This window comes from Burkholderia sp. 22313 (assembly GCF_052045245.1).
Taxonomy (GTDB): domain Bacteria; phylum Pseudomonadota; class Gammaproteobacteria; order Burkholderiales; family Burkholderiaceae; genus Burkholderia.
Window position 1 is genome coordinate 57,672 of record NZ_JBQEON010000023.1, and the last position, 56,788, is coordinate 114,459.

Sequence of the window (56,788 nt, forward strand, 5' to 3'; positions counted from 1 at the left end):
TTCATGCCAACCGTTCCCGCCACCACGCGCACGGCCGCCACGCCGCCCGCGCCCCCGATCCATCCGCCGTGGGTGCGCGTGAGCCATTGGCTCAACGCGCTCGCGGCCATCCTGATGGTGCTGTCCGGCTGGCGCATCTACGATGCGTCGCCGATCTATCCGCCGTTCGCGTTTGCGCACGGCATCACGCTCGGCGGCTGGCTCGGCGGCGCGCTGCAATGGCACTTCGCGGCGATGTGGCTGCTCGTCGGCAACGGGCTGTTCTACCTGACGATGGCGATCGCGACCGGACGACTCGCGCGCAAGATGCTGCCCGTCACGCCGGCGTCCGTGTGGCGCGACGTGCGCGGCGCGTTGCGCGGCCGGCTCGCGCACGACGATTTGAACGTCTACAACGCGGTGCAGCGTGCCGCGTACCTGGTCGCGATCGTCGATCTGATCGTGCTGGTGCTGTCGGGGCTGACGATCTGGAAGTCGGTGCAGTTTCCGCTGCTGCGCGAACTGTTCGGCGGTTACGACAACGCGCGCGTCGTGCATTTCTGGGCGATGTCGCTGCTCGTGGCGTTCTTCGTCGTGCACGTCGCGATGGCGCTGCTGGTGCCGCGCTCGCTGCTCGCGATGCTGCGCGGGCGCTGACCCGTCAAATCCGGGCGAAGGAAATCATCATGTCGGAATCCGAAATCAAGCGCGACGGTTCGCGCTGGACGCTCGACCGCCAGTCGCTCGAGCTCGACGTGCGTCGCGAGCTGGACATGCCGTCGCGGCGGCTGTTCAACCGGCGCATCCTGACACTCGGCGGGCTGACGATGCTGACCGGCTGCACGCTGCAGGACGACGCGTCGGTCAATCCGTTCCTCGAGCAGGTGTCGCGCATGAACGATCGCGTGCAGGCCTGGCTATTCAGCGGCGCGCGGCTCGCGCCGACCTATACCGAAGCCGACATCACGCGGCCGTTCCCGTTCAACGCGTACTACGGCATCGACGACGTGCCGCACGTCGACGCGTCGACGTACCGGCTCGTGCTGTCGGGCCGCGTGACGGGCAAGCGCGTGTGGACGCTCGACGAACTGTATGCGCTGCCGCACGCGGAGCAGATCACGCGGCACATCTGCGTGGAAGGATGGAGCGCCATCGGCCGCTGGGGCGGCACGCCGTTCGGCGCGTTTCTTGCGCGTGCCGGTGCCGATACGCACGCGAAATACGTCGGTTTCAAATGCGCGGACGACTACTACGAGAGCATCGACATGCCGACCGCGCTGCATCCGCAGACGCTGCTCGCATTCGACTACGACGGCCGCCGCCTGCCGCCGGAATTCGGCTTTCCGATGAAGCTGCGAATGCCGACCAAGCTCGGCTACAAGAATCCGAAGCACATCATGGAAATCTTCGTGACCGATACCTACCCGGGCGGTTACTGGGTCGATCAGGGATACAACTGGTTCGGCGGATCGTGAAGCGGCGGGGGCGCACGCCGGGGCCCGCCGCCGTGCGTTCACGCTGCGTCAGGTACGTCAGGCGGATTCGCGCACCTGCAGATCGACGCGCAGGCCGACCGCCGCGGCCATGTTCACGAGCGCGTCGAGCCCGAACAGGTTGATCTTGCCGCGCAGCAGATCGGACACGCGCGGCTGCGTGACGCCAAGCTGCTTCGCGGCCTGCGCCTGGCTGAGTTCGAGTTGCGCGATGCGCTGCTTGAGCGCGATCATCAGTTCGGAACGCAGCTTCATGTTTTCGGCCTCGGCCGGCTGGCCTTCGATCGCGTCCCACACGCTCGCATGGCGTTCATTGGTCATCGTTGCCTCTCTATCATCAGTGTCCGATAGCGGCGGGCGACCAGGCCGCGTTGCACCTGGTCGATCTGGTGGCCGGCGTCGCGACGCGCGGCCAGCGGAAAACCGCGAAGCTCGTCGAGTGCGTTGCCGACGAAGACAACCGGCTTCGGCGGGAGAATGATGGAATTATACAAAATATTGTATGGAAGTGGGCAGGTCGCAGGAAGGGATGTCGGCGACCCGGGACGGGCCTGCCTGACCGTCACGATAAGCGCGAAGCGACGCGCGATACGCATGACTGGCCGTCAGGCCGATGGTTGGTTCGCGATTGCGGAAGAGGGTTGCGCAGAGGCCCGAAACGCCCGTGCGGCGGGTATCCGGCTCCGGATTCGGTTGGTCCGGAGGCCGAAAAATGTCGCGCCGAAACATCAGTCGATATCCTTTCAGACAGGTCTGACGATGCTTTCGAATCGGTAATGCCATAATGTCAGGCGTGCGCAGCCGAAGCGGTTCGCGCACGTTTTTTTGACCCTCTGCCGCCGCTTGCCGGTTTTCATTTCGTCGCCGTTCGCACTGCCATGTCGTTCCGCACGTTCGCTTCCGCCTTCCTGGTCCCGTCCGGACCGTTTGCCGGCATCGCCGGCGTTTTTCAGCGGAGCACGCGATCCATCGTGCGGGTGGGCTGAACGATGACGCCGCTCGACCGCCTCCTCGATTTCTTCGCCCGCCTGCCGATCCGGATCCGCCTGCCGCAAAGCCGCGGCGGCCGCGTCGCGCTGGCGCTGGTCTTCATCTATTTTGTCTGGGGTTCGACCTACAGCGGCCTGCATTTCGCGCTGCAGTCGTTCCCGCCGCTGCTGCTGTCGGGGCTGCGCAACCTGCTCGGCGGGATCGGCCTGTTCATCTTCGCGCTGCGGCGCAAGCCCGAATGGCCGACGCTGCTGGAAATCCGCAACTCGGCGATCGTCGGCACGATGCTGGTCGCGCTGTCGTCCGGCACGATCGCGCTCGGGATGCGCACGGTCAGCAGCGGTTCGGCCGCGGTGATGGTCGCCACGGTGCCGCTGTTCGCGACCGTGATCGCGGCGGTTGCCGGGCGTCCGGTGACGAAGGGCGAGTGGTCGGCCGTCGCGCTCGGGATGGTCGGCATCGTCGTGCTGAATTCGGGCGGCGCGGCCGCCGCGAACTCGGCGCTCGGCACGATCTGCGTGCTGGCCGGCGCGCTGTTCTGGGCGGGCGGCGCGCATCTCGCGACGCGGCTCAAGCTGCCGTCGGACCTGTTCCTGTCGACATCGCTGCAGATCGGCCTGGGCGGCCTGATGTCGACGATCGCCGCCTGGTTGATCGGCGAGCGCATCGAGCAGGTTGCGGCCGCCCCGGTGTTCGCGTTCCTGTATCTGATGGTGTTCTGCACGATGGCCGCGTATGTCGCGTACGGCTACCTGATCCGCCATACGAGCCCGATCATCGCCAGCAGCTGCATGTACGTGAACCCGATCGTCGCGGTCGCGCTCGGCGCGCTGATGCTCGGGGAACCCGTGACGAAGGCGACCGTGATCGCGACGGTCGCGATCCTCGGCAGCGTCGGGCTGTCGTTCCTGTTCGACCCCGCGCGCCGGCCCGCGGCCCGCGCGGCAGCCGACGCAGCGCCGGCCGCGCCGGCCGTGACGGCCGTGGCGACCGAATCGGCAGCGGGTGCCGCGTTCGCACCGGATCAGCCTGCGATGCCGGATCCGGCGCCGATCCTCACGCCGTCGGCGGTGCCGCTTGCGGTGCCGGTACCGGGTGCGGTCGTGGACCCGGCGGCCGTCATCGAACCCGCACCGGCATTCACGCCGCCGCCCGCCGACGAACCGGCCGCGACGCGCGCCGACGCGTGATGCCGGCGCGCCCGGCCGTGCTCAGCCGTGCCGGGTGCCGCGATGGTGGAACCAGCCGGCGAGCGCGGTAAACAGCAGGCCGGCCGCGCACAAGCCGGTCCAGCCGAACGCGCGCCATGCGACGACACCGACCGATGAGCCGAGCGCGCCGCCGATGAAGTAGCACACCATGTACACGGTGTTCACGCGGCTGCGCGCCTCGGGCTTCAGCGCGTAGATGCGCGACTGGTTCGAGATCTGCGCGGCCTGCACGCCGACATCCAGCACGATCACGCCGATCACGAGCCCGACGAGGCTTTTTCCCGACAGCGCAAAAATCACGAACGACGCCGCCAGCAACGCGATCGCGAGCGAGATGATCGCGCGCGGGCCGCGCTTGTCCGCGAAACGGCCCGCGTAAGGCGCGGCCAGCGCGCCGGCCGCACCGACGATCCCGAACAGGCCGGCGGCCTGCGGGCCGAGATGGAACGGCGCGCCGGCGAGCAGCAGCGTGAGCACCGGCCAGAACGCGCTGAACGCGGCGAACAGCGCGGCGCCCGTCAGCGACGCCTCGCGCAGCCCGCGCAATTCGACCGCCAGGTGCCACATCGAGCCGAGCAGCTTGCCGTACGGCAGCGTCGACGTCGGCGAGCTGCGCGGCAGTCGCAGCACGATCACCGCGGCCAGCGCGACGAGCGCCGCGACCGACGCGCCGAACACCGCCCGCCAGCCGAAATATTCGGCCACGAAGCCGGCTGCCGTGCGGGCGAGCAGGATCCCGATCAGCAGACCGCTCATCACGGTGCCGACCGCATGCCCGCGCTCGGCCGGCGGCGCGATCTCGGCCGCGAACGGCACGGCCTGCTGCGCGATCGTCGCGAGCACGCCGATCGCGAGGCTCGCCGCGGCGAGCACCGCCAGTGTGGGCGCCGTCGCGGCGACGATCAGCGCGATCGACAGGCCTGCGATCTGCATCAGGATCAGGCCGCGGCGATCGAAACGGTCGCCGAGCGGCGCCAGCAGGAACATCCCGGCCGCATAGCCGAGCTGTGTCGCGGTCGGCACCGCGCCGATCCACGACGCACCGTCGGGAAAGGCCGAGCGGAAGCTGTCGAGCAGCGGCTGGTTGTAATAGATGTTCGCGACCGACACGCCGGCGATCGTCGCGAGCAGCAACAGCAGGCTGCGCGAGTAGTGGGGCGAGGCGGTGTCGGTCGGACGGTCGGTGGGGGCGGCGGGCATGGCGGCAACGGAACGGAATTGGACGGCGTGGCGCGCGGCGCAGCGGCGTTGTGCTGGCGGCCGGGCGCCGATCGAGGGTGCCGATCATACCGGAGCACCGTGAATCCTGCCGGGCGGGGAGCCGGATGGCCGGGCAGTCAGGCGGCCGGCCGGCGCACTCGCGGCATGACGGGCCGCGAGCGACCGCTATTGGCGCGCTCAGCACGCGACGCGCCACGGCTGGCCGCAGCCGCCCGTCATGCGCACGCGATGCGCGCCGTCAGTCGACCAGCTCGCCGCTCGGCTCGTAGAACGGATAAGGCCCGTCGCCTTCGTCCACATACACGTGGTGGGACGTCATCCCCATGTCCGGCGTATGGACGTGCACCGCGAACGCGGGCGGCTCGAGCCGGAACGCGGACGGCCCGTCCGCGCGCAGGTCGAACGCGACCTGATGGGCGGGCGCCGGCACGGCCGACGCAAGCGTGCCGCCGAAGCGCGTGAACATCGTCCGGTGTACGTGGCCGCACAGCACGCGTTCGACGTTCGGATAGCCGCGCAGCAGCGCATCGAGTTTCGCGGCGGCGGCGGGCGCGAGGCGCAGCGCGTCCATGTGTCCGATCCCGGACGTGAACGGCGGGTGATGCAGCGCGACGATCACCGGCCGCTCGCCCGCGGCCTCGAGCTGAGCGGCGAGCCACGCGAGCCGCGCATCGCACAGGTCGCCGCCGCTCGTGCCGGGCACCTGCGAATCGAGCGCGAGCACGCGCACGGCGCCGACGTCGAGCGCGTACTGCACGAACTCGCCGTCGTGCAATTCGGGGCGATCGGCGAACGCGCGGCGCAGCCCCGCACGGTCGTCGTGATTGCCGACCATCAGGTAATACGGAATCTCGAGCGGCGCGAGCAGTTCGCGCAGATGGCGGTATTCGTCGTCGTGGCCGAAGTCGGTCAGGTCGCCGGTGACGAGCACCGCGTCCGGCCGCGGCACCAGCGCGTTCAGCTTCGCGATGCAGCGCGCGAGCGCGGCGGCCGTGTCGACGCGCCGGTACGCGAGCTGGCCCGGACGCTTGATGTGGAGATCGCTGATTTGAGCAAGCAGCATCGTCGTTCCTCGGAGTGTCTGGCTATCGTGGGGCGCTATTACGCGGCGAGTGCGATCAGGCCTTCCGCCGCGATCGCGATGCCGACCGCCGTGCCGCGTGCGAGCTCGATGCGGCCCGGCACGTCGATCACGAGCGCGTCGGGCGCCGCCTGCTCGATCGTGAGCCGCGTGCGCTCGCCGAGGAACGCGCACGCGCCGATCGCGCCGCGCAGCGGCGCATGCGCGGGATCGGCGAGCCGTGCGTCCTCCGGGCGGAAGAACCATTCGTCGGCGGCGTGCGGCGTGACGATCGAACCGCCGGTCGTCACGAGCGCGCCGTCACGCCATTGTCCCGCAAGCCGGTTCAGCGTGCCGATGAACTGCGCGACCGTGCGGTTCGCCGGCCGGTAGTAGATGTCGCGCGGCGTGCCGATCTGCTCGATGCGGCCCGCGCCCATCACGACGATCCGGTCGCCGAGCTCCATGGCCTCGGCCTGGTCGTGCGTCACGTACACGGTCGTCACGCCGAGCTCGCGCAACAGCGCGTTCATCTCGCGGCGCAGCACGTCGCGCAGCTTCGCGTCGAGCGCGGTCAGCGGCTCGTCGAGCAGCAGCACGCGCGGGCGCACCGCGAGCGCGCGCGCCAGCGCGACCCGCTGGCGCTGGCCGCCCGACAGCTGATCGACCGGTTTGTCCGCATGCGCGTCGAGCCGCATCATCGCCAGCAGTTCGTCGACGCGCTCGCGCAGCGCGCGCGGCTCGGTCTTGCGGATCTTCAGCCCATAGCCGACGTTGCCGCGCACCGTCAGGTTCGGGAACAGCGCGTAGTTCTGGAACACCATGCCGACCTGGCGGCGCTCGATCGGAAGCGCGGTCACGTCGTCGGTGCCGAACGCGATCGTGCCGCCGGCATCCGGCGTATCGAGGCCGGCGATCAGGCGCAGCGTCGTCGTCTTGCCGCAGCCCGACGGGCCGAGCAGGACGAGCGTCTCGCCCGCGCCGATCGACAGGTCGAGCGGTTCGAGCACGCGCGTGCCGCGGAACGTCTTCGCGCAGCGGGTCAGGGTGATGGGTGTGGAATCGAGTTTCATGGGGGCGATAATTTTTGCGCGGGATCAGCGCGCGCGGCGCTTCACCGCGCGCGTGCCGGACGGATCGACGCCGAGCCACTGCATCGCGACGAGCAGCGGCAGCGTCATCAGCAGGAACACGATCGTGTACGCGCTGCCGACTTCGAGCCGCAGCGATGCGTAGGTATCGGCGAGGCCGACGGGCAGCGTCTTGGTATCGGGCGTATGCAGCATCCACGTCAGGTTGAATTCGCCGATCGACAGCGTGAGCACCGCGAGCGCGCCCGCGACGATGCCGGGGCGCAGGTTCGGCAGCACGATCGTGACGAAACGCGTGACGAACGACGCGCCGAGGCTCGCCGCGCCTTCCTCGAGCGTGCGCAGGTCGGCACCGGCCGCAACCGCCGCGACCGCGCGCACCATGAACGGCAGCGTGAACACGACGTGGCCGACGACGATGAACCACAGGCTCATCCGGAACGCGATGAAGCCGCCGTACACGACCAGCAGCGCGAGCGCCGACGCGAGGCCCGGCAGCGCGACCGGCAGCACGAGCGCTTCCTCGATCACGCGCGCGACGCGGCTCTTGCTGCGCGCGAGCGCATAGCCGGCCGGCACGCCGACGGCGAGCACGATCGCGAGCGTCGCGAACGCGACGCCGAGCGACAGCGCGACCGAGCCCTGGTATTGCTGCCACACCTGTTCGAGCCAGCGCAGCGTGAGGCCGCTCGACAAGCCGCGGAAATAGTTGACGGTGAGGCCCGCGAGCACCGACATCACCACGGGCACGATCAGGAACGCGCACAGCAGCAGCGTGACGCCCCATTGCAGCGCGGCGATCGCGCGCGCGCCCGACACGCGCGGCGCGCGCCGGGCGGCGCCGTTCGCATGCGATGGAGCGGGCGCCGGCGACGGCGCGGACGAACCGGAAAGCGATTGCATGAAGGGATCCTCAGGCCGCGGCGGCGGCGGTGTGGCCGGTGAACCGGCGCGCGAGCGCGAGCACGGCCCACGTGACGATGCCGAGCACGATCGACAGGCCGGCCGCCGTCGCGATGTTCGCGTTCAGCGTGAACTCGGTGTAGATCGTCATCGGCAGCACGTTCAGGTCGGTGGCGAGCGTGAACGCCGTGCCGAACGCGCCCATCGCGGTCGCGAAGCAGATCGCGCCGGCCGCGATCAGGCCCGGCGCGAGCGCCGGCAGCACGATGTCGACGAAGATGCGCCACGGCGATGCGCCGAGCGAGCGCGCGGCTTCCTCGAGCGACGCATCGAGCTTCGACGCGGCCGCGATCACGGTGACGATCACGCGCGGAATCGAGAAGTACAGGTACCCGACGAACAGCCCGGCCACCGAATACGCGAACACCCACTTGTCGCCGGTCAGCTTCGCGGACAGCATCCCGATCAGCCCCTGCCGTCCGGCGAGCATGATCACCATGAAGCCGACCACGACCCCCGGAAACGCGAGCGGAAAGGTGAGCAGCGCGAGCAGCACGCGCTTGCCCGCGAACTCGCGGCGCGCGAGCAGCAGGCCGGAGATCGTCGACAGCGCGAGCGTCGCGAGCGTGACGCCGGCCGACAGCGCGACCGTTTCACCGAGGCTTTTCATGTAGCGTGCATTGCCGAGCAGCGCCGCGTATTGCGTGTAGAACGCGCCGTCGGCGGACACCTGCACGAGTGAAACCATCGGCAGCAGCCAGAACGCGGCGAACACCGCGAGCGCCGGCGCGACGAGGGCGACGCGCCAGCGCAGCGGGAAAGTCAGGTCGAGCATGGCTTGGGTCAGGCGCTTATTGCATCACCTGCAGGTATTGCAGGCCGAACGCTTGCTGGCCGGCCGCCATCTTGCCGAAGTCGACCGATTTCGCGCGCGCGTATTCGCTCGCCGGCAGGAACTTCGCGGCGACGTCCGCGCCGAGCGCCTGCGCGCGCACCGGACGCAGGTAGGCATTGGCCCACAGCTTCTGGCCTTCGTCGGACAGCACGAAATCGAGCACCTTCTTGCCGTTCGCATCGTGCGGCGCACCCTTCACGAGGCTCATCACGTACGGCACCGCGATCGTGCCTTCCTTCGGAATCACGAACTCGACGTTCGCGTGATCCTTGTACTTCGCGCGATACGCGTCGAAGTCGTAGTCGAGCAGGATCGGAATCTCGCCCGACAGCACGCGGGCATATGCGGTCTGCTTCGGCACGATCGGTGCGTTCGCCTTCAGCTTGCGGAACCAGTCGAGCGCCGGCTTGAAGTTGTCGAGGCTGCCGCCGAGCGCCTGGTTGACGGCGACCGCGCCCGCATAGCCGACGAACGCGCTCGACGGATCGAGGTAGCCGACCATGCCCTTGTATTCAGGCTTCAGCAGATCGGCCCACGAGCGCGGCACCGGCTTGCCGTCGAGCGCGTCCTTGTTCACGAAGAAGCCGAGCGTGCCCGAATGGATCGCGAACCAGTAGCCTTGCGGGTCCTTCAGGTTCGCGGGGATGTCGTTCCAGTGCGTGGGCTTGTACGGCGCGATCACGCCCTTGTCCTTCGCCTGGAACGCCGACGACACGCCGAGATAGACGACGTCGGCGACCGGGCTCTTCTGTTCGGCGATCAGCTGCGCGATCGCCTGGCCCGAGTTCTTGTTGTCGAACGGCACGCGGATGCCGGTCTTCTGCTTGATCGCCGCGATTTGCGCGGCCCAGTCCGCCCATTCGGGCGGGCAGTTGTAGCAGATCGCGGTTTCGTCGGCATGGGCCGCGGGGGCGAACGCGACGAGCGCGGCGCAGGCGAGCGGTGCTGCGAGCACGCGCAGCAGCGAGGTCAGGCGAAAGGACACGGTGGGTCTCCGGGCGGGGTAGGGGAAGTTCGCCGCGCCGCGCACGACGGCGCGGCGCGCGCGTTCAGACTTGGCGCAACTGCAGGTCGGCGGCCGGCGCCGCGACCGTCGCGCCGTCGCGCACCGTATGCGGCAGGATCAGCGACGTGCGCTCGATCGTCGTGCCGCCGATGCATTCGACGAGGCGGCGCCATGCATGGCGGCCGATGTCACGGTTCGGCGTCGCGACGCTCGCGAGCGGCGGCGCGAGCAGTTCGCCGATCGCGATGCCGTCGAAGCCGAGCACCGACAGGTCGTCGGGAATCGAGAAGCCCGCGCGGCGCAGGCCGCGCATCACGACCATCGCGAGCAGGTCGTTGCTGCAGAACAGGGCGGTCGGGCGCGTGGCCTGCGCCGTGAGGTGCGCGAGCACCGCGTCGGGCAGCTCGGTCGCGTTGAAGTCGACTTCGACCGGCGGCAGCGTCGCGACGCCGGCTTCCTCGAGCGCCTGCGCGTAGCCGAGATGACGCTGGCGTGCGCGATCCGAGGCGGCGAGCGAGCCGGCCAGCATCAGCACGCGGCGATGGCCGCGCGCGGTCAGCAGACGGACGCCGTCGTACGCGGCGCTGCGATTGTCGACCGACACCGACGGGCGGCGTTGCGTGTCGTTGTGCATCAGCACGTAGTGCGGGCCGTCGCGGTCGAGCATGTCGAGCAGCGGATGCGTGTCCGCATCGGCGACGGTCAGGATCAGCCCTTCGACGCGCTGCTCGCGCAGCGTCTCGATCGCGTGACGCTCGCGCGCCGCGTCGTATTCGGTCGTCATCAGGATCAGCTTGAAGCCGGCCGCGGTCGCGAGTTCGTCGATGCCTTGCAGACAGTCGGCGAACACCGGGTTCGACAGCGTCGGCAAGACCACGCCGATCAGGCGCGTGCGCTCGCCACGCAACTGCCGGCCGAGCGGACTCGGGCGGAACTGCAATGTGTCGATGGCGGTGCGGATCGTCGCCAGCGTGGCGGGGCTGACGGTATGCGGTGCGTTGATCGCGCGCGAGACGGTGGCGATCGAGAAGCCGGCGAGCGCGGCGACGTCCTTGATGGTCGGGGGCATGGTGTTCCGCGATGTAAACGTTTTCGGCCGGCAAATTATCGAAAACGTTTGTGACTTCGCGATGACGCCCGAGACGTCTGTTTCGCCAGAAAGCACGATACAAACATCAGACGTTTGACGCCCGGAGAGCGGGGCGGATTCGATTGTATCGGCGGATGCTGCGCTGCGGGATGAAATCGGTGGCGGTGTCGCGCGGAAGTCGAATACCGATATGAATTCGCGCGAAGACGGTGTAGGCAGGCATGCTGCATCGCGAGGTACTGCGCGTGAATCAGTGAGCGCACGCACAAGCAATGGTAGAATCGCGTCCGCCCTTTTGCCGGGGTGATGAAATTGGTAAACATAGCGGACTTAAACGATTGAGTGCCCGGCCGGAAACGGTCGGTGCAGAACCCTTCAAATTCGGTGAAACCCCTGATGCGCGACGCGCGTCGAGGCAACGCCGAGCCAAGCCTCGCGGCACGGCCACGGCTACCGCGAGGAAGGTGTAGAGACTAGACGGGGGGCGCCTAAGGCGCACGGGCGGTGATCACGCCCGCGCGCGACGGCGAAGGCATAGTCCAGCGCACGAACGGCGTCGTTTCCACGACGTCGACTTCGAAAGAAGCAGTGTGACGAAAATCCGCCGCCTTAATTGGCTTGCCGGTTCAAGTCCGGTCCCCGGCACCATCGATCGCATCGACGCGATTCGAACAAGGTCTGAGAAAAACCCGCGAGAACTGAAGCGCTCGCGGGTTTTTTGTTGCGCGATGAGTCGATGAATGGGTTCGCCATGACGGGATGGATTCCTGGCCGGCGCCGCCAAGGAGCATGGCCCGCATCACTGCGACGAACACAACGCCATGTGATACTGGCACGCACGCCGCACCGGACGCCTTCGCCATCCTCGCCAAGGGCGCGCCCGGCGATCGTTTCCAACGCATTTCGCCTCCCGCAACAGCACCCGCCATGACCGACTCGACCCATCACTATTACGAACCGTCGCAAGGCCACGGCCTGCCGCACGACCCATTGAACGCGATCATCGGCCCGCGCCCGATTGGCTGGATCTCATCGCGCGGCAGCGACGGCACGCTCAACCTCGCGCCATACAGCTTCTTCAACGCGTTCAACTATCGCCCGCCGATCATCGGCTTTTCGAGCATCGCCGCGAAGGACAGCCTGCGCAACGTGCAGGAGACCGGCGAGTTCGTCTGGAACCTCGCGACGCGCGATCTCGCCGAGCGGATGAACCAGACTTGCGCGGCCGTGCCGTACGACGTGAACGAGTTCGAACTCGGCGGCCTGACCGCGACTGCGTCGCGTCTCGTCAACGTGCCGCGCGTCGCGGAAAGCGGCGTGAACTTCGAGTGCAAGGTGACCGACGTGATCCGGCTGCGCGATCATCGCGGCGTCGAGACGCCGGCCACGCTGGTGCTGGGTGAGGTCATCGCCGTCCATATCCGCCATGACCTGTTGAAGGACGGCATCTTCGACACGTTCGGCGCGGGCATCATTCTTCGTGCGGGCGGCCCGTCGGCCTACGCGCACGTGACGCCCGACAGCCGCTTCGACATCTTCCGCCCCGACGCGTGATCGATCGCGCGCCGGCGTAAGCCGGCAACCGGGCACTGCACTGCCCGTACCCGAAGAGGCCCCGCGGAGATCCAGGATGTCCCGGGGTCTTTTGCTTCATCCCCTCACGTGACCGGCACGCGCCGATCCGTTCGTCCGCGCGACCCGAGCGCCACCGGCCGGGCGATGGCGCAGCGCCGCAAACACGTCCTTCGCCGACCGCGCCGGCCGCGCTCATGCGTCGCCTAAATCCGCCATGGCAAATCTGCTCACGACGAACGAGCGGGTTGGTCATCGACGTTCCGCGTCACAGGGCATAGATTTCCAAGGTTGGCGTGCTTATCCGTGCGCCCGCCCGCGCGTGAGTCGGAAACCGGCCGCGCGTTTTTATCAGCGTGAGACACAATCGAGCGTGGAGACGACACGATGAGCCTGTCAGAGCCATTGCGTCTGCATGTGCCGGAGCCCACCGGGCGTCCGGGCTGCAAGACGGATTTTTCCTATCTGCATCTATCGCCGGCCGGCGCGGTTCGCCGCCCGCCGATCGACGTTGCGCCGGCGGACACCGCCCATCTCGCCCGCAGCCTCGTGCGCGTGCTCGACGACCACGGCGAAGCCGTCGGCCCGTGGGCACCCGATCTCGACGATGCGCGCCTGATCGCCGGGCTGCGCGCGATGCTCAAGACCCGCATCTTCGACGCACGCATGATGATCGCGCAGCGTCAGAAGAAAATCTCGTTCTACATGTTGAGCCTCGGCGAAGAGGCGATCGGCGCCGCGCATGCGATGGCGCTGCGTCGCGGCGACATGTGCTTCCCGACCTACCGCCAGCAAAGCATCCTGATCGCGCGCGACGTGCCGCTCGAACGGATGATCTGCCAGCTGATGTCGAACGAAGGCGACCCGCTGAAGGGCCGTCAGCTCCCGGTGATGTACTCGGACCGCGAAGCCGGCTTCTTCTCGATTTCCGGCAATCTCGCGACGCAGTTCATCCAGGCGGTCGGCTGGGCGATGGCGTCGGCGATCAAGGGCGACACGAAGATCGCCTCCGCATGGATCGGCGACGGCGCGACCGCGGAAGCCGACTTCCACACCGCGCTGACGTTTGCGCACGTGTATCGCGCACCGGTCGTGCTGAACGTCGTCAACAACCAGTGGGCGATCTCGACGTTCCAGGCGATCGCGGGCGGCGAGGGCACGACCTTCGCCGGGCGCGGCGTCGGCTGCGGCATCGCGTCGCTGCGCGTCGACGGCAACGACTTCCTCGCGATCTACGCGGCATCGACCTGGGCGGCCGAACGTGCGCGCCGCAATCTCGGCCCGACGCTGATCGAGTGGGTGACCTACCGCGCCGGTGCGCACTCGACGTCGGACGATCCGACGAAGTACCGGCCGGCCGATGACTGGGCCCACTTCCCGCTCGGCGATCCGATCGCCCGCTTCAAGCAGCACCTGATCGCGAAAGGCATCTGGTCGGACAGCGCGCACGACGCACTCACGGCCGAGCTCGAAGCCGAGGTGATCGCCGCGCAGAAGGAAGCGGAGAAGTTCGGGACGCTGGCCGACGACCGGATTCCGTCGCCGGCGTCGATGTTCGACGACGTGTACAAGGAGCTGCCCGCGCACCTGCGCCGCCAGCGCCAGGAACTGGGAGCGTGACCATGGCCCGACATGAAACGACGACGGCATCGGCGCAGCCGATGACGATGATCCAGGCGCTGCGCTCCGCGATGGACGTGATGCTCGAGCGCGACGGCGACGTGGTGGTGTTCGGGCAGGACGTCGGCTATTTCGGCGGCGTGTTCCGTTGCACCGAAGGGCTGCAGGCCAAGTACGGCAAATCGCGCGTGTTCGACGCGCCGATCTCGGAAGGCGGGATCGTCGGCGCGGCGGTCGGGATGGGTGCATACGGCTTGCGGCCCGTCTGCGAGATCCAGTTCGCGGACTACTTCTACCCGGCGTCCGACCAGATCGTGTCGGAAGGCGCGCGGCTGCGCTATCGCTCGGCGGGCCAGTTCACCGCGCCGATGACGATCCGCATGCCCTGCGGCGGCGGCATCTACGGCGGCCAGACGCACAGCCAGAGCCCGGAGGCGATGTTCACGCAGGTCTGCGGATTGCGCACGGTGATGCCGTCGAATCCGTATGACGCGAAAGGGCTGCTGATCGCCTCGATCGAAAACGACGACCCGGTGATCTTCCTCGAGCCGAAGCGCCTGTACAACGGGCCGTTCGACGGCCATCACGAGCGTCCGGTCACGTCGTGGCTCAAGCATCCGGGCAGCGCGGTGCCGGAAGGCTATTACACGATCCCGCTCGATACGGCCGCCGTGGCGCGTCCCGGCAACGACGTGACGGTGCTGACGTACGGCACGACCGTCCACGTGTCGCTGGCTGCCGCCGAGGAAACCGGCATCGATGCGGAAGTGATCGACCTGCGCACGCTGTGGCCGGTCGATCTGGACACGATCGTCGCGTCGGTGCGCAAGACCGGCCGCTGCGTGGTGGTGCACGAAGCGACGCGCACGTGCGGCTATGGCGCGGAACTGGTGTCGCTCGTCCAGGAGCATTGCTTCTACCACCTGGAAGCACCGGTCGAGCGGACGACGGGCTGGGACACGCCGTATCCGCACGCGCAGGAATGGGCGTATTTCCCCGGCCCGGCCCGGGTTGGCGAAGCGTTGCGACGCGTGATGGAGGCCTGAGATGGGGATTCATGTCATCAAGATGCCGGATATCGGCGAAGGGATTGCCGAGGTCGAACTGGTGGCCTGGCATGTGCAGCCGGGGCAGACGATCGCTGAAGACCAGCCGCTCGCCGATGTGATGACCGACAAGGCGGCGGTGGAGATTCCGTCGCCGGTGGCGGGCAAGGTGCTGGAGCTCGGCGGCCGGATCGGCGAGATGATGGCGGTCGGCAGCGAGCTGATTCGTCTCGAAGTCGACGGCGACGGCAACCTGAAGCCGGGTGCGAAGGCGCGCGACGCGGGCACGGAGGCGGCGCCGCGTCCGGCGGCCGACGCGCCTGCCAAGTCAGCCAGCGCAACCGGATCGTCCGAAGCGCACGCGTCGACGAAGACGCAGCGTCACGCCGCTGATCGCGCACCGGCCGAGCCGCGTCGCGCGGAACACGCGGCGCTCGCGCCGGGCGAACGGCCGCTCGCGTCGCCGGCGGTGCGCCAGCGCGCGTGGGACATGGGCATCGAGCTGCGCTACGTGCGCGGCACCGGCGATGCCGGGCGGATCCTGCATGCGGACCTCGATGCGTATGCGCGCACGGGCGGCGGCGGTGCGGCACGCGCATCGCAGGCGCGCGGCTACGACGAGCGCAACGATGAAACCGAAGTACCGGTGATCGGCCTGCGGCGCGCGATCGCGCGCAAGATGCAGGAAGCGAAGCGCCGCATTCCGCACTTCAGCTACGTCGAGGAGATCGACGTCACCGAGCTCGACGCGCTGCGCACGGAGCTGAACCGGCGTTACGGCGACACGCGCGGCCGGCTCACGCCGCTGCCGCTGCTGATCCGCGCGATGGTGATCGCGCTGCGCGACTTCCCGCAGATCAATGCGCGCTACGACGACGAGGCGGGCGTCGTCACGCAATACGGTGCAGTGCACATGGGCGTGGCGACGCAGACGGACGGCGGCCTCACGGTGCCGGTGCTGCGTCATGCGGAAGCGCGCGACGTCTGGTCGATCTCGGCCGAAATCGCGCGGCTCGCCGACGCGGTGCGCGCGAACCGCGCGCAGCGCGACGAGCTGAGCGGCTCGACGATCACGATCTCGAGCCTCGGTGCGCTCGGCGGCATCGTGTCGACGCCGGTCATCAACCATCCGGAAGTCGGCATCGTCGGCGTGAACCGGATCGTCGAGCGGCCGATGATCCGCGACGGCGCCGTCGTCGCGCGCAAGATGATGAACCTCTCGTCGTCGTTCGACCATCGCGTGGTCGACGGCGCGGATGCGGCCGAATTCATCCAGGCCGTGCGCGGGGTGCTCGAGCGCCCGGCAATGCTGTTCGTGGAGTGAGGGCAATGGCGAACGAACACACCACATTGCTCGTGATCGGCGGCGGTCCGGGCGGCTACGTCGCGGCGATTCGTGCGGGGCAACTCGGCATTCCGACGGTGCTCGTCGAGCGCGAACGGCTCGGCGGCACGTGCCTGAACATCGGCTGCATTCCGTCGAAGGCACTGATCCATGTCGCGGACGCATTCGAGCAGGCGTGCGGGCAGGCCGGCGAGGGGATGCTCGGGATTCGCGTGCACACGCCGCAGATCGACATCGCGAAAAGCGTCGCGTGGAAGGACGGTATCGTCGAGCGGCTCACGCGCGGCGTCGGCGCATTGCTGAAGAAACACGGCGTGCGCGTGCTGCATGGCGACGCACGCGTGATCGACGGCAAGACGGTCGACGTCGTCGTCGCCGGCGGCGACACGACCCGCATCGCCTGCGAGCACCTGTTGCTCGCGACGGGTTCGGAACCGGTCGCGCTACCGTCGATGCCGTTCGGCGAGCATGTCATCTCGTCGACCGAGGCGCTGTCGCCCGCGTCGTTGCCGACGCGGCTGGTCGTCGTCGGCGCGGGGTACATCGGGCTCGAACTCGGGATCGTCTATCGCAAGCTCGGCGTCGACGTCAGCATCGTCGAAGCGGCGGAGCGCGTGCTGCCCGCGTACGACGCCGAACTCGCGAAGCCGGTCGCCGATTCGCTCGCGCGGCTCGGCGTCGGACTATGGCTGGGTCACAAGGTGCTGGGCCTCGCGAGCGACGGCGCGGTGCGCGTGCAGGCACCCGACGGCGCGGAGAAGACGCTGCCGGCCGACCGCGTGCTGGTCGCGGTCGGCCGCCGGCCGCGCGTCGACGGCTTCGGGCTCGATTCGCTGCCGCTCGATCGCAACGGTCGCGCGTTGCGGATCGACGACGAATGCCGGACGTCGATGCGCAACGTGTGGGCGATCGGCGACGTCGCCGGCGAACCGATGCTCGCGCATCGCGCGATGGCGCAGGGCGAGATGGTAGCCGAGCTGATCGCGGGCCGGCGCCGCAAGTTCACGCCCGCATCGATTCCGGCCGTGTGCTTCACCGATCCCGAGATCGTCACGTCCGGCTGGTCGCCCGACGATGCGAAGGCGGCCGGTGTCGACTGCATCAGCGCATCGTTCCCGTTCGCGGCGAACGGGCGCGCGATGACGCTGCAGGCGACCGACGGTTTCGTGCGCGTCGTTGCCCGGCGCGACACGCACCTGATCGTCGGCTGGCAGGCGGTCGGGCGCGGCGTGTCGGAGCTGGCCGCGGCGTTCTCGCAGTCGCTCGAGATGGGCGCACGGCTCGAGGACATCGGCGGCACGATCCACGCGCATCCGACACTCGGCGAAGCGATGCAGGAGGCCGCGTTGCGCGCGCTGGGGCATGCGCTGCACGTGTGATCCCACGCCGGCATCCCTGCGTGAACGAAGCCCCGCTACGGCGGGGCTTCGTATTTGTGCCGGCAGCGGGTGATGACTTCGGGATGCGGAGCGGGCCGCGGGTCGCGGTTGACCGTCCGGCGCGAACCGTTCATCGTGTCGATATCCAGTCCGGATCACTGGCCGCACACCGGCGGGTTCATCGCGGCGCGAGCGGGCGAAGCCCGGCGTGCGTGCGGCTTTTGCTCCCGGCCCGCCAATGCAGGCTTCATACGGAAATACCGCAGATGAAACTGTTGCTCGTCGGCGCGACCGGGCTCGTCGGGCGCCACGTCCTCGAAGTCGCGCTGGCCGATGCGCGGGTGGGGCAGGTCGTCGTCATCGCGCGCCGGCCGTTGTCGCCGCATCCGAAGATGCGCGCGCTGGAGGTGGACTTCGACCGTCTGCCCGAGTCCGCCGACTGGTGGCGGGCCGATGCGGTGATCTGCACGCTCGGCACGACGATGCGAGTCGCGGGCTCGCAGGCCGCATTCCGGCGCGTCGATCACGACTATCCGCTCGCCGTCGCGCGTCTCGCGCACCGCGCCGGCACGCCGACCTACGTGCTGAATTCCGCGCTCGGCGCGGATCCGGCGTCGCGCATCTTCTACAACCGGGTGAAGGGCGAGCTCGAACAGGCGCTGGCCGCAGTCGGGTTTGCGTCGCTCACGTGCGTGCGGCCTGGCCTGATCGGCGGCAGCCGCGACGAATTCAGGTGCGGCGAGCGGATGCTGGTGCTCGCATTGACCGCCGCCAAACCCGTGTTGCCGCTGAAGTGGCGCGTGAATCCCGCGCCGCGTATCGCCCGTGCGCTGCTCGATGCCGCGCTCGATGCGCGCCCGGGCGTGCATGTCGTTGGATCGGACCGGCTCGCCTGAACCGGAACGGGCGACACGCCACCGTCGCTGGCCGGCGTGACGACCGCGCTGGAAGTCATCCGCCTGTCTTGCCTGTACGCGCCGCGCCGCAAGACTGTTTCGTCATACCAAACGATGGTGGCAACGTGGCGTGCATGCTGAGCTACGATGAAGACATCGCGTCCCTCGCCTGCCGAACCCCGAGTCGTGTGCACCCACTACCGCGCCCCCGATGAAGACCCGGGCATCAGCGAACTGAGAATCGGCATCGGCGACCTGTTTCGCCGCGAGCCCTGGCAGCCCGATGTCTATCCCGACTACGCGGCGCCGATCGCGCGTGCCGACGGCGACGGCCTCGCGGTCGTCAGCGCGGTGTTCGGCTTCTGGCCGAAGTTCATGCAACCCGAGCGCCTTGACGAACACGGCCGCAAACGAAAGAAGCTCGATACGGTGAACGCGCGCGACGTCGAGGTCGCGCGTCGCTTGCTGATTCTCCTTCCCGCCGGCGCCCTGGTCGCCGCCCCCGATCAGGCGGCGCCCGCCGGCACCTGAGCTTTCATTTTTCCTGCGCGCAACCGGCGCCGCGGCGGGGCGGACGCGTCCCGTCAGCTCGGACGTTTTCGAAAAGTGCCGGATTCCGGGTAATCACCGATATCACCCAAGTTGTATATACAAGATCATCCGCTGGCAATGTCGGCACACGTCGTGCCGGTTGCGCGCCAGCGTGCAGACCATGCGTGCGTGGCGCATGCCGGCGATCCACGGCGCACCGCACCCGACGAGCCGAAAGGGCGGCTCGGCACGTTTTCGTCTCGTCCCAACCATTTGTGATCCTCAGTATCTTGGAGATTTTCCCGTGTCTACGAATCCCAGTGGGAAAGCCGGCGGCCTGATCGAGGTACGCTCGATCGATTTCATTCCCGACGCCGAACGCCACGGCGGACTGTTGAGCCAGTTCACGCTGTGGCTGTCGGCGAACATGCAGATCACGGCCATCGTCACGGGGGCGCTGGCGGTCGTGCTCGGCGGCGACGTGTTCTGGTCGCTGGTCGCGCTGCTGCTCGGCCAGCTCGTCGGCGGCACCGTGATGGCGCTGCACGGCGCGCAAGGGCCGCAGCTCGGGCTGCCGCAGATGATCTCGAGCCGCGTGCAGTTCGGCGTGTACGGCGCGATGATCCCGATCGTGCTCGTGTGCCTGATGTACATCGGCTTTTCCGCCAGCGGCTCGGTGCTGGCCGGGCAGGCCGTCGCGCAACTGCTGCACGTCGACGACGCGGCCGGCATCCTGCTGTTCGCCGCCGTGATCGTCGTGCTGACGGTGTTCGGCTATCGCGCGATCCACTTCGTCGGCCGGATCGCGAGCGTGGTCGGCCTCATCGCGTTCGTCTACATGTTCACGCAGCTGTTCGCGAACCACGACGTCGGCGCGCTGCTCGCGAACAAGCATTTCTCGCTCGCGAGCTTCCTGCTGTCGATGTCGCTGTCGGCATCGTGGCAGATCGCGTTCGGCCCGTACGTCGCCGACTATTCGCGCTACCTGCCGCGCTCGACGTCGTCGGTCGCCACGTTCCTCGCGGTCGGCCTCGGCTCGGTGCTCGGCGCGCAGGCGGCGATGGTGTTCGGCGTGTTCGCGGCCGCACTCGCCGGTGCGCAGTTCGCGCACCACGAAGTGTCGTATATCGTCGGCCTCGGCTCGACGGGCGCCGTGGCCGCACTGCTGTACTTCAGCATCGCGTTCGGCAAGGTGACGGTGACCGCGCTCAACGCGTACGGCAGCTTCATGTCGATGGCGACGATCGTCAGCGGGTTCCGCGGCAAGGGCGCGGTGTCGTCGAAGAGCCGTCTCGCCTACATCTTCGGGATGATCTGCGTGTCGACGCTGATCGCGCTCGCCGGCCGCCATTCGTTCCTGAAGGAATTCACCGCGTTCATCCTGTTCCTGCTCGCGTTCTTTACGCCGTGGAGCGCGATCAACCTGGTCGACTACTACTGCTTCACGCGTTCGCGCTACGACGTGCCGGCGCTGTCCGATCCCGACGGCCGCTATGGCCGCTGGAACGTGATGGCGATCACGATCTACGTGGTCGGCATCCTGGTGCAGTTCCCCTTCATGTCGACGCACATCTATACCGGCCCGCTCGTCGACGCGCTCGGCGGCACCGACATCTCGTGGATCCTCGGCCTCGTCGTGCCGGCGGTGCTGTATTACATCGGCGCGCGCGCGTCGCGGCGCAGCATCCCCGAGCGCCTGATCCTGCCGCTCGAACGCGGCGAGGTTCAGCACTGACGCGCCGCGTCTTCCGCCGGGCCGGCGAGCAGCCGGCCTGAGCGGCCCCGCGCGCCGAACCCGGCGCGCCGGCAGCCCCGCTGCACATCACTTTCGTTATCTGCGATGCCGGCATGGCAGACCACCGTGCCCGGCATCGTTCCATTCTCTTTCAATCGAATAGTATGACTAAGCAAATGAACGCACGAGGGCATCGTTCCCGGGCGCGAACGGCGCATGCCGGTCTTCGCATGGCCGTCGCGGCCGCATGCCTGGGCGGCTCGGGTGCCGCGCTCGCACAGGACGGCGTCACGTTGTACGGCGTGATCGACGAATTCGCGCAGTACGTGAATACCGGCGACGGCTATACGGCGGCGATCGGCTCGGGCGGCCAGTGGGGCAGCCGGTTCGGGATGAAGGGCGGCGAGGACATCGGCGGCGGACAGAAGATCGAATTCGCGCTCGAGAACGGCTTCAACCCGAACGACGGCTCGCTCGCGAGCTCGGGCAGCCTATTCAACCGGCAGGCGTGGGTCGGCATCGCGGGGACGTGGGGCAAGGTGCGCGCGGGCCGCCAGAATTCGCCGCTGTTCAACGACCAGGGCGGGCAGGATGCGTTCGGCGGCGTCACGCAGGCGTCCGGCATGGACAACCTGACCGTGTTCGCGTTCCGCACGAGCAATACGCTGTCGTACCAGAGCCCCGAGATCGCCGGTTTCCAGGCCGGGCTCTACTTCGGGTTCGGCGACGCGGGCGGCGTGCGTTCGGCCGGCTCCAGCCAGCAGTTCGACGTGACCTACGAGCACGGGCCGTTCGCGGCGTTCGTCGCGGGCCAGTGGCTGAAGAACACGACGGCGAGCACGACCGATCGCACGATCATGGCCGGCGCATCGTACGAGATCGGCAAGGCGACCGTGTACGGCGGCTTCTCCGCGGTGAAGTGGGCCGACCTCGGAATCGATTCGCGCGTGTACGGGCTGTCGGTCAAGTATCAGCTCAACCCGGCGAACTACGTCGCGCTCGGCTATGCGTACCTGCACGACCAGGCGTCGCAAGGCGACAACGCCGACCAGTTCGGGTTGATGTACGAATACGACCTGTCGAAGCGCACGAGCTTCTATGGCGCGCTGTCGTACCTGCGCAACCGCAACCAGGCCGGCTACACGCTCGCCGGTGCGGCGAATCCGGGCCTGCCGCTCGCGTATCCGGGCGCGAACGCGCGCGGCGTGCAACTCGGCATCGTGCATCGTTTCTGACGGTGTATCGGCGCCGGCCTTGCGGGCTGCGGCAAACGAGAACGCCCGCGTCGAAATCCCGACGCGGGCGTTTTTCAATGTCGGAGCCGGGTAGCGGCGCCGTGCGCGTCGCGGGGTGCTTACGCGTTCGTGGCGGCCGCTGCGCGGAAGCGTTGCACGACCTGCAGTGCGACCAGGGCGAGCCCGGCCGCGGCGATCAGCCCGCCGACGAGCGGCACGGCCGCGTAGCCGAAGCCGGCCGAGATCGCTGCGCCGCCGGCTGCCGCGCCGACCGCGTTGCCGAGGTTGAACGCGCCGATGTTGACGGCCGATGCGAGGCCCGGTGCTTCATGGGCGGCGCGCATCACGCGCATCTGCAGCGGCGGGACCACCGCGAACGTCGCGACACCCCAGACCAGCAGCGTGACCGCGGCGCCGGCGTGCGTGCTGGCGAGCAGCGGGAATGCGGCCATCGTCACGATCAGCAGCACCAGGAAGCCGATCAGCGTGCCGTCGAGCGAGCGGTCGGCGAGACGGCCGCCGGCGATGTTGCCGATCGAGAAGCCGACGCCGATCAGCACGAGCATCGCGGTCACGAAGCCGGGTGTCGCACCGGTCAGGTGTTCGAGCGTCGGGGCGACATACGTGTACAGCGTGAACATCGCGCCGGCGCCGAGCACCGTGGTCCCGAGCGCGCCGAGCACGACCGGGCGCGTCAGCACCGACAGCTCGGCACGCAGGTTCGGCATCGTGCCGGCCTTGCCCTTGGGCAGCGCGGCGAACAGGCCGGCAATGGCGATCAGGCCGAGGCCCGCGGTTGCCGCGAACGACATGCGCCAGCCGATCATCTGGCCAAGCCAGGTCGCGGCCGGCACGCCGCCGACGTTCGCGATCGTGAGGCCCATGAACATCGTCGCGACCGCGCTGGCCTGCTTGTCGCGCGGCACGAGGCTGGCCGCGACCACCGAGCCCAGCCCGAAGAACGCGCCGTGGTTGAGGCTCGTGACGAGCCGGGCGAGCAGCAGCGTCGTGTAGTCCGGCGCGACGGCCGACAGCAGGTTGCCGATCGTGAAGATCGACATCAGCGCGATCAGCGCCGAGCGGCGCGACCAGCGCGCGAGCAGCAGCGTCATCAGCGGCGCGCCGGCCATCACGCCGATCGCATACGCGCTGATCAGCATGCCGGCCTTCGGAATCGAGACGTGCACGCCGTCGGCGATGACCGGCAGCAGGCCCATCGGCGAGAACTCGGTCGTACCGATGCCGAACGCTCCGGCGGCGAGCGCCAGCAGCGGCAGCGCGGCGCTGCCGTCCGGGCGGGAAGCGGAAGAGGTCGTGGTGTTCACGCGATGGGCTCCTGTAAGCATGGGGCAACGGCACCGGGCCGTTATGGACAGGGTGAAGTGTGCCCGCATGACTTTTGCGGAAAAAGCCGCGTTCGAGCGAAATTATCTTGATTTCATGTCAACAATGCGGGGCTGGCGCGGCGTGCGTGCACGGTCCGTGGGGCAGGACTTTCGGCGATTCGCCGGCCGGCAGCCGGCTCGGCGCACGACCGAATTCGTTTGCGGCGAATGGTTTTTGTCACCGGGAAGCGCGCGGCGTTCGGCGCCGCGGGCGGGATCCGGTCGCGCGTTAGGTTCGATGGATGGCCTGATTTCAACGTGACGCGGCCGTCAGACGGTGACGGGCCAAGGCGAGCCCTGACGGGCCGGACGGGTGGCGCGCACCATCACCGGGCCGGTCGCGGCGCGCGTGCCCGACCTTTCCCGCAAACCCCTTACCAGGGCGGCTCACGGCCAAAAAAAGCCCCGGTCACAGGGGGACCGTGACCGGGGCGGAAACGCATCCTCTCTTTGGCACGAGGGTTGGATGCGGGCGCAGTATATTTCGGGGCATAACATTTCGAAATGACGTTAAACGGCCGTTTTTGGTGTCAATTTAAAATTGTCGGCGTCGCGGCGTCGGTTGTCGTCGATTTCAAAGACTGTTCCTCCGTTCGAGCGGACGTGTGGTGCCCGATGGCAGCGGGGCCGAAGATCGTGCGACGCCGTCGTGCAGCCGGTCCAGATCCATGGTTGGGCGATGCCGCGAAATCTGCCGCCGGCGCGCGGGTCGCGCACCGCGGATGGCCGGTCAGCCCGCGCGGCCGGTCGCGTCGCGCACGGCCTCGATAAACCGTGCGACGACGGGGGAGGCCGGCTTGGCCGCGCCGTCGAACACGAACTCGATGTCGAAGCGGCTCGCGAGTTCGTCGAGCGCGACGAGCCGGACCGTGCGCGGGCACGTCGGCGACGCGCTTTCCGGCACGAATGCGCAGCCCATGCCGGCCGCGACGAGACCGATCAGCGTCGGGATGTCGCTGCCGGCCTGCGCGATGCGCGGCGTGAAGCCAGCCCGATCGCACTGCGCCATCAGGAAGCGGTGGTGTGCGGCGGAGCGCTGCGCGTCGAACCACACGAACGGCTCGTGCGCGACGTCGGCGAGCGTGCGCGGCGGGTGGAAGCGGCCGCCGGGCGGCGCGGGCATCGCCAGCACGAAGCGGTCGCTCAGCAGCCGCACGCCCGACAGATGCGGCGCCTCGTCGCGGCGCCACGCCATGATCCCGCCGTCGAGCTGGCCGCGCATGAGCGCGGCCGCTTGTTCCGCCGACAGCATCGGCGCAATCGACAGCTTCACGTCCGGGCACACGTCGCGAAACGCCTTGAGGACGTTCGCGACGACCGGCAGCGGCAGGCAGTTCGGCAGCGCACCGAGCCGCAGTTCGCCAAGCTGGCCGGCCGCACTGCGCAACGCGCGTTCACGGCTGTCCTGCAGCGTCGCGAGCAGCCCGGTCGCGTCCTGCAGGAAGCTCGCGCCGGCCGCCGTGAGCGTGACGCCCGTCGCGCGGCGGATCAGCAGCGGTGTGCCGATCGCATCCTCGAGCTCGCGGATCTGCCGCGACAGCGCGGGCTGGACGATCCCGGCCGCGCGGGCGCCAGCCATCACGCTGCCGGCTTGTGCAACCGCCACGAAGTAACGCAGGTGACGCAGTTCGATCTGACGCATGCGGCGAAGGCTCCGGTTTCCGATTCGATGGGTATGCCCTGCAAGCATAGCAACGATCATTCGATGGTATTGGAAAGCATGGCTGGCGTGCCGTACGATGGTTGTCGTTGTCGTTGTCGTTGTCGTTGTCGTTGTCGTTGCCGTTGCCGTGCCTGATGCCGGGCCGCGTGCGTTCCCTCCGTCCTCATCCGTGTCCCGCACCATGCCGCTTCATATCCCGACCCCCTATATCCGTTCGCAGATCGCGTCGCGCCGCCTCGGCACGAATATCTGGTTGAAGCTCGACGCGCTGCAGCCGTCCGGTTCGTTCAAGTTGCGCGGCATCGGGGCGGTGTGCGAGGCGCGCCATGCGGGCGGCGCGCGCCGCTTCGTGTCGTCGTCGGGCGGCAATGCGGGCATCGCGGTCGCGTATTGCGGTCGCCAGCTCGGCGTGCCGGTGTGCGTCGTCGTGCCGGAGAGCGCGTCGGCCCGCGCACGCGAACTGATTCGCGTCGAGGGCGCGGAGGTGGTCGTGCACGGCGCGAGCTGGGCCGAGGCGAATGCGTACGCGCTGTCGGCCATCGGTGCGGACGACGCGTTTGTGCATCCGTTCGACGACCCCGTGTTGTGGCAAGGGCACGCGACGATGATCGACGAAATGGCGGCGAGCGGCCCGAAGCCCGACGCGGTCGTGCTCGCGGTCGGCGGCGGCGGCCTGCTGTGCGGCGTGCTCGAGGGCCTCGCGCGTAACGGCTGGCACGACGTGCCGGTCGTCGCGGTCGAGACGGCGGGCGCGGACAGCTACGCGCGCTCGGTCGCGCAGGGGCATCCGGTCGAATTGCCGGCGATCACGAGCATCGCGACGTCGCTGGGTGCGAAGCGGCCGTGCGACGCGGCGGTCGAATGGGCGACGCGGCATGCGATCCATCCGGTCGTCGTATCCGATGCGCAGGCGGTGGCCGCATCGCTGCGGTTTCTGGACGAACAGCGGATCGTCGTCGAGCCGGCGTGCGGTGCCGCGCTGGCCGCGCTCGAACAGGCGGTGCCGGTGCTTGCGTCTGCGTCGGACGTCGCGGTGATCGTGTGCGGCGGCGTGACGGCGACGGTCGAGCAGTTGCAGACGCTGAACGCGACGTTGCGGTAGGGCGTCGAGTCATCCGGCGCGGTGCGGCCGCGCGGGGGATGGAATGCGGCTCCGCCACTCGTCATTGCGGGTGACGGGGGCGCTGCCGACCGCCGAACGGGCGAGGCGGATCCGCGGCCAGGGCGCGATCGCGCGCGCCCGCCAACGCAATCCGGAATCTGCGTGGCCTGTCGCGATGGCGGGTCCCCAGGCGCGGGTCATGTCACGGCGCGCGTGCAGCCGGTGGCCGACTGTGCGGCCATCGCGTTGGAGGAAGACGGGGGAAAGGGGTATATCGCGCGCCGCACGCGATGCACGCACGGCGCGGAGGACGGTCGCGGTCAGTTCGCGGCCGGTGCGCTGGCCCCGGCCGGTGCGGACGAAGCGGCGGGATCGGCGGAGGCAGGCGCGGATGCCTTGTCTGCCGACGTCGGAGCGGCATTCGAGGGCGCAGGTGCGGAGGCCGCCGACGCCGGCGTTGCGCTGGCGGGTGTCACGGGCGCCGATGCGGCCGGCGCCGAAGCCGAAGCCGGGATCGATGCCGAAGCCGGGACCGGCGCCGAAGCTGCCGTTGGCGCGGACGCGGGCGTCGATGTCGAGGCCGGCACCGCAGCCAAAGCCGGTGCCGAAGCGGGCGTTGGAACCGAAGCCGCCGTACCCGTCCCCGATACACTCCCCCGCATCGCTCCCGGCGCGACCACGGCCGGTGTTCCGGCGGGCCCGCCCGGCACGACGACCGCGCCTGGCGCCGGCGCGACGCTCGGCACGGAAAGCGGTACCGGCGCGGCCGGCGGCGTCGGCACGACCGGCGTCGTCATCTTGAGCGGCTCGCCCTGCGGCGTCGGCGCGGGTTCGGGCAGCGGCGCGACGTGCTCCTTCTCCGCCGCCTTCACGGTCGCACGATCGCGGCGGGCCGGATCGATCTTCAGGAAATGCTCGACGAGATTGAAGAAGCGCTCGTAGAACACGCCGGCGGGAATCGTCTCGCTCGCGGTCTTCACGAGTGCGTCGTCGCTCGACCCGATCGGCAGCGATAGCGAACCGAACACGCTGAGCCCGACGCTCGCCGACGTATTCGACTTCTTCAGCGTGTAGCGATCCTGCACCGCGTTCACATAGGCGATGCTCGACGAGCCGTCGGCATTCGCGTCCGCGCACACGACGTGAAATTCGATCACGACGTGCATGTCGTTGCTTGGCTGGAAATTCTTGCTGCCGTCCACCGAATCGTTGCGCGACGACGAGACGACATAGCCCTGGCTCAGCAGCGCGCGCCGCGCGGCCTCGCAGGACGCGTCGGATTTCGAGTGGAACGTGTGTGCATACGGGCTGCTCGTCGCGTCGAATTGTTCCTGCTGATAGATCGGCTTGGGCGGCGACGAGCACGCCGCCAGCACGGTCGCGGCCGCGAGCGCGCACGAAACGGAAAACAGGCGAAATCGGTTGTGCATGGCGTCTTTCAAAAGGCTCGGCGAGATGCTGCGCGGCGGCGGTGGGCGCCGCGTACGCAGGCCGCGCAACGGCGGTGCCGGTGCAATGCGCATCGGCAATCTCGTATGGCCGGGGCGTCATTATAGTTTCGTTTGATGTCGCGCTTGCTTTAGCCGGCCGGCGCCGGCCGCGCGGCCGCGAGCAATTGCGACGCCAGCGGGTGGTGTTCGCCGCGCCGCGAGCGGATCGCATGGATCTCCTCGGTCACGTCGCCGGCCCGGCCGAGCCGGCGCAGCCCGCGCAGCAGCGACGCGTCGTTTGCGCCGAGTTCGCTGAGCGGAAACACGCCGAGGCCGCGTGCCGCGAACACGGCCATCAACGCGCTGTCCTCGAATTCGCCCGCGATGCGCGGCACGATGCGTTCGCGTTCGAACCACCGGTCCAGACGCGCGCGTAGCGCCGAATGGGCGGTCGGCAGCAGCACCGGCAACTCGGCGAGGCACTGCGGAAAGCGCTGTCGCGCGGTCGGCGCGACGAGCGCCGCGGGCCCGTACCAGTCGACCGGCGAGGCGACGAGCCGTTCGCTCGTCACGCGCAGGTTCGACCCCGACGGCGCGCCCTGGCCGGCCAGCACCAGATCGAGGTGATGCAGCGCCAGTTCCGCGAGCAGCGCGTCGTGCTCGCCTTCGTGGCACAGCAGCCGCAGCGTGGGCGTGTCGAGCACCGGGGCCAGGATCGCATGCGCGGCGAGCTTCGAGATGCCGTCGGCGAGGCCGACCGCGAGCCGCACGGTGGGCTGGCTGGCCGCGGCGCGCACCTCGTCGGGAATCAGCCGGCCCATCTCGAAGATGACCTCCGCACGCGCATACGCGGCCTGCCCGGCATCGGTCATCGCGACGCCGCGCCCGGTCGGGCGCAGCAACTGGTGACCGAGCGACTTCTCGAGTTCGCGCACCTGGGCGCTGATCGTCTGTACGGCCATGTCGAGCCGTTCCGCCGCGCGCGCGAAGCCGCCTTCCTTCACGACGACCCAGAAATAGTACAGATGTCGGAAATTGAGCATCGGATCAACGTTTCGTAAAAACCGAACTAAAGATCAGATTCTCTCTGATTTTTTCGAAGTCGTGGGGTGCCTATCATCAGGCTTTCCCCCTTCGAATCGGCCCTTTTCATGGACTACCTGCTGACGCTTGCCGCCGACCCCGCCGTCTGGGTCGCGCTCCTGACTCTGGTCGTGATGGAAGTCGTGCTCGGCATCGACAACCTGATCTTCATCTCGATCCTCAGCAACAAGCTGCCCGAAGCGCAGCGTGCCCGCACGCAGCGCCTCGGTATCGCGCTCGCGCTCGTGATGCGTCTCGCGCTGCTCGGCAGCGTCGCGTGGATCGCCAGCCTGACCGAACCCGTATTCACGTTGTTCGATCACGCGTTCTCGTGGCGCGACATGATCCTGCTGTCCGGCGGCCTGTTCCTCGTATGGAAGGCGACCACCGAGATCCATCATCACGTGTCGCACGACGGCGACGGCGCGGGCCCATCCGGCGGCGCGGCCGGCCTGACGGTATGGGCCGCGATCGGCCAGATCGTGATGCTCGACATCGTGTTCTCGATCGACAGCATCGTGACCGCGATCGGCATGACCGAGCACATCCCGATCATGTTCGTCGCGGTGATCGTCGCGGTGAGCGTGATGCTGTTCGCCGCGCAGCCGCTCGCCCGTTTCATCGACCGCAACCCGACCGTCGTGATGCTCGCGCTGTCGTTCCTCGTCGTGATCGGCATGACGCTGATCGCGGAAGGCTTCGGTTCGCATGTGCCGAAGGGCTATATCTACGCGGCGATGGCGTTCTCGGCGTTCGTCGAGGGCATGAACATGCTGGCGCGGCGCGCGAAGGCGAAGGCGAAGGCGAAGGCGAGCGCGAAGCGCGCGGCGCCGGCCGACGGTCACTGAGCAAGCGGGCGGGCGAGGCCCGCCCTTGATCCGGAATTTTCAACGAAAGGAGAAGCGCGATGAAATGTCCCGTCTGCAAGACGCCCGACCTGCTGATGGCCGAGCGCCAGTCGATCGAGATCGACTACTGTCCGGCCTGTCGCGGGGTGTGGCTCGATCGCGGCGAACTCGACAAGCTGATCGCGCGCGAAGCCGGCAATGCGCCGGAACGCCGCGATGAACCGGCTGCGCGCCACGAGGCGCACGCGCCGCGCGGGCGCGACGATGGCTGGGGGCGCGACGGCCGCTCGCACGACGACCGTTACCGGCACGACGGCCAGCGTCGCAAGAAGTCGGTGTTCGACCTGTTCGATTTCGATTGAGCATCAAGCATCAAGCATCAAGCATCGAACACGGCGGCGCGCACGCACCGTGCCCCACGTCGCAACAAAGCCCCGCCAGGCGTCATGCCCGGCGGGGCTTTGTCATGCGTGTCGCACGATGAACAGGTGCCGACGTTAGCTGCGTTACGCGTTGCCGGCCGTCACGTCGATGCGGCGCGGACGCGTTTGCTCGCGGCGCGGAATCGTCAGCGTCAGTACGCCGTCGCGCAGGCTCGCATCGATCCGCGACGTGTCGAGATCGGGACTCAGCACGAACGTGCGCACGTAGCGCGGCGCGCGGACTTCCGCGTGGCGCACGCGCAGCCCGGCCGGCGTGTCGAGGCGCGTGTCGGCTTCGATCGTCAGCGTGTTGTCGTGCACCTTCACGTCGAGGTTCTCGCGCGGCACGCCCGGCAGGTCGGCGCGCAGCGTGACGCGCTGCGTGTCCTCGACGATGTCGACGGCCGGCGTGATCGCGGGCCTGCGTGCGGCGTCGGTGGCCGCGGCGGCCGCAGCGGGAAAAGCGGCGGCAGCGGTCTGGCGTTCGGTCAGGGTCTGGCTCGTATTCATGTCGTTCTCCTGAGTGTTACTGGACGGTGATCGCGCGCGGCTTCGAGGCCTCGCGCCGGCCGACGCGAATCAGCAGGCAGCCGTCTTCATAGCGGGCCGTGACGTTGTCGGCATCCGCGTTCTGCGGCAGCTCGACGACCCGGCGGAATGCACCGTGAAAGCGCTCCTGCGCATAGCGGCGCACGTCGTCACCGGCGTCGTGCGGCACGGGCTTGCGCTCGCCGCTGATCGTCAGCAAGTCCTTGTCGATCGATACGTCGAAGTCGGCCGCGGCCATGCCGGGCGCGAACGCGACGATCTCGATCGCATCGTCGGTCGCGCCGACGTTCAGCGCGGGAAATGCGCTCGGCCGCCCTGCGCGGATGCCGGTCGGAAGCTCGCCGAGCAGGCTCGCCATCTGCCGCTGCACGCGGGCGAATTCGTCGAACAGATCGTTACCGAAATGAATGCCGCTCATGAAGGTCCTCCGGAACATGAAGCGCGAAAGACGCGACGCCGCGACGCCGATAGCGAGCGCGATGCGCGGTTTTCCGCTGAGTCGAAACGGAGGCAGTGCGCGTGACGGGCACTGCCTGGCAACGGGTAATTAGAGGCCGTCGCAGCGGTTTTCAAGAGGGCGCGTGCAACTTCCGTCGACGCGTGACGATGCGGTTCGATGCGACAATCGTCGCGCTATCCACAGACCACGGAGACGGGACGAACATGGACATTCAACGCATCGCGATCGTCGGGGCCGGCGTGATCGGCGCGAGCTGGGCGGCTTTCTATCTGTCGAAAGGCTTCGACGTCGTCGCGACCGATCCCGCGCCGCAAGCCGACGCGCGGCTGCGCGACGCGCTCGCCGTCTTCGTCGGCGAACGGGCCGCCGAACTGTCCGCGCGGCTGTCGTTCGACGCGGATCTCGTGCGCGCGCTCGACGGCGTCGATTTCGTGCAGGAAAACGGCCCCGAGCGGCTCGATCTGAAACGTGAGCTGTACCGTCGGATGGACGACGTGCTGCCCGCCAGCGTGCCGATCGCGTCGAGCTCGTCGGGGCTGAAAATGTCAGAGATCCAGAGCGCGTGCGACAAGCATCCGGAGCGCTGCCTGATCGCGCATCCGTTCAACCCGCCGCATCTGATTCCGCTCGTCGAACTGGTCGGCGGCGGCGCGACGGATCCGAACGTGATCGCGCGCGTGAAGGCTTTCTACGACGCGCTCGGCAAGCAAACCATCGTGCTCAACAAGGAAATGACCGGCCACGTCGCGAACCGGCTCGCGGCCGCGCTGTTTCGCGAGGTGTACCACCTCGTCGGCGAAGGTGTGGTGAGCGTTGCCGACGCGGACAAGGCGGTCGCGTGGGGGCCGGGCCTGCGCTGGGGGCTGATGGGGCAGTGCCTGACCTATCACCTCGGCGGCGGCGCGGGCGGCATCGCGCACTTCCTCGAGCACCTGTCGGGGCCGATCACGACGTGGTGGGACGACCTCGGCACGCCGTCGTTCGATCCGGCCGTCGACCGCAAGCTGAACGACGAACTGCGCGCGATCCAGGGCGATCGCTCGATGCAGGAACTGGCGGCCGAGCGCGACCGGTTGCTCGTCGAGCTGATCGACGCGCGGCGCCGCAGCTTCCTGCCCTGAACGTGCCGCCGCGCCGGGCCGCCGAAGGTTATTGCTGTGTGGTCGTGTGCGGTGCCTGGTGCGGCGTCTGCGCGAGCCACGCGGGCTGCACGGCCTGCACCAGTTCGCGATTGCGTTCACGCGTGGCGGCATTCGGCGGATAGTTGCCGTCGTTGGTCGGCAGTTCGCCGTCGAGATAAGCCTGCTTCAACTGCGCGACGACGTCCGCGCGCGTCAGGCCCTGCGCGGGGGCAGCGGCATCGGTTTGCGCAAAGGCGGGGGACAGCAGCGCGGCTGCGGCGGTCGCGACGGCGAATCGCAAGACATTCATGGTGGGCTCCGATCAAGGGGACGGGTCAGCGGATTCACGGCTCACTGCCGTGCATTCCGATGGGTTCCATTGTCGCGAGCGGGTACTGCGTGGACGCTGACACGTTCCGGGCAACGCTGTCAGTTGCGCACGGACGCCGCAGCGGGGGCGGCGTTGAGGTTGCCGCGATGCGTGATAGAAGGCGGTCGTTACAGCTCGGCCGCCGCCGCGATCAGCGTCGCTTCGAGCGCGAGCGTCGAGCGCGATGGGGCCGCGGGCCGGTCGATCACGTATTCGAGCTCGCCGAGTTCGGGCAGTCCGGCGTCGAGCCGTGCGAGCCCGGCCGGAATCACGTAGCCCGCGAACGCGCTGACGCCGAGCCCCGCCCTCGCGGCCGCGCGCAGCACCGCGATGCTGCTGCTCACGACGGCGATCCGGTAGGGGCGGCCGACCGCCTCGAGCGATTCGAGCACGCGGCGGCGCGACACGCTCGGCTCCGGATGCATCGCGAGCGGCAGCACGGCTTCATGACCGGTGATCCGCGAATCGGGGCCGGTGCACCAGTACAGCGGTTCGCTCCGGATGACGCGGCCGCGCCGGCTGCCTGCGACACGCTTGGCGAACACCAGGTCGTGACGACCTTCGTCGAGCGCATCGAACAGGTCGCCCGACAGCCCGGTCGAGATCGCGAGCTCGACTTCCGGATTGCGCTGCACGAAGCTCGCGAGCGCGGCCGTCAGGTGGGCCGACGCGAAATCCTCCGACATCGCGAGCCGCACCTTGCCCGACAGCGGCGGACCGCACACCGACGTGACGGCCTCGTCCATCAGTTCGAGGATGCGCACCGCGTAGCGGAACAGCGCATCGCCGTGCTGCGACAGGTGCACGTTGCGCGTGTCGCGCTCGAACAGCGGCCGGTCGAGCAGCTCCTCGAGGCGGCGGATGTGCTGGCTGACGGTCGACTGCGACAGGCTCACGCGCTCGGACGCGGCGGTGAAACTGCCGGACTGGGCGACGGCGACGAAGCTGCGCAGCAGCTCGGGCGGTAAGGGACGCATTGCTAAATCTATCTGTTATGTAATCGGGGGCTGGTGTTGCGCATGATGGAACTCCTTATGATAGGGGCTTCAGTCGCGCGCAACATTTTTAATGTTGCGTACGATTTTTGATGACGTGCGGTTCAATTGTTGCTGTAGCTCAGAGATGACGTTGTCACGGGAGCGCAGTAACACCTCAAGTTCCTTGTTGTGGGCATCCAGTCGGTAATTTGCGCGAGCTAGTGCCGCTACCTCTGCTTGGGCTTCCTCAATTAGGGCTCGATATTCTTTCAATCTGGCTTCCGTGCCAGTCAGCTCTGCACGGCTTTCCTTGAGGCGGGACTGCGGCGATGCATCTTTGCGTCGACGGATCTCCGTCAACACGGGCGTGTGAAACCGATACAACGTTGCTCGATCAACGCCGGCCTCCTTGCACACAGCCGAGACAGTCAGTCTTGTTCCCTTTGGGACCACGAGAGGGGCGCTGTCAACCAGTCGTTGGACTGCCGCTAGAAGATTCCGACGAGTCTCGTCGACAGAATGCCGACCGTAGGACGCCAAGGCTTCCAGGCTTGCCTCATGTACACCGGTCATTCACCCACCTCCTGTCCGTCGAGACGCCGCAGGACCTTTTCAGCATACCCCAAGATCTGCTTTGCACGCGCCCGTCCTCCAGGACCCATGTCGTCCAGCGCGAGAGCCTCATTCTGTTGATCCTTGATGCCTTCCCAGACCGGGCGATGCTCCTGGCTGATAACACCGAAACTGCAGTCCACGCACATCTGAGCTTCGAATACGCAAAGACCACCACATCCGTTACCCTTGGCGTTCCCGACGCACCAAGAATGGCCGGTGCCATTGAGCGTGATCGTATCTGCATACTCCCGAATCAATTCCTCTTTGTTGGCCGCGGTTCGGACAGACGAGCGCCAGTCAGATAGCCAATGTCCGCCATTCGCGAGCGGTGTATCGGAGTCGATAAGTCCGGTGACGATTTCAGTTTGCCGAGAACGCTTTTCGTCGGCGATCATTCCCATGAGTTCGACGTCGACCTCATACTCATCGCTCCCCCCATCCGCATAGTATGTGGTCATATCAATACTCCAATGACCGAAGTGATCCCGCAGGTACAGTAGGTCGCCAAGTTCTGCGCGCGCGATGTACTTTGCATAGCTGCGTCGGAACTGGTGAGGATGAAGTGCATAGGGTTGGCCGTCGTCGCCGCGGATGCCGTGGTCTTTACAAAAGTTTTTCAGGTTTTCCCCGATCGCTTTTCCCGAAAGGACCGAAACTGTGCCACCCTTGTCGCCACCGGTCGACAGAAATAGCTTCTTCTTCTGTCTGCGTACCGTGTCGAGACGCTTCGCCAGTTGAACTTTCGTCGTGGTATGCGCTATTGCAATGCTTTGCATTATTTCGTGTTCTTCGTTCGCGATTCGGTCACGAAGTGGCGCAGTTAGCTTCGATAGTACCTCTACTGCCTCCGCGACCACGGCGGGCACAAGCCAACGCTTGGAGCGGACTCCGGTTTTATAGATCGTTCCGTGCAGCCAGAGGATATCGGTACTCCCGTCGTGGCTCTTGCCAGGTACGATGCAACGTTCTTCGAGCGACATCATTTCGGAGTCGCGAATGCCTGAGAACATATCAATGACGATATAGCAGGCAGTGCGCAATCTCGTTTGCGCCGTCCTCAGATCGGTCGCTCCAGAATAGCCTGCCGCGCGAGCCGCATCGGAGCTCGCCATTGCTTGATACCACCATCCTTTGTCGGCCAACGTCATCTCGAGTCTAGCCGCCTGTGTGGCCTCAGACGCGGCCAAAATCTTGATTGAGCGATTGCGTACGTAGTCGATAGCAACTTCTGCGATTCTCTTTGCGATCGCGTCAGCGATGACGAGTGTCTTCGGTTTCGCGTACTCTCGGAGTTGTGTCCCCGATAGAGAATGGCTTGTCTCGTGAGGCCACGGATGCTCTTGAAGGGCATCATGAAGTTTGCCTCTTTGCCGATACAAATCCTCGAGAATGAGAAGGCGGGCGGACGCTTGACGCGAAGAAATGGCGGCGCCAGAGATATTTTTTCTTGCCTGGGCTACATAGTCCAACGTGTGGCCTTTCAGATCAGAAAACCGCGTAATCCCGCGGGATACCATCCACCTCAAGAGCGGAGTGATATTTTCTATCTTGGTGCATAGGGTCAAAAATCCCGGACGCTTTCGACCCTCAACAGGATCAGAAAATAGCGACCAGATATAGTCCTTCGTCGCTTCGAGAAGTTTCTCGTACTTCGGATGGGTAAGCGGACATCCATCTGGCATGCCAATGCGCCAATCGATCTGTTTTCTAGACTGGTTCTTGTTTTCCTGGGGAATATAGGGCGAGAAGTCCCAAACCGTATCTTTATACCGGCTGAGGGGCAACGATGTGCCGTCAGGAAGGGATGTGTATGAGACAGGCATACGAGCCTTGTCGGTCGCATCAACTTCTTTGAGGGGGCGCAGATCAAGCAGGCTTAGCGTCACAGAACACCTCCTTTCCAGGTCGGATGGGGATTCACTCGTGCTCTTTCCTTTGCGGCCTCGACAAGTACGTCGGAGAACTGTGGCGCGATGTCGACGTCAATGCGGCGAAGAATCGGGCCATAGGTCTTGACCCAATGACTAGGATTCATCTTGGAACGCTCACTGAGAAGGCGGTAATAGAAACTGAAGAGACGCCACAGATCGTCTTCGAACACACACATGCTCGGACATTTGAAGCACGCAAAAAACTTCTTGCAGACGGAATCACCGTCGCGGAACGGATTCTTGCATCGAGCTATCCCCGTGTTGTATCCACCAGAAAGAAGGTCTTGTACCGAGTGCAACGGAATGCCACCATCTGCCGCCAATAGAACCTTGCCTGCTACATCGATTCTTGTGAAGTGGCTTACCATGCCGTCGACAACCAAGGCATGATCGCGTACAGCCTCCATCGACATGTCGATGTAATGTCGAGCCGTAGTTTCCGCGGATGCATGACCCAAAGCCTGTTGTACGCGTCGAATATCACGTGTACGTCGGTACAACTCAGTAGCAAAGGTAGGACGAAGTCTCGCTACATTGAGAGGAAGTGGTTGATCGGCGTCGTCAACTATTTTATGTCGAAGTCCAAATTGCTTGACTGCCTGGTTTGCAATTAGGCCTGTAATTCGCACGACCTGGCCAGCACGCGTTCCGGCGGAAATTTGTCGTCGTAGAAAAACATACTCGCGATCGCGCTCAGCTGCATCGGCAGACAGCGAGGCCGTAAAGTTGCATATGAATCGAAAATGATCGCCAACACTAGCTGGGATCGTCTGCATGGATGGAGTTTGATCGTGATTTGTTCCTGCTTTCCGGACAGATGTCGAATGCGTCGACCAACCGCGTCGCTTCGTGGTGACCAAGATTTCCCGGTCTGCCAAAGGGTGTTCCCGCAGGCTGTCACGACGGAGATCGAGAAGTGGCTGCATATTTCGCCCGGTCGCGAGAGCGAGTGAGACGATGTGCACGGCCATAATTTGGAGCGGCGTCAGACGATGCGTCCCACCGCCGTGGATCAAGACAAGATCCTTGTGGAGGGCAGCAACAATGCGCTTATGTTCTGCTGCGGAATAGCTTTGTCTCTTTGGTGCCTGCTTGTTTGCGTTCGGGTACGGGTTTTGAGGAAACGTGAGCAGTGGGCTGACAGCTTCAGGGGCACGTTTCTGGCGATTAACGAGTACGGACTTCACGTGACCATAGACCTTTCGCTTCGAGATGACCGACCATGGTCTCCCGCTCCTCTTTACTAGCTGAAGTTCAAGCCATGCGAGGAATTGATCAATCAATTTTCTGTCTATCTGATGCAGATGAGTAACGGTTTGACCTAAATCTGAAATTTCGTCGAGAAAGCGAAAGAATGTCCGAACTACACTTTCGTAGTAGACCGCAAGCGTAATGCCGACAAGCTCGTGGCGCATGCTCCAGAATGCGTCGCGAATATGGCTGACAAGTTCGACTCGATCATTGTTGCAGTGTGGTCTGAAGTCAAAGTAGATTTCTCCATGGTGTTGGCATGTGATGTGAAATTCCCAACCAGGAGCCAAGTCGACGACGTTGCCGGAATCAATGGTAAGGTTTGCTTTTCGGTCGAGCCGTGAACGTCTAATTGCCATTTCGTAGTGCCTCGCAAAGTTCAGCCTGATAGCCGTCGACATCGTCATACTGCACAAGGTCAGAGGCATGGACGTACTGCTCCGTCGTCGTTATTGAGCTATGGCCCATGCGATCTCTAACCCATAAGATCGCTTGACTTTGAGTTCTAGCCCGGCTCATTCGAAGCAGTTCGTAGGTTCCGAATGTGTGACGGAGCATGTGTGGATGGCATTTGATCCCTGTTTTCGTGCTTGCCTTAGCAAATGCATTGTTCATGCCGGTCAATGACAAAGGTGCGCCGCTCTCTGCGAGAAACAAGAGCGTCGTTTCCCGTCTATATAGGCGTTTGTGTTTATTGAGCAGCTTTGGCCAGATAAATGTGAAGTAGTCGTAGAGAGCTACCGCTAGATCGTATGGCAGCATAATTGTGCGATCTTTCCTTCCCTTGGTTGGAATGATAGACGGATCAAGATGAATGGGGATTTGTTTGGTTGCATCTCGTCCTGAGGGATTAGGTAGAACACGGTAATCAAAGCCAACCACCTCCTCGCGACGCATCCCCGTAAGAAGCATCAGATAGCCCATCAGCCGAAGTCGATGGGGCGACAAGGCATCAAGGAACACCTTTGCCTGGTCCAGATGAAGAAACATCGGAAGAGATTTGTGAGTACGGAGCGTTAGTTCGTTTGCTTCGAAACGTCCGCCGGATGCATTGATATGCGCGAGGAATTCTTTTGATTTTGGTACCCAAACCTCCTCTTTCGAGAATGGGAGTGAGTGCACGAGACCCGACGTAACGGCCCATCCGTAAAATGCACTGACGGCTCTGACTCGTTGGTTGACAGTACTTGTAGCGCATCCTCGTTCGATCATGGCATCACGCCAAGCAGCAAGCTGCACGGAATTGACCTTTTTCCAGGCAAGGGAGTTTGCCTCGAGAAATGCGAAGAACTCGAAGATGGCAAAACCGTAGGCTCGCCAGGTGTTTGGGGAGCGTGTACGACCTTTCACGGTCGCGATGTATCGAAGGTACTGGTTGGGTGTCTCGACAAGTTCCATGTTCTTGTCGCAAAGAAATGGAACTTTTGGTCGAACCTGGCCGGCTACCTTGTAAGTGACGTCAGTAAAGAAAAGTTTCATTTTTGAAGTTGAAAAATGTATCAGTTGATAAGGATCACGAATTTATATGTTTTCATATGAATTTGACGTATGTGTGAATATGGAGTTAATTTTGTAGCATACCGAATGAATTTGACGTAGACCGGTGATGTCAATTTTTGGGGGGCGTTGGTGAAGGGGGATGCAGACCCACGATGATCGCGTCAATGCTTCCATGACGGAACGTGAGACAGTTTTGCTATACGTGTCTGAAGTTGTGTGTACTTCGCCGTCGAATGTCGCGGCAGCATGCCAGCGGAATTTCCGATCGGCGGCTTAATCCCGTGCGGCGCTAGGCTGCGCCGAGCGCTCACAACGGCTTCGGATCGTGTGGAATCGCGATCTCAACGGCGCGGACGCGCCGGCAGCCAATCGAAGCGAGCGCAGCTTCTGCGGCATTGAGAGAGCGGCTTCGGCGATGATCGCGGTATCGCGGGCGTCGGTCTTGGCTTCGCCGGCGTGCAGATCAGCGATGCGGCGCATGGCCAGTCCGGGCAGATAGGCGACGAGTACGCCTTCAGCGCGGGCGACGGCCACAGGGAGCGAGCACATGGTGGAAGGCTGATCGACGACGAACAGCAGTCGACCGTGAGTCTTGAGTCGGCGATGAGGACGCGCAGCTTGACCTCGTCGTTAGGTAGCGCCTTGTCGTGCACGCATGCATGTGCTCGGTGTCGCGCAAGCGACTTGATGCGCTGGGAACTCAGTCATCAAGTCAAGCGGCGCGCATCGCCGGTCGCGTTGCAGCTGGGGGGAATACGTACCATAAGCCGTCATCGTGTCGGAAGAAAAATATCGCCAACGATCGGTCAGGCTTGGCGGACTCAACACAGACACAGCGTCCTTCGCGATATACCTTGTCCCTGAGCTGGAAGCGCTTGATGCGAATCGGTGACGTGTCGGAGGGGGCAAGCCACTTGTCGATCAACCTGCGCAAACAATACCCGTCGTAGTTCATCGCACTCTCCATGACCCGTCACCGCGACTCGACCACCTTGTGAGTCCGCACCTTGGCGCATGCGGTACCGCCAAGGCGCGGGTGCTCCGATTTGCCCTCGGGTAACTTGACTTCCGGGCTGGTGTCGGGCGGTCATTATCAGTCGCATGACTTATTTATACAGTCATGCGACTGATATAGCAATGTCGTGACGCCTAGGAAAATCACCTATCTGCCTGATAAATAGAAGAAATATAATGGGGGCCGATCTTTTCATGCTCGATTGACTGGCAATTATCAGTCGCGTGACATATTCTTTATAACAGGGTGGTTGCTCGCCATGGTGGCTAAGGCGGCGACTGATGAACTGACTGCGATCGCTCGGTCGAGGGAATGTTGATATCTGAGCGGTTGGACCGTCCGAAGCGCACACCGGCGGCTGCCGGCAAGAGGTCAAAGATGAGGGAACTGACGATTGAGCTGACAGAGGCTAAAGAGTTAGCCGACGAGCCAAAGCGTCGCGGCAACAGAACGACACGAATCCCCGAAATCGTGGAGGCCGCGATCAATGTGCTCGCGCAGTACGGTAACGTTGGCTTCGCTTTGCGCCGCGTGGCAAGCGATGTTGGGATCCACCTGGCGACCTTGCAGCACTACTTTCCGACCAGAGAAGACCTTTTGCGAGCGGCGTTGGAGGCGGTGGCAACACGATATCTGATGCTCTATGAAAGTGTGGTCGACGACGATGATCTATCGCCGGAGGCTCGGCTGGATGCCATCGCAGATATCGTCTTTGACGAGTTGGTCAAGCGTGGTACGCACATTGCACCATTTTGCCTGGAAGTCTGGAGCATGGCCGAGCGCGAAGAATTTGCCCGAGACCTGATGGCAAGTTTCAACCGTCGATTCCAGGAGACGTTCGCCCGACTGCTGGCCAAGATCAATCGATCGCTTACACCCCGGGAGTGCGCGTTACGCGGTCGTCTGCTGTACTCCCATTTGGCCGGTTTGATCGTTTTAGTCCGGCCGGCACATGGCGCATCGTCAGACGATGAAGCACTTCGCGCTGCGACGAAGGCTGTCTGGAGGGCGCTCAGCTGCGCTTCACAGTAGCGCGGCACGAGAAGGTAATACAACGTAAATGACCCACTAATGATGGGGGAGACACATGTACGCACCTATTCAACAGTTGTCGTCCGATCCACAAGGTTTCGAGCGTCTGACATCGCAGCGGCTGTGCGAGGCGTTTGACGGCGAGCGGTTGGAACTCGAGTCTTCCCGGAATCGGTTTGAGCCGGTCGGAAAGATTACGCGTCGCCGATTGAGTAGCATTGAAATGCTGCGTTCCGAGGCGGCGATTTCCAATCGTCCGTTCGGAATCCGTCGAGATTCGAAAAGCGGCAGGGGCGGGCAGGACGAGTTAATTTTAGTCGTCGTTCTGGCAAGTCAACTGTCATGTGAAATCGGGAATAACTACTACACTTTGGCCGAGGGCGACATTGCGCTCATCGGCCCGGAGCACCCTGGCCGGTTGGAGTTCTCGGCAGGCTTTGATGGGCTATGGGTACGTCTTCCGAAAATCGAATCACACATTAGACGCGTGATTTTTCAGGATGCGGTAGACAGAAAATTTGATAGCCGGCACGGAATCATGCATGTCCTGTTGAGAACGCTGCTGAGCACATACGAGTCGGCGAATTCGATTGCAGCGGATAGCGTCCCGTGGCTGGAGAGCAGTTTGCTGGATCTCATCGCGGCGGCGGTAAGCGCCAGTTCGATCGAGGCGAAAGAGGGGCCTGCAACGACGTATAGTCGCGCGACTCTGCAGCGGATCAAATCGCACATTGTCGCCAGGTTGCACGACGACACCCTTACCCCATCTTCCATCGCAAGCGCCATGGGCATAAGTGTTCGTCGCCTGAATGAACTCTTCGCTCAATGTCAGACCACGGTAACAGAGTGGATCATCGCGGAGCGACTCGAGCGATGCAGAAAACGATTGCTTCTTAGAAGCCAAGTCAGGGAAACAATTTGCCAAGTAGCGTACGAAGAAGGATTCAAGAACATTAGCCACTTCAATCGAGCCTTCAAGAATCGATTTGGCGAAAGCCCAGGCCAACTGAGAGATCGTATCCGCCGCGAATGCCTTCCGTCAGTCGACGCCGAAAGGGGCGTCCAACTGGAAATCATGTGAGCATCTGTATGCCCGTGCCCGTGCCCGTGCCCGTGCCCGTGCTGACGCGCCCTGTTCCACCGCGCGAACGCGCTATCAACTAACGTCCATCGTTCTCTGCGGCATGACGCTCGTCATGCCGTCACACCGGGCATCCCTCCCAACGTTTCCACTCCGCGGCCGGCAGCATCGTTCATCGATGCTGTCGCGCGAAGCATCGCCATGTGATGCGCGGATGTCGCTGCCCGACAAGCAAAGCTTTTCCGCGCTGTGAGCAAAGGTGGACAGTCCGCGAACGCCTATTGTTCGAGTAACGGAAATGCGCGCGACGCTCACACCAACGGCCGCATACCGCAATAAGAGCCGATGCTTCGCCATGGGCAACTATCTAGGAGACGCAAGTGCCTGATACCACCATTCAAGGCTACCCAGCTTCTGCGCTGTTCGACGAAGAAGCGGGGACGATCAGCCCACTGGTCTACTCCGACCAGGGTATCTACGAGCAGGAACTGGACCGCATCTTCGGGCGGTCGTGGCTGTTCATCGCTCACGAGAAACATATTCCCAAGACCGGGGATTTCTTCTCCACGTACATGGCGGAGGATCCCGTCGTTGCAGTTCGGCAAAAGGACGGGTCGGTCGCCGTCTTGCTCAATCAGTGTCGTCATCGCGGCATGAAGATTTGCCGTGCGGATCAGGGCAACGCAAAGGCATTCACATGCAGTTACCACGGTTGGGCCTATGGGATTGACGGCGCTCTCGTGAACGTCCCGTCAGAGGAGCACTACGGGCCGTGTTTCAACAAGGAAGAATGGCCTGCCAGGCGCGTCCCTCGAGTTGAAAGCTACAAGGGCCTGATCTTCGCCAACTGGGACGAGCATGCGCAATCGCTGAAAGAATCGCTCGGCGACGCCGCGCTGTATCTGGACGCACTGCTCGATCGGTCGCCTGCCGGTACGGAGCCGATCGGCGGGATCTACAAGTGGGTCATCCCCTGCAACTGGAAGCTTGCCGCCGAGCAATTCGCTAGCGATATGCACCACGCGGTCATGTCGCATGTGTCTGTGCAAGTTGCGACAACACCGGAGTATGCGGGCAAGGAACTGCCGCTGCCGGGGCGTCAACTGTTATCGGACCAAGGACATGGCACGGGCTTTTTCCTGGCCCCGGGCCTTCATGAAGACTGGATTGTGTCGCAGGCTGGCCAGCGCGAGCCGGGATACGATTCGGCGGCCCTTGCCCAGCGGCATGCCGCTCACAATGCCGGCGTGAGTGCGGTGACCGCGCAACACATGACCGTGTTTCCCACGTTCTCATTTTTCGGGGGCGTGCACAGCTGCCGCGTCTGGCATCCGCGTGGCCCTGGCGAAATCGAGGTCTGGGCGTTCTGTCTGGTCGATTCCGACGCTTCACCTGCCGAGAAGGAGCAGCTCCGGCAAGCCACGTTGCGTACCTTCTCGCCCGCAGGAACCTGGGAACAGGACGACGGCGAGAACTGGGTCGAGATCCAGCGCGTGCTGCGCGGACATCAGGCACGCCGTACAACCATGAGCATCCAGATGGGTAAGGATATGAATCCCGCTGCGGATCCCGTATTCCCCGGCACTGTCGAGGGCTGCTACAGCGAGGAGGCCGCGCGGCGACTCTATGGCCACTGGCTCAAGTTGATGTGCATTCCGACGCAAAACGATACGTGCGCCAAGGAGGCCGGCCATGGTTGCTAACGAAATCGCTGCGACGCGCGCGAACGCCGTTTCGGCAGCAGAGCACTTTGCGATCGAACAGTTCCTCTTTCTCGAAGCCGAGCTTCTCGACGACAGAAACATCGCGGAGTGGATCGAGCTGATGGCCGACGACCTCCGTTATGTGATGCCGATCCGCCGCAACGTGGGGCCGCGCGAGCGAAAACTGGAATGGACCAGTCCTGATGAACTCGCGTACTTCGACGAAAGCAAGGAGAACCTCAAGCTTCGTCTGCGCAAACTCCAATCGGGCGCTGCATGGGCCGAGGAGCCGCCGTCTCACACGCGGCATCTGATCACGAACGTACGCGCAAGCGCTGCCGGGCAGGGTGAATACCTCGTCCGCTCGAACTTCCTCGCGTATCGCAGCAGGTCGGAACGACAGACCGACTATCTGGTCGGGGAACGCCATGATCGCCTGCGCTGCGTCGATACGGACGCGGGATTTCAGATCGTCAGTCGGCGCATCTTGCTCGATCAGACGACGTTTCTCGCGAACAACCTCAGTTTCTTCCTTTGAGGGTGAGCGCAATGTCGTTTACCGATGTTTGCTCAGTGTCGGACATCCCGAGCGACGCCGGGTTGAGGATCGACGCCGGACCCGAGGCGGTCGCCGTGTTCAAGATCGACGGCGATTTCTACGCGATCGAGGACAAGTGTCCGCACGGCGACTGGTCCTTGTCAGACGGCTATCTGGATGACGGCCTGATCGAATGCAGCCTGCATATGGCGAAGTTCTGCGTGAAAACCGGGAAGGTCTGTGCGCCGCCGGCGATACGCGACGTCAAAGTGTTTCCGATCAAGGTAGTGGGTGACCGCGTACTGATCGATCTTGAACCTGAGGCCGGCATATGAAACAGCCGCTTGCGATTGTTGGTTCGGGCCTCGCAGGTGTACGTGCGGCGCAGACGCTTCGTGCCAATGGGTATAGCGACAGGATCATCCTGGTCGGCGAGGAGGCCCAGCACCCGTACGAGCGACCAGCGTTATCCAAGGAAGCACTGTGCGGGGGCGCTCCGCCGGTGCTGTGCTCGACGGAAGACCTGAATACGTTGGAGCTCGACTGGCGTCGAGGGGCGCGCGCGGTGTCGATTGACGGAGGCGTACTCGCGCTTGACGACGGTACGTCGGTGGCAACCGACGGCATTTTGCTGGCGACCGGCGCCCGGGCTCGCAAGGTTGACTTGCCCGGGGTGTCGTTGCCAGGCGTCCATACGCTACGCGCGCTGGATGATGCGTTCGCGCTTCGAGACGCGCTGGCGGCGCAGAGCGAGATCGTTGTCATCGGTGGTGGCCTGATTGGGTGCGAGGTGGCCAGCACCGCGCGGAAAGCTGGGCATGCGGTAACTGTCGTCGAGTCTGGCGAGGAACTGATGGAGCGTGCGCTCGGGCGAATGATGGGGCTTTGGGCGCGGGTCCAACTCCAGCAACTCGGTGTGGTCGTTCATCGATCCGCGACGGTCGCTTCGATCGAAGGCGATGCACGGGCGCGCGGCGTGAAATTGTCGAACGGCGCGTACTTGCCGGCTGACGTCGTTGTCCTGAGTGTGGGAGCCCAGCCATGCGACGAACTCGCACAAGCCGCAGGTGCGGCGTGTATGCGCGGCGTGGTCGTCGATGCCGCTGGCCGCAGCACCATTCCTGGAATCTTCGCTGCCGGTGACGTTGCCTCGTGGCCGCTCGTGGAAGGCGGGCGCCGCTCTCTCGAGAGTTTTCTCAACAGCCAGGCGCAGGCGGCCGTCGCAGCATGCGCAATGATCGGGCGCGTGAACGAGCAGCCTCAGACCGCGCTTTCGTGGACCGAAATCGCCGGGCGAAAGATTCAGCTTGCAGGCGATCTCACCGGCTCGGGAGAGATGGTCATTCGGGGCGATGAGACAGGCGCGTCCTTTTCCGTATTCCGCGTATCGAATGGACGGGTGGCGGGTGTTGCGACAGTCGACGCCCCGCGTGAATACGCAACGGCCAAACGGCTCGTCGAGTCGCGAATCGCGGTGCAGACCAATCTACTGGCCGATTCCTCTACCGAGCTTCGCAGCTTGCTTAGCTACAAGGTGAACTAAATGAAAAAACTGGAAAACCAGGTTGTGCTGGTGACAGGCGGCGCATCTGGCCTGGGCCGCGCCATCGTCGAGCGGTTCGTTTCGGAGGGCGCGCGGGTAGGCGTGCTCGACCGCTCGGCTGATCGGATCGCCGAAATCCGCGATGCACTCGGTAATGCTGTGATGGGCTTCCAGGGCGATGTTACGTCGTATGAGGACAACCTTCGCGCAGTGAATGGATTGGTCTCTCAGTTCGGCCGCCTGGATTGCGCGATCGGGAACGCCGGGATTTGGGATTTTAAGACCGCACTGGTCGACCTCTCGGAAGACAAACTCTCTTCGGCGTTCGACGAATTATTCGCCGTGAACGTGAAGGGCTATCTTCTGCTCGCCAAGGCCGCTTTGAAGGCGCTGGTCGAAAGTCGCGGCAGTCTGATCTTTACGGCATCGAACGCGTCGTTTCGGTCGGACGGTGGCGGCGTCCTCTACACGGCCAGCAAGCACGCAATTCGCGGCATCGTTACGCAACTCGCTTTCGAATTGGCGCCGTTCGTCCGCGTCAACGCCGTTGCTCCGGGGGGAATGATCACGAACCTCAGCGGCGTGAAGTCGCTCGGACTCTCGGAGGCCACGATTCCGGCGGAGCCGTTCGTCGAAATGGCGCGCCATGTGGTGCCTATCGGTCATCTGCCGACGCCGGCCGACTACACCGGCGCCTATGTTTTCTTTGCGTCGCGCGAAGACAACGTGCCGGCGACGGGAACGGTCCTGCGACACGACGGCGGGTTGGCCGTTCAAGGATTTATCGATTGCCGCGGTGGGGCCGGCTTGCTCGAAAAACTTTCAATCAATCAGGAGACAGTCGCATGAAGGTGCAATCGTTGGGTTATATCGGAATCGAGGCTTCCGACTTGTCCGCCTGGAAACAGTATGCGACCGAGTTCCTGGGCTTGATGCCTGGAGAAAATGGCGCGTCCGGCGATCGCTATCGTATCGATAACCGCCTCTGGCGGATTTCGGTTGAACAAGGTGAGCGCGATGACATCGCCTATGCCGGATTCGAACTGGAAGGGCCGGAAGCACTCGCGCGTATGGCCGGACACCTGCGGGACCTGGGTTACGGCGTCGAAAGCGATTCCGGCGAACTCGCGCGCAGCCGGCAGGTTCGCGGGCTGGCACGTTGCACCGATCCGTCCGGCTTGCAAGTGGAACTGTACTGGGGCGCGACCGAACGCGGCGAAGCGCCGTTTCGATCGGCGCTGGTCGACGGTTTCGAAACCGGCGACCAAGGGCTTGGGCATATCGTGCTGCTCGTTCCCGACGTCAAGGCGGCGCTCAAATTCTACTGCCAGGGATTGGGCTTCAAGCTGTCCGACATCATCACGATGCCGATCGGTCCCGACCGCACGCTCGAACTGCATTTCCTTCACTGCAACCCGAGGCATCACACGTTGGCTTTCGCCGAAATGCCGGCTCCGAAGCGCCTCCAGCACTTCATGTTGCAGGTGCCGTCGATCGATGACGTCGGCTTCGCGCTCGATCGCGCAGAGCAGCAGAGCGTGCCGGTCACGATGACGTTGGGTCGCCACACCAACGACCAGATGGTCTCCTTCTACGCGAGAACGCCGTCAGGATTCGAAGTCGAATACGGCGCGGGAGCGGTGAGCGTCGACGAGTCGTGGACGGTGGTGAGTCACGATCGAATCAGCTTGTGGGGCCATCACCGTACCGGCCAGTGAAATTGGGAGAACAACATGAGTGAAGTGAATTTCCGCAGCGCGTTTGTCGAGTTCGAAGGCACCCGAATCCACTACCAGGAGGCCGGTGAAGGTCCGGCTCTGATCATGCTTCAGGGATCGGGGCCGGGCGCGTCCGGGTGGTCGAACTATAGCCGGAATGCACCGTTCTTCGCGCGCAGCCATCATGTCATCGTGCCTGACCTTGCCGGATGGGGCAAATCCGACATGAGGCCGATTGGCGTATCGATTCCGGGCTGGTGGGCGAACTCGATTCTCGGTCTCATGGATTCCCTGTCCATTTCTCAGGCCGACATCATCGGTAATTCGCTCGGAGGAATGATTGCTCTGAAGATGGCCTTGACTGCTCCGGACCGTGTCGGCCGGCTCGTGCTGATGGGACCGGCCGGCGGCTTCCCGACGCTGGGCCAATGGCCCACGCCCGCGATCCGCACGTTGGCGACCGCCTATGAGGGCGATGGCATTACGGCGGAAAAGGTGAAGAGCTTCATCAGCGAGAGCCTGTTCGATCAATCCGCGATCACGGACGAACTCGTGAAGGGCAGATTGGAGGCGGCGATGGACCCGCGCATCATTGCTCAGCCACCGATGCGCCTCGAGTCAGGACAACCGTTTGAAGAGCTTTGGCGAGATCCGGGCCTTGCCACGTTGCCGCATGAGACGCTGATCATCTGGGGGAGGGAGGACCGCGTGGTTCCGCTCGATACCGGGATGATCTATTTGAAGCGCATCCCCAATGCGCAACTCAACACCTTCCCGAAGTGCGGCCACTGGGCGCAGTGGGAATGGGCGGATCGGTTCAATCGAGTCGTCTCGTCCTTCCTCTCGGAAGTGCGTTGACGAGCGCGCGACAAGCACTGGACGGCCGACGGGAACACGATGCCGACGGCTGTTGAATCACGACCTAACTGGGATTTTCCATGGCAATGACAGGCCGGATGATGAGCACGCCCCTGCTCATCTCTTCGATCATCAGGCGCGCGGCGCGATACAGCGGCGGCGTCGAGATTGTTTCGCGCGGCAGTGACGGCGGCATTCATCGCTATACCTATCGGGAGTGCGAACTCCGCGCGCGTAAGCTGGCCCAGGCGTTGGAGGCGCTCGGCGTGCGACAAGGCGATCGCATCGGCACACTGGCATGGAATAGCTATCGCCATCTGGAGCTTTACTACGCCGTTCCAGGGGCGGGTGCGGTCTGCCATACCATCAATCCACGATTGTTTCCCGAGCAGATCGTCCATATCGTCAACGATGCCGAAGACACGTACGTGTGTTTCGACGTTCAATTCCTGCCCCTCGTCGAGGAAATCGCAGGACGGTGCCCAGGAGTCAAGGCATGGATCATGATGGCCGGTCGCGAGGACATGCCCGCCGCTAGCAAGGCTTCCTTGCTCTGCTACGAAGAATTGATCGGTGCGCAGGATGGAAATTACGAATGGCCGGTGTTGGACGAGAACCTCGCATCGGGCCTCTGCTATACGTCAGGTACGACCGGCAACCCGAAGGGTGTGCTGTACTCGCATCGTTCAACCGTTCTGCATTCCTATGCTTCAGCATTGCCCGATTCGCTGAATTGTTCGGCGTCGGAGGTCATCATGCCGGTGGTTCCCATGTTTCACGTGAATGCATGGGAGCTGCCGTATTCCGCGCCTTTGGTCGGCGCGAAGCTGGTGCTTCCGGGGCAAAGGCTCGACGGCGCTTCCATCTACGAGTTGATCGAGGGCGAGCAGGTTACCTACTCCGCGGGCGTGCCGACCGTGTGGCTCGGCCTGCTCGAACATGTGCGATCGAACGATCTGAAGTTTTCGACATTCCGTCGAACAGGTATCGGCGGGTCGGCCGTCTCCCGATCGATGATTCGCGCCTTCAAGGAATTGGGTGTCGACGTGGCTCATGGCTGGGGCATGACGGAGACATCGGCGATGGGCGCAAGCTGCACGCTGCGGCGTCAGCATGCCGGGCTTTCCGAATCCGAGCAAGAAAAGGTCCTCGAGAAGCAAGGTGCCGTGATTCCGGGCATAGACATGAAGATCGTGGACGGCCAGGGTCACGAGTTGCCCTGGGACGGCAAGACGGCGGGCGATCTGTTTGTTCGCGGCCCGTGGATCATAGATTCGTACTACGGCAACGACACGTCTCCGCTGGAGGATGGCTGGTTTCCCACTGGCGATGTGGCGACGATCGATGCGGACGGCTACATGCACATCACCGACCGCAGCAAGGACGTCGTCAAATCCGGAGGCGAATGGATCTCGTCGATAGACATCGAGAACATCGCAGCGGCTCACCCGGCGGTACATATGGCCGCGTGCATTGCCGTGCGTCATCCGAAATGGGGCGAGCGCCCATTACTGGTCGCGGTGAAAAAAGCCGACGCGAATGTCAGTCGAGATGAATTGCTGCAGTTTTTTGAAGGCAAGGTTGCGAAGTGGTGGGTTCCGGACGATGTGGTTTTCGTCGATGCCATGCCCATGACCGCGACCGGGAAATTTCAAAAAGCCGCACTGCGGGAGCAGTTCAAGGAGCATCGATTGCCGACGGCCTGAATTTCGAAGCTTGTCGACGAAACACACCACCTGTTCCAAGGCTGCGGAATGAACGCCGGTCCGCGCCGAAGATCCTGGTTGACGAGGGTTGGACGCATGTCAGATTTGTCTATTCAGCAAGCCGCGGATGCCTTGCACGAAGCCCGCAGTACGCGTATCCCGGTTTCCAGGATTTCGGAAAGGTTCGGGATCGAAAGTCTGCACGACGCGTATCGGGTAGCGGCGATCAACACGAACCGTGCTGTCGAAGCGGGGAAGCGAATTTGCGGGAAGAAAGTTGGCCTGACATCGGTTGCGGTCCAGCGACAACTCGGGGTCGATCAGCCGGATTTCGGTGTCCTGTTCAGCGATATGGAGTTTGTCAGCGGCGCAGACATTCCGGTTAGTCGCCTGATTCAGCCCAAGGCCGAGGGCGAGGTGGCTTTCGTCATTGGGCGCGACCTGACCGAGGAGCTGAGCTGGGGCCGATTCCTGCATGGCATCGAGTACGCATTGCCCGCGATCGAGGTTGTCGACAGCGCGATCGAGAACTGGAGCATCACGCTCGTCGATACGGTGGCGGACAACGCCTCGTGCGGCCTGTATGTCCTCGGAACGGATCCGAAACGCATTTCCGATCTCGATCTCGCTACTTGCCAGATGCGCTTCCTGAAAACGGACGAGCTTGTCTCGGAGGGGCATGGGGCCGCATGTCTGGGCCATCCGCTTCTTGCCGCCTGGTGGCTTGCCCGGACGATGCAACAACTCGGCGATCCGCTTCGCGCGGGCGATGTCGTGCTGTCGGGTGCGTTGGGGCCGATGTTCCCTGTACGCGAAGGCGACGCATTGCAGCTGGAAGTCGGCGGACTAGGCAAAGTTTCCTGTATCGCCGCGTAGGCGATCGATTTTAACGAGCGGGAGAATCCATGGCAGGCAAGTTGAAAGTCGCGATCATCGGGTCGGGCAACATCGGCACCGATCTGATGATCAAAATCATGCGACACGGTGATCATCTCGAGATGGGTGCGATGGTCGGCATCGATGCCGCTTCCGACGGTCTCGCGCGTGCGGCACGCATGGGCGTCGCGACGACGCACGAGGGCGTCGAGGGGCTTACGCGCCTGCCGGTGTTCGGTGACATCGATATCGTCTTTGACGCGACGAGCGCGGCAGCGCATGTGAAGAACGACGCATTCTTGCGGGGGCTCAAGCCAAACGTTCGCATGATCGACCTGACGCCGGCCGCGATCGGCCCGTACTGCGTGCCGGTTGTAAATCTCGACGCACACGTCAATACGCTGAACGTCAACATGGTGACGTGCGGCGGCCAAGCGACCATTCCGATGGTGGCAGCGGTGTCGCGCGTCGCAAAAGTGCATTACGGCGAGATCATCGCGTCCATTTCGAGCAAATCCGCTGGGCCCGGCACGCGCGCGAACATCGACGAGTTCACGGAGACGACGTCCAAAGCGATCGAGCAGGTCGGCGGTGCGGCAAAGGGGAAAGCCATCATCATCCTCAATCCGGCCGATCCGCCCCTCATCATGCGTGACACGGTTTACTGTCTGTCCGATTCGGCCGACGAAGAGGCTGTGGAGCGGTCGATCGAGGACATGGTCGCCGACGTCAATCGCTATGTGCCCGGCTATCGCCTGAAGCAACGGGTGCAATTCGATCGGATAGAAGCCGATGCACCTTTGAATATCCCTGGTGTGGGCGCGCGTATGACGGGGCTCAAAACCTCGGTGTTCCTCGAGGTAGAGGGCGCCGCGCATTATCTGCCGTCCTACGCCGGCAATCTCGACATCATGACCTCCGCGGCGAAGGCTTGTGCTGAGCGCATGGCTGCCGAGATGGTCGCCCATGCTACGACCTAGGGGAAACACGGCATGACACTCGGCAAAAAACTGTACATCTCCGACGTGACGCTGCGAGACGGTTCGCATGCGATTCGTCATCAATACAGCGTGCAACAGGCGGCGGCGATTGCGAAAGCGCTCGACGAAGCCAAGGTCGATTCGATCGAGGTGGCGCATGGAGACGGGCTGCAAGGATCGAGTTTTAACTACGGATTCGGCGCGCATACCGATCTCGAATGGATTGCCGCGGTGGCGGAAACGGTCAAGCACGCGAGGGTCGCGACGTTGCTGCTGCCCGGGATCGGCACGATCCACGATTTGCGCAACGCCTACGATGCTGGCGCTCGTATTGTCCGCGTCGCCACGCATTGCACCGAGGCCGACATTTCCAAACAGCACATCGAATACGCACGCGAGCTCGGGATGGAGGCGGTTGGCTTCCTGATGATGAGCCACATGACCACCCCGCGCGACCTTGCACAGCAGGCGAAGCTCATGGAGAGCTACGGGGCGACGTGTTGCTACGTGGTCGATTCCGGCGGCGCACTGGGAATGAATGACGTACGCGAGCGCTTTCGCGCCTTCAAGGACGTATTGAAGCCGGAGACCGAAACAGGCATTCACGCCCATCACAATTTGAGCCTTGGCGTCGCCAACAGCATCGTCGCCGTCGAGGAAGGCTGCGACCGCGTCGATGCAAGCCTTGCCGGCATGGGCGCCGGTGCCGGAAACGCGCCGCTCGAAGTGTTCATCGCCGCGGCCGAACGGCTTGGCTGGAACCACGGCTGTGATCTTTATAGCCTGATGGATGCTGCCGATGACCTGGTTCGTCCGCTACAGGACCGGCCCGTTCGTGTCGATCGCGAAACGCTGGCGCTGGGTTATGCAGGCGTCTATTCGAGCTTCCTTCGCCACTCCGAAAGCGCCGCTCGGAAATACGGATTGAAGACCGTCGACATCCTTGTCGAATTGGGGCGACGCCGCATGGTTGGCGGCCAGGAGGACATGATCGTCGACGTGGCGCTCGACCTTCTTCACGCTCGGCAGTCGTAGGGAACTTGGCGGTCCGGGGAGAGCTGCGGATCGGTCAAGCGAGATAGTTTCGATCGACAGAAATACTCGGAGAAGTACGTTATGTAATTCGTGATACTAAATAAATGCCGACGAATGATGGCCATTGAGAGCCCGGTCGGCACCTTTCGGGACTGAGGTCGCCGTAAAACGGAGGAGACGAAGTATGAGGAAGCAACTGAATTCGATCGCGCTGGCGATTTCGATGTGCGGTCTCGCGGGTACGGCGTACGCACAGGAGGCGGGAAGCGTTGTGGTAACCGGTGGCGCCGCGTGGATCGACATGAGGCAATCGAGCTCTCAAGAGCTGAAAAGCAGTTCCCAGTTCGGTACTTTCACTTCTCCTGGAACAGGCGCGGAAATTCATAACACCTTCACGGGAGAGTTCCTCGTTACCTACTTCGCAACGGAGCATATTGCGATCGAAAGTGCCGTGGGATTTCCTCCGAAGCTGAATTTTTTCTCCCAGGGCGTCGCTACCCCCCTTGGGCCTCAGGGGCCGGCAATGCCCGTTGGTGATCTGAAGCCGTTGGTGACGGCTCGGGTGTGGGCGCCGACATTGTTTGTGAAGTATTACTTTGGAAAAAAGGACAGTGTGTGGCGCCCATTCTTGGGTGTCGGCGTGAATTACACGTGGTTCAGCTCCGTCCAGGTTCATCCCGCATTCAGCGGGGCGCTCAGTCAGTTTGCCGGACCGGGTGGAAGGGTTGATGCATCAGCGAGCTCGTCGTGGAACCCAGCCTTCACGGCGGGCGTGACGTATCGCCTCAACGGTAGATGGTCCGTGCTGGGATCGATCACCTACATCCCGCTAAAGACGACCGGAAAATTCGATGCAGTCAGCGCCAACGGAACAACCGTTTTGAGCAATACAACACGAATCACGGCCAATCCCATCATCGGATTCGTTGGGGTTTCATATCGATTTTGAGCGGCGGCTCGAGTCTGGATGGGTATAGCGACACAGGAGATTTCACCGTGGACGACATAAAGGTCCAAGTTGACGGGCGGGTGCTCATCCTCATGATATCGAGGCCCGAAAAGAAGAATGCGTTGACCGGAGCGATGTACGGCGCGCTTGCGGATGCGCTTGAATCAGCTGCCGAGCGCGTGAACGCCGTCCTCATCCAATCTGATGGTGACACGTTCTCGGCTGGAAGTGACCTGAGCGAATTCTCCGCTGAAGCAATTCATGATGGCATCGGCAAGAGCCGTGGTGCGCGGTTTCTACGATGTCTGGCGACGATGGAGATTCCTGTCGTGGCCGCCGTACAAGGAAAAGCCATTGGTGTCGGCGCCACCATGCTGTTGCATTGCGACTACGTCATCGTTGCGAACGACGCGCAACTCAGCGCGCCGTTTGTCGACCTGGCGCTCGTTCCTGAAGCGGCGTCGGGCTACCTGCTTCCGCTCCGGGTCGGAAGCATTCATGCGTTCGAAATGATCGCGCTCGGCCGCTCTGTCGATGCGCAGACCGCCGTGGAATGGGGAATCGCCAATCGATCGGTGCCGGCTGACCAGCTTCGAGCGGAAGCGAAGGCGATTGCGGAGGTTATCGCTGCGAAGGCGCCGGGCGCGATCAGAGCGACGAAGCGGTTGATGAGCGAGCGCAGGAGAGTCATCGATCAAATGAACGCGGAATTTGATGCGATCGACAAGCAATTGACAGGGAACGAGTGTAGTGAAGCCTTGGCCGCGTTCAAGGAAAAGCGTCGTCCCGATTTCTCGAAGCTTCAATAACGTGATGGATAAAAGCAACACTGATACTCGATCGCATGAGGCCGCCATACGGCGATCCCCTGATTTCGACGTGCGGCGATTGGAATCGTGGCTAGGCGGAAATTTGCGTGGTTTTAGCGGGCCACTCGACGTATCGCAATTTTCGGGAGGCCAGTCGAATCCAACCTATTTGCTGACGACGCCATCCGCCCGCTATGTTCTGCGCCGCAAGCCGTCGGGCAAGCTACTGCCGTCCGCTCACGCGATCGATCGAGAATATCGCCTGATACGCGCGTTGAACGGATCCGCGGTGCCGGTCGCGCATGCGCACTGCTATTGCGACGACGTATCGGTAATCGGCACCGAGTTTTATGTCATGAGCTACGTGGAAGGCCGCGTGCTCTGGGAGCCCAGCCTTCCGGGCATGACGCCCAACGAACGCCGCCTGGTTTTCGATGAAATGAATCGCGTCATGGCGGCGCTGCATACGATCGATATCGACGCACTTGGTCTGCGCGACTTCGGGCGAACAGGAAGCTATTTCGAGCGCCAAGTGTCACGCTGGACCAAACAGTATCGCGCATCCGAGACGGGCCACATTGCGTCCATCGAACGATTGATCGAATGGTTGCCGCATCATCTTCCGAGCGCGGAACGGACGAGCCTGGTTCATGGTGATTTTCGCCTGGACAACATGATCTTTGCCCGGGATGAGCCACGAGTGGTCGCTGTACTCGATTGGGAACTCTCGACGCTTGGTGATCCGCTCGCGGATTTCGCCTATCTCTGCCTCGCGTGGCACTTGCCGGCGGCCGGTTCGCGCGGACTGGCGGACTTGACTGACGCCGACAAGGTTTCGCTGGGCATTCCGCATGAAGCTGAATTTGTGTCGGCGTACTGCCGCCGTACCGGCATTGAGGAAATTGGAACACGTGAGTGGAACTTCTACCTCGCCTATAACTTCTTTCGCGTGGCCGCGATTCGGCAAGGAATCATGAGGCGCGCACTCGACGGTAACGCAAGCAGCGATCAGGCATTCGAGCACGGCAGACTTGCTGCCGCGATGGGCGATCTGGGATGGGGTTGCGCAGAACGCGCGATGGCCGCTTGACAGTAGCACCGGCCGCAATTCGGAAGAGGAATAGATGAACTTCGAACCTTCGGAAAAGGTTAAGGACCTGCAGCGCCGTGTTTCGGCATTCATGCATCAATATGTGTACCCCAACGAGGAACGTTACGAGCGAGAAGTCTGCGACGGCGACCGTTGGCAGCCGATCGCGCTCATTGAAGAGCTGAAGGCGCACGCGAAGGACCAAGGTTTGTGGAATCTGTTTCTGCCCGATTCGGAACATGGGGCGGGACTGACGAACGTCGAATACGCTCCCCTTTGCGAAATCATGGGTCGGGTGCCATGGGCACCGGAGGTTTTCAACTGTTCGGCCCCCGACACAGGCAACATGGAAGTGCTGGTCCGTTACGGCACGCAGGAGCAGAAGAAGACGTGGCTCGAGCCGTTGCTGCGTGGCGAGATTCGCTCGGCGTTCGCAATGACCGAGCCACTTGTGGCCTCGTCCGATGCAACGAACATCGAGAGCTCGATCGTGCGTGACGGTGACGAATACGTGATCAATGGCAGGAAATGGTGGACTTCTGGTGCCAACGATCCACGCTGCAAGGTCTTCATTTTCATGGGCAAGACGGATCCTGACGCGGCAGAGCGCTATCGTCAGCAAGGGATGATCCTCGTGCCGCGCGACGCGCCCGGCGTGACGATTCTTCGCCATCTGCCGGTGCTCGGTTTCGACGACGCGCCGCACGGGCATGCGGAAATCGTCTTCGAGAACGTACGTGTGCCGGTAACGAACATGCTGCTCGGCGAAGGGCGCGGCTTCGAGATTGCTCAAGGGCGTCTCGGCCCCGGTCGTATCCATCACTGCATGCGCCTGATCGGTCTCGCGGAG

53 protein-coding genes and 2 pseudogenes (1 of these 55 running past the window's edge) are annotated in these 56,788 nt (G+C 64.2%); 33 read left to right on the forward strand and 22 right to left on the reverse strand.

Annotated elements, in window-relative coordinates; all coding sequences use genetic code 11:
• The first annotated feature begins 3 nt into the window (after window positions 1-3).
• On the forward strand, window positions 4-636 hold the full coding sequence (locus tag ACTJKF_RS19535) for a cytochrome b/b6 domain-containing protein (RefSeq protein WP_440625290.1): 633 nt from the start codon (window positions 4-6) through the stop codon (window positions 634-636).
• A gap of 29 nt (window positions 637-665) precedes the next feature.
• On the forward strand, window positions 666-1,454 hold the full coding sequence (locus ACTJKF_RS19540) for a molybdopterin-dependent oxidoreductase (RefSeq protein ID WP_440625292.1): 789 nt from the start codon (window positions 666-668) through the stop codon (window positions 1,452-1,454).
• A 57-nt stretch (window positions 1,455-1,511) separates the two neighbouring features.
• On the opposite strand, the gene ACTJKF_RS19545 is transcribed toward ACTJKF_RS19540, so the two are convergent.
• Together ACTJKF_RS19545 and ACTJKF_RS19550 are read right to left on the reverse strand one after the other, a co-directional pair.
• Window positions 1,512-1,793 (reverse strand): helix-turn-helix domain-containing protein, encoded by a 282-nt coding sequence (locus ACTJKF_RS19545; protein WP_440625294.1) that lies wholly within the window; start codon window positions 1,791-1,793, stop codon window positions 1,512-1,514.
• Window positions 1,790-2,068, reverse strand: a complete 279-nt coding sequence (locus tag ACTJKF_RS19550; RefSeq protein ID WP_440625296.1) for a hypothetical protein — start codon at window positions 2,066-2,068, stop codon at window positions 1,790-1,792. The genes ACTJKF_RS19545 and ACTJKF_RS19550 overlap by 4 nt, the downstream gene beginning before the upstream one ends.
• Window positions 2,069-2,461: 393 nt before the next feature.
• Between ACTJKF_RS19550 and ACTJKF_RS19555 the strand changes: the two genes are divergently transcribed.
• Window positions 2,462-3,652 carry an EamA family transporter gene (locus tag ACTJKF_RS19555; RefSeq protein WP_440625298.1) on the forward strand — a complete coding sequence of 397 codons (1,191 nt, stop codon included), beginning with the start codon at window positions 2,462-2,464 and terminating at the stop codon, window positions 3,650-3,652.
• A gap of 21 nt (window positions 3,653-3,673) precedes the next feature.
• Here ACTJKF_RS19555 and ACTJKF_RS19560 read toward each other — a convergent pair whose 3' ends face one another.
• The 7 genes from ACTJKF_RS19560 to ACTJKF_RS19590 all read right to left on the reverse strand — a co-directional run bounded on the left by ACTJKF_RS19560 (window position 3,674) and on the right by ACTJKF_RS19590 (window position 10,918).
• Complete coding sequence (locus tag ACTJKF_RS19560) at window positions 3,674-4,873, reverse strand: MFS transporter (RefSeq protein ID WP_440625300.1); 1,200 nt, start codon at window positions 4,871-4,873, stop codon at window positions 3,674-3,676.
• Between the two features lie 259 nt (window positions 4,874-5,132).
• Window positions 5,133-5,957, reverse strand: coding sequence for a phosphodiesterase (locus tag ACTJKF_RS19565; protein ID WP_440625301.1), 825 nt, complete (start codon window positions 5,955-5,957; stop codon window positions 5,133-5,135).
• A 38-nt stretch (window positions 5,958-5,995) separates the two neighbouring features.
• Entirely contained in the window at window positions 5,996-7,027 is a 1,032-nt protein-coding gene (locus tag ACTJKF_RS19570; protein ID WP_440625304.1) for an ABC transporter ATP-binding protein, read from the reverse strand.
• A 24-nt stretch (window positions 7,028-7,051) separates the two neighbouring features.
• A complete protein-coding gene (locus tag ACTJKF_RS19575; RefSeq protein WP_440625306.1) occupies window positions 7,052-7,948 on the reverse strand; it encodes an ABC transporter permease in 897 nt (298 codons plus the stop codon).
• 10 nt (window positions 7,949-7,958) lie between these two features.
• Window positions 7,959-8,783 (reverse strand): ABC transporter permease, encoded by an 825-nt coding sequence (locus ACTJKF_RS19580; RefSeq protein ID WP_440625308.1) that lies wholly within the window; start codon window positions 8,781-8,783, stop codon window positions 7,959-7,961.
• A gap of 16 nt (window positions 8,784-8,799) precedes the next feature.
• Complete coding sequence (locus tag ACTJKF_RS19585; protein ID WP_440625310.1) at window positions 8,800-9,828, reverse strand: ABC transporter substrate-binding protein; 1,029 nt, start codon at window positions 9,826-9,828, stop codon at window positions 8,800-8,802.
• A 64-nt stretch (window positions 9,829-9,892) separates the two neighbouring features.
• Window positions 9,893-10,918: a LacI family DNA-binding transcriptional regulator gene (locus ACTJKF_RS19590; protein WP_440625312.1), complete on the reverse strand. Its 1,026-nt coding sequence runs from the start codon at window positions 10,916-10,918 to the stop codon at window positions 9,893-9,895.
• A gap of 948 nt (window positions 10,919-11,866) precedes the next feature.
• Between ACTJKF_RS19590 and ACTJKF_RS19595 the strand changes: the two genes are divergently transcribed.
• The 9 genes and pseudogenes from ACTJKF_RS19595 to ACTJKF_RS19635 all read left to right on the forward strand — a co-directional run bounded on the left by ACTJKF_RS19595 (window position 11,867) and on the right by ACTJKF_RS19635 (window position 22,298).
• A complete protein-coding gene (locus ACTJKF_RS19595; RefSeq protein ID WP_440625314.1) occupies window positions 11,867-12,493 on the forward strand; it encodes a flavin reductase family protein in 627 nt (208 codons plus the stop codon).
• Between the two features lie 405 nt (window positions 12,494-12,898).
• Window positions 12,899-14,131 (forward strand): 3-methyl-2-oxobutanoate dehydrogenase (2-methylpropanoyl-transferring) subunit alpha, encoded by a 1,233-nt coding sequence (locus ACTJKF_RS19600; protein ID WP_440625315.1) that lies wholly within the window; start codon window positions 12,899-12,901, stop codon window positions 14,129-14,131.
• Window positions 14,132-14,133: 2 nt separating this feature from the next.
• Window positions 14,134-15,177, forward strand: coding sequence for an alpha-ketoacid dehydrogenase subunit beta (locus ACTJKF_RS19605; protein WP_440625317.1), 1,044 nt, complete (start codon window positions 14,134-14,136; stop codon window positions 15,175-15,177).
• 1 nt (window position 15,178) lies between these two features.
• On the forward strand, window positions 15,179-16,501 hold the full coding sequence (locus ACTJKF_RS19610; RefSeq protein WP_440625318.1) for a dihydrolipoamide acetyltransferase family protein: 1,323 nt from the start codon (window positions 15,179-15,181) through the stop codon (window positions 16,499-16,501).
• A 5-nt stretch (window positions 16,502-16,506) separates the two neighbouring features.
• A complete protein-coding gene (gene lpdA / locus ACTJKF_RS19615) occupies window positions 16,507-17,901 on the forward strand; it encodes a dihydrolipoyl dehydrogenase (RefSeq protein ID WP_440625320.1) in 1,395 nt (464 codons plus the stop codon).
• Window positions 17,902-18,167: 266 nt separating this feature from the next.
• Window positions 18,168-18,797, forward strand: coding sequence for an NAD-dependent epimerase/dehydratase family protein (locus tag ACTJKF_RS19620; protein ID WP_440625322.1), 630 nt, complete (start codon window positions 18,168-18,170; stop codon window positions 18,795-18,797).
• A gap of 186 nt (window positions 18,798-18,983) precedes the next feature.
• Window positions 18,984-19,238 (forward strand): annotated as a pseudogene (locus ACTJKF_RS19625) (DUF159 family protein); the annotation flags it as partial.
• Between the two features lie 394 nt (window positions 19,239-19,632).
• Window positions 19,633-21,063 (forward strand): purine-cytosine permease family protein, encoded by a 1,431-nt coding sequence (locus ACTJKF_RS19630; protein ID WP_440625324.1) that lies wholly within the window; start codon window positions 19,633-19,635, stop codon window positions 21,061-21,063.
• Between the two features lie 164 nt (window positions 21,064-21,227).
• A complete protein-coding gene (locus ACTJKF_RS19635; RefSeq protein ID WP_440625326.1) occupies window positions 21,228-22,298 on the forward strand; it encodes a porin in 1,071 nt (356 codons plus the stop codon).
• A 119-nt stretch (window positions 22,299-22,417) separates the two neighbouring features.
• On the opposite strand, the gene ACTJKF_RS19640 is transcribed toward ACTJKF_RS19635, so the two are convergent.
• Window positions 22,418-23,623 (reverse strand): MFS transporter, encoded by a 1,206-nt coding sequence (locus ACTJKF_RS19640; RefSeq protein WP_440625328.1) that lies wholly within the window; start codon window positions 23,621-23,623, stop codon window positions 22,418-22,420.
• A gap of 790 nt (window positions 23,624-24,413) precedes the next feature.
• The gene (locus ACTJKF_RS19645; protein WP_440625330.1) at window positions 24,414-25,325 is read right to left on the reverse strand and encodes a LysR family transcriptional regulator; all 912 of its coding nucleotides are present in this window, start codon (window positions 25,323-25,325) and stop codon (window positions 24,414-24,416) included.
• 202 nt (window positions 25,326-25,527) lie between these two features.
• On the opposite strand from ACTJKF_RS19645, the gene ACTJKF_RS19650 reads away from it, so the two are divergent.
• Window positions 25,528-26,448 (forward strand): pyridoxal-phosphate dependent enzyme, encoded by a 921-nt coding sequence (locus ACTJKF_RS19650; RefSeq protein ID WP_440625332.1) that lies wholly within the window; start codon window positions 25,528-25,530, stop codon window positions 26,446-26,448.
• Window positions 26,449-26,768: 320 nt separating this feature from the next.
• On the opposite strand, the gene ACTJKF_RS19655 is transcribed toward ACTJKF_RS19650, so the two are convergent.
• Window positions 26,769-27,878, reverse strand: a complete 1,110-nt coding sequence (locus ACTJKF_RS19655; RefSeq protein ID WP_440625333.1) for a DUF2242 domain-containing protein — start codon at window positions 27,876-27,878, stop codon at window positions 26,769-26,771.
• 149 nt (window positions 27,879-28,027) lie between these two features.
• On the reverse strand, window positions 28,028-28,921 hold the full coding sequence (locus ACTJKF_RS19660; RefSeq protein WP_440625335.1) for a LysR family transcriptional regulator: 894 nt from the start codon (window positions 28,919-28,921) through the stop codon (window positions 28,028-28,030).
• A gap of 108 nt (window positions 28,922-29,029) precedes the next feature.
• On the opposite strand from ACTJKF_RS19660, the gene ACTJKF_RS19665 reads away from it, so the two are divergent.
• Both ACTJKF_RS19665 and ACTJKF_RS19670 read left to right on the forward strand, forming a co-directional pair.
• The gene (locus tag ACTJKF_RS19665; protein WP_440625337.1) at window positions 29,030-29,809 is read left to right on the forward strand and encodes a TerC family protein; all 780 of its coding nucleotides are present in this window, start codon (window positions 29,030-29,032) and stop codon (window positions 29,807-29,809) included.
• A 59-nt stretch (window positions 29,810-29,868) separates the two neighbouring features.
• Window positions 29,869-30,171, forward strand: a complete 303-nt coding sequence (locus ACTJKF_RS19670; RefSeq protein WP_440625339.1) for a zf-TFIIB domain-containing protein — start codon at window positions 29,869-29,871, stop codon at window positions 30,169-30,171.
• Between the two features lie 144 nt (window positions 30,172-30,315).
• Here the strand turns inward: ACTJKF_RS19670 and ACTJKF_RS19675 are convergent, their stop codons facing one another.
• Window positions 30,316-30,741, reverse strand: a complete 426-nt coding sequence (locus tag ACTJKF_RS19675) for an Hsp20/alpha crystallin family protein (RefSeq protein ID WP_440625341.1) — start codon at window positions 30,739-30,741, stop codon at window positions 30,316-30,318.
• Between the two features lie 16 nt (window positions 30,742-30,757).
• Complete coding sequence (locus ACTJKF_RS19680) at window positions 30,758-31,198, reverse strand: Hsp20/alpha crystallin family protein (protein ID WP_440625342.1); 441 nt, start codon at window positions 31,196-31,198, stop codon at window positions 30,758-30,760.
• A gap of 245 nt (window positions 31,199-31,443) precedes the next feature.
• On the opposite strand from ACTJKF_RS19680, the gene ACTJKF_RS19685 reads away from it, so the two are divergent.
• Window positions 31,444-32,361: a 3-hydroxyacyl-CoA dehydrogenase NAD-binding domain-containing protein gene (locus tag ACTJKF_RS19685; RefSeq protein ID WP_440625344.1), complete on the forward strand. Its 918-nt coding sequence runs from the start codon at window positions 31,444-31,446 to the stop codon at window positions 32,359-32,361.
• Between the two features lie 28 nt (window positions 32,362-32,389).
• Here ACTJKF_RS19685 and ACTJKF_RS19690 read toward each other — a convergent pair whose 3' ends face one another.
• The 7 genes and pseudogenes from ACTJKF_RS19690 to ACTJKF_RS19720 form a co-directional block, all read right to left on the reverse strand.
• On the reverse strand, window positions 32,390-32,671 hold the full coding sequence (locus ACTJKF_RS19690) for a DUF4148 domain-containing protein (protein WP_440625346.1): 282 nt from the start codon (window positions 32,669-32,671) through the stop codon (window positions 32,390-32,392).
• Between the two features lie 188 nt (window positions 32,672-32,859).
• Window positions 32,860-33,708 carry a LysR substrate-binding domain-containing protein gene (locus ACTJKF_RS19695; protein ID WP_440625347.1) on the reverse strand — a complete coding sequence of 283 codons (849 nt, stop codon included), beginning with the start codon at window positions 33,706-33,708 and terminating at the stop codon, window positions 32,860-32,862.
• A gap of 69 nt (window positions 33,709-33,777) precedes the next feature.
• Window positions 33,778-34,281, reverse strand: a complete 504-nt coding sequence (locus tag ACTJKF_RS19700) for a TetR family transcriptional regulator (protein ID WP_440625349.1) — start codon at window positions 34,279-34,281, stop codon at window positions 33,778-33,780.
• The gene (locus ACTJKF_RS19705; RefSeq protein ID WP_440625351.1) at window positions 34,278-36,209 is read right to left on the reverse strand and encodes a tyrosine-type recombinase/integrase; all 1,932 of its coding nucleotides are present in this window, start codon (window positions 36,207-36,209) and stop codon (window positions 34,278-34,280) included. Before ACTJKF_RS19705 ends, ACTJKF_RS19700 begins: the two co-directional genes overlap by 4 nt.
• A complete protein-coding gene (locus ACTJKF_RS19710) occupies window positions 36,206-37,933 on the reverse strand; it encodes a tyrosine-type recombinase/integrase (protein WP_440625353.1) in 1,728 nt (575 codons plus the stop codon). The genes ACTJKF_RS19705 and ACTJKF_RS19710 overlap by 4 nt, the downstream gene beginning before the upstream one ends.
• Complete coding sequence (locus ACTJKF_RS19715; protein WP_440625355.1) at window positions 37,854-38,984, reverse strand: tyrosine-type recombinase/integrase; 1,131 nt, start codon at window positions 38,982-38,984, stop codon at window positions 37,854-37,856. The genes ACTJKF_RS19710 and ACTJKF_RS19715 overlap by 80 nt, the downstream gene beginning before the upstream one ends.
• Before the next feature lie 384 nt (window positions 38,985-39,368).
• Window positions 39,369-39,709: pseudogene (locus ACTJKF_RS19720) on the reverse strand (IS110 family transposase); the annotation flags it as partial.
• A 689-nt stretch (window positions 39,710-40,398) separates the two neighbouring features.
• Here ACTJKF_RS19720 and ACTJKF_RS19725 point away from each other — a divergent pair.
• The 17 genes from ACTJKF_RS19725 to ACTJKF_RS19805 form a co-directional block, all read left to right on the forward strand.
• Entirely contained in the window at window positions 40,399-41,052 is a 654-nt protein-coding gene (locus ACTJKF_RS19725) for a TetR/AcrR family transcriptional regulator (RefSeq protein WP_072445188.1), read from the forward strand.
• A 55-nt stretch (window positions 41,053-41,107) separates the two neighbouring features.
• Window positions 41,108-42,133 (forward strand): helix-turn-helix domain-containing protein, encoded by a 1,026-nt coding sequence (locus tag ACTJKF_RS19730; protein ID WP_175007082.1) that lies wholly within the window; start codon window positions 41,108-41,110, stop codon window positions 42,131-42,133.
• A 380-nt stretch (window positions 42,134-42,513) separates the two neighbouring features.
• On the forward strand, window positions 42,514-43,836 hold the full coding sequence (locus tag ACTJKF_RS19735; RefSeq protein ID WP_175007083.1) for an aromatic ring-hydroxylating oxygenase subunit alpha: 1,323 nt from the start codon (window positions 42,514-42,516) through the stop codon (window positions 43,834-43,836).
• Window positions 43,826-44,374, forward strand: coding sequence for an aromatic-ring-hydroxylating dioxygenase subunit beta (locus ACTJKF_RS19740; protein WP_071336077.1), 549 nt, complete (start codon window positions 43,826-43,828; stop codon window positions 44,372-44,374). Before ACTJKF_RS19735 ends, ACTJKF_RS19740 begins: the two co-directional genes overlap by 11 nt.
• Before the next feature lie 11 nt (window positions 44,375-44,385).
• Window positions 44,386-44,709 (forward strand): bifunctional 3-phenylpropionate/cinnamic acid dioxygenase ferredoxin subunit, encoded by a 324-nt coding sequence (locus tag ACTJKF_RS19745; protein WP_046548424.1) that lies wholly within the window; start codon window positions 44,386-44,388, stop codon window positions 44,707-44,709.
• Entirely contained in the window at window positions 44,706-45,917 is a 1,212-nt protein-coding gene (locus ACTJKF_RS19750) for an NAD(P)/FAD-dependent oxidoreductase (protein WP_440625359.1), read from the forward strand. The genes ACTJKF_RS19745 and ACTJKF_RS19750 overlap by 4 nt, the downstream gene beginning before the upstream one ends.
• A complete protein-coding gene (gene hcaB / locus ACTJKF_RS19755) occupies window positions 45,918-46,766 on the forward strand; it encodes a 3-(cis-5,6-dihydroxycyclohexa-1,3-dien-1-yl)propanoate dehydrogenase (protein ID WP_440625361.1) in 849 nt (282 codons plus the stop codon).
• Complete coding sequence (gene bphC, locus ACTJKF_RS19760; RefSeq protein WP_071336081.1) at window positions 46,763-47,635, forward strand: biphenyl-2,3-diol 1,2-dioxygenase; 873 nt, start codon at window positions 46,763-46,765, stop codon at window positions 47,633-47,635. The genes hcaB and bphC overlap by 4 nt, the downstream gene beginning before the upstream one ends.
• 15 nt (window positions 47,636-47,650) lie before the next feature.
• Entirely contained in the window at window positions 47,651-48,493 is an 843-nt protein-coding gene (locus ACTJKF_RS19765) for an alpha/beta fold hydrolase (RefSeq protein WP_440625364.1), read from the forward strand.
• Between the two features lie 80 nt (window positions 48,494-48,573).
• Window positions 48,574-50,199 (forward strand): 3-(methylthio)propionyl-CoA ligase, encoded by a 1,626-nt coding sequence (locus tag ACTJKF_RS19770; RefSeq protein WP_440625365.1) that lies wholly within the window; start codon window positions 48,574-48,576, stop codon window positions 50,197-50,199.
• Window positions 50,200-50,295: 96 nt separating this feature from the next.
• On the forward strand, window positions 50,296-51,075 hold the full coding sequence (locus ACTJKF_RS19775) for a 2-keto-4-pentenoate hydratase (protein WP_046548418.1): 780 nt from the start codon (window positions 50,296-50,298) through the stop codon (window positions 51,073-51,075).
• 29 nt (window positions 51,076-51,104) lie between these two features.
• Window positions 51,105-52,055 carry an acetaldehyde dehydrogenase (acetylating) gene (locus ACTJKF_RS19780; RefSeq protein WP_440625366.1) on the forward strand — a complete coding sequence of 317 codons (951 nt, stop codon included), beginning with the start codon at window positions 51,105-51,107 and terminating at the stop codon, window positions 52,053-52,055.
• A 12-nt stretch (window positions 52,056-52,067) separates the two neighbouring features.
• Window positions 52,068-53,090, forward strand: a complete 1,023-nt coding sequence (gene dmpG / locus ACTJKF_RS19785) for a 4-hydroxy-2-oxovalerate aldolase (RefSeq protein ID WP_440625367.1) — start codon at window positions 52,068-52,070, stop codon at window positions 53,088-53,090.
• A 184-nt stretch (window positions 53,091-53,274) separates the two neighbouring features.
• Complete coding sequence (locus ACTJKF_RS19790; RefSeq protein ID WP_046548415.1) at window positions 53,275-54,039, forward strand: OmpW/AlkL family protein; 765 nt, start codon at window positions 53,275-53,277, stop codon at window positions 54,037-54,039.
• A gap of 47 nt (window positions 54,040-54,086) precedes the next feature.
• On the forward strand, window positions 54,087-54,848 hold the full coding sequence (locus ACTJKF_RS19795) for an enoyl-CoA hydratase-related protein (RefSeq protein ID WP_440625370.1): 762 nt from the start codon (window positions 54,087-54,089) through the stop codon (window positions 54,846-54,848).
• A gap of 4 nt (window positions 54,849-54,852) precedes the next feature.
• Complete coding sequence (locus tag ACTJKF_RS19800; protein WP_440625371.1) at window positions 54,853-55,938, forward strand: phosphotransferase family protein; 1,086 nt, start codon at window positions 54,853-54,855, stop codon at window positions 55,936-55,938.
• 34 nt (window positions 55,939-55,972) lie between these two features.
• Window positions 55,973-56,788 carry the 5' portion of an acyl-CoA dehydrogenase family protein gene (locus tag ACTJKF_RS19805; protein WP_175765259.1) on the forward strand. Its footprint extends 396 nt past the window's final position, so the window shows 816 of its 1,212 coding nt (coding positions 1-816); it begins with the start codon at window positions 55,973-55,975; its stop codon lies off the right edge, out of view.

Coding starts and splice junctions, on each gene's coding strand:
- ACTJKF_RS19560 (WP_440625300.1), bottom strand. CDS start 4,873: ATGCCCGCCGCCCCCACCGACCGTCCGACCGACACCGCCTCGCCCCAC.
- ACTJKF_RS19780 (WP_440625366.1), top strand. CDS start 51,105: ATGGCAGGCAAGTTGAAAGTCGCGATCATCGGGTCGGGCAACATCGGC.
- ACTJKF_RS19655 (WP_440625333.1), bottom strand. CDS start 27,878: ATGCACAACCGATTTCGCCTGTTTTCCGTTTCGTGCGCGCTCGCGGCC.
- ACTJKF_RS19750 (WP_440625359.1), top strand. CDS start 44,706: ATGAAACAGCCGCTTGCGATTGTTGGTTCGGGCCTCGCAGGTGTACGT.
- lpdA (WP_440625320.1), top strand. CDS start 16,507: ATGGCGAACGAACACACCACATTGCTCGTGATCGGCGGCGGTCCGGGC.
- ACTJKF_RS19565 (WP_440625301.1), bottom strand. CDS start 5,957: ATGCTGCTTGCTCAAATCAGCGATCTCCACATCAAGCGTCCGGGCCAG.
- ACTJKF_RS19670 (WP_440625339.1), top strand. CDS start 29,869: ATGAAATGTCCCGTCTGCAAGACGCCCGACCTGCTGATGGCCGAGCGC.
- ACTJKF_RS19540 (WP_440625292.1), top strand. CDS start 666: ATGTCGGAATCCGAAATCAAGCGCGACGGTTCGCGCTGGACGCTCGAC.
- ACTJKF_RS19575 (WP_440625306.1), bottom strand. CDS start 7,948: ATGCAATCGCTTTCCGGTTCGTCCGCGCCGTCGCCGGCGCCCGCTCCA.
- ACTJKF_RS19700 (WP_440625349.1), bottom strand. CDS start 34,281: ATGACCGGTGTACATGAGGCAAGCCTGGAAGCCTTGGCGTCCTACGGT.
- ACTJKF_RS19745 (WP_046548424.1), top strand. CDS start 44,386: ATGTCGTTTACCGATGTTTGCTCAGTGTCGGACATCCCGAGCGACGCC.
- ACTJKF_RS19775 (WP_046548418.1), top strand. CDS start 50,296: ATGTCAGATTTGTCTATTCAGCAAGCCGCGGATGCCTTGCACGAAGCC.
- ACTJKF_RS19555 (WP_440625298.1), top strand. CDS start 2,462: ATGACGCCGCTCGACCGCCTCCTCGATTTCTTCGCCCGCCTGCCGATC.
- ACTJKF_RS19595 (WP_440625314.1), top strand. CDS start 11,867: ATGACCGACTCGACCCATCACTATTACGAACCGTCGCAAGGCCACGGC.
- ACTJKF_RS19685 (WP_440625344.1), top strand. CDS start 31,444: ATGGACATTCAACGCATCGCGATCGTCGGGGCCGGCGTGATCGGCGCG.
- ACTJKF_RS19690 (WP_440625346.1), bottom strand. CDS start 32,671: ATGAATGTCTTGCGATTCGCCGTCGCGACCGCCGCAGCCGCGCTGCTG.
- hcaB (WP_440625361.1), top strand. CDS start 45,918: ATGAAAAAACTGGAAAACCAGGTTGTGCTGGTGACAGGCGGCGCATCT.
- ACTJKF_RS19660 (WP_440625335.1), bottom strand. CDS start 28,921: ATGCTCAATTTCCGACATCTGTACTATTTCTGGGTCGTCGTGAAGGAA.
- ACTJKF_RS19695 (WP_440625347.1), bottom strand. CDS start 33,708: ATGCGTCCCTTACCGCCCGAGCTGCTGCGCAGCTTCGTCGCCGTCGCC.
- ACTJKF_RS19675 (WP_440625341.1), bottom strand. CDS start 30,741: ATGAATACGAGCCAGACCCTGACCGAACGCCAGACCGCTGCCGCCGCT.
- ACTJKF_RS19725 (WP_072445188.1), top strand. CDS start 40,399: ATGAGGGAACTGACGATTGAGCTGACAGAGGCTAAAGAGTTAGCCGAC.
- ACTJKF_RS19800 (WP_440625371.1), top strand. CDS start 54,853: ATGGATAAAAGCAACACTGATACTCGATCGCATGAGGCCGCCATACGG.
- ACTJKF_RS19605 (WP_440625317.1), top strand. CDS start 14,134: ATGGCCCGACATGAAACGACGACGGCATCGGCGCAGCCGATGACGATG.
- ACTJKF_RS19710 (WP_440625353.1), bottom strand. CDS start 37,933: ATGCCTCTGACCTTGTGCAGTATGACGATGTCGACGGCTATCAGGCTG.
- ACTJKF_RS19680 (WP_440625342.1), bottom strand. CDS start 31,198: ATGAGCGGCATTCATTTCGGTAACGATCTGTTCGACGAATTCGCCCGC.
- ACTJKF_RS19550 (WP_440625296.1), bottom strand. CDS start 2,068: ATGCGTATCGCGCGTCGCTTCGCGCTTATCGTGACGGTCAGGCAGGCC.
- ACTJKF_RS19765 (WP_440625364.1), top strand. CDS start 47,651: ATGAGTGAAGTGAATTTCCGCAGCGCGTTTGTCGAGTTCGAAGGCACC.
- ACTJKF_RS19535 (WP_440625290.1), top strand. CDS start 4: ATGCCAACCGTTCCCGCCACCACGCGCACGGCCGCCACGCCGCCCGCG.
- dmpG (WP_440625367.1), top strand. CDS start 52,068: ATGACACTCGGCAAAAAACTGTACATCTCCGACGTGACGCTGCGAGAC.
- ACTJKF_RS19620 (WP_440625322.1), top strand. CDS start 18,168: ATGAAACTGTTGCTCGTCGGCGCGACCGGGCTCGTCGGGCGCCACGTC.
- ACTJKF_RS19635 (WP_440625326.1), top strand. CDS start 21,228: ATGACTAAGCAAATGAACGCACGAGGGCATCGTTCCCGGGCGCGAACG.
- ACTJKF_RS19790 (WP_046548415.1), top strand. CDS start 53,275: ATGAGGAAGCAACTGAATTCGATCGCGCTGGCGATTTCGATGTGCGGT.
- ACTJKF_RS19545 (WP_440625294.1), bottom strand. CDS start 1,793: ATGACCAATGAACGCCATGCGAGCGTGTGGGACGCGATCGAAGGCCAG.
- ACTJKF_RS19650 (WP_440625332.1), top strand. CDS start 25,528: ATGCCGCTTCATATCCCGACCCCCTATATCCGTTCGCAGATCGCGTCG.
- ACTJKF_RS19610 (WP_440625318.1), top strand. CDS start 15,179: ATGGGGATTCATGTCATCAAGATGCCGGATATCGGCGAAGGGATTGCC.
- ACTJKF_RS19715 (WP_440625355.1), bottom strand. CDS start 38,984: ATGAAACTTTTCTTTACTGACGTCACTTACAAGGTAGCCGGCCAGGTT.
- ACTJKF_RS19665 (WP_440625337.1), top strand. CDS start 29,030: ATGGACTACCTGCTGACGCTTGCCGCCGACCCCGCCGTCTGGGTCGCG.
- ACTJKF_RS19740 (WP_071336077.1), top strand. CDS start 43,826: ATGGTTGCTAACGAAATCGCTGCGACGCGCGCGAACGCCGTTTCGGCA.
- ACTJKF_RS19570 (WP_440625304.1), bottom strand. CDS start 7,027: ATGAAACTCGATTCCACACCCATCACCCTGACCCGCTGCGCGAAGACG.
- bphC (WP_071336081.1), top strand. CDS start 46,763: ATGAAGGTGCAATCGTTGGGTTATATCGGAATCGAGGCTTCCGACTTG.
- ACTJKF_RS19600 (WP_440625315.1), top strand. CDS start 12,899: ATGAGCCTGTCAGAGCCATTGCGTCTGCATGTGCCGGAGCCCACCGGG.
- ACTJKF_RS19730 (WP_175007082.1), top strand. CDS start 41,108: ATGTACGCACCTATTCAACAGTTGTCGTCCGATCCACAAGGTTTCGAG.
- ACTJKF_RS19645 (WP_440625330.1), bottom strand. CDS start 25,325: ATGCGTCAGATCGAACTGCGTCACCTGCGTTACTTCGTGGCGGTTGCA.
- ACTJKF_RS19770 (WP_440625365.1), top strand. CDS start 48,574: ATGGCAATGACAGGCCGGATGATGAGCACGCCCCTGCTCATCTCTTCG.
- ACTJKF_RS19590 (WP_440625312.1), bottom strand. CDS start 10,918: ATGCCCCCGACCATCAAGGACGTCGCCGCGCTCGCCGGCTTCTCGATC.
- ACTJKF_RS19580 (WP_440625308.1), bottom strand. CDS start 8,783: ATGCTCGACCTGACTTTCCCGCTGCGCTGGCGCGTCGCCCTCGTCGCG.